Below are 57,671 nucleotides of genomic sequence, written 5' to 3'. Positions count from 1 at the left end.
CCAAACGCAGCACAGCACAAAATGCCCTCGAACCAACCTGCGCACATGCGTGGGTGCTCGAGGGCTTTGTTTTAAGCGGACAGTCACCGCGTTGTTTCACCACAAATCATCACTCGCCAAATCCATCGTTATGCAGAGCGATGCCCCGCTTCATCGTGTGCCTGTGTCGACCCCTGAAGGGTGTCACGATGAACAGCTTTCTCCACCACGGAGTTGCCAACCAACAAGCCAATCCCAACGACCAGCAAGAGAACAATCCCCACAACTAACAATCCAACCATGTAACTCAACCTCCGTGCCCTTGATGAATTCCTCTTTGCACTGGCTATTATAGACCGGGCATCGGGAAAACTCATGGGATGAAGGCGCTATCACTAGACTTGTCGCAGTTTGTTCTCAGTTGCTTCTCACTTCCGACACATTTACGGAAATAAAAGGCGTTCATGGAGGTGCTACAGGGCAGGCAAATGATGCCTACACCCGCAGCACGCGGCCGCCAGAGGCCTTTTGGAGGCGGTTCATCACGGCCGTCCCTAACCCGCGCGCTGGATTGACGCCGTAGATGAGGATGTCGGTGGCGCCGGCGTGATCGAACTCGCGCAACAGGCGATACAGATGTTTCGCGAGCGCCTCGTCATATGCCTCGTGGGACAATGGGCGCAGGAGGTCACGCGAAACAGGCAACTCGTAACGACTGAGAAAATCGTCTGGCGCAACGATAGCCGCGCGCAATTCGTGATCGACTTCGTCGTCGAGCAGCAATTCGAGCATCGCCCGGTAAATTTCCTCGGGTTGGCCCCACCAGACATGGACGCGCGCATTCGGTGCATAGTGACGATATTTCATGCCCGGCGCGAGCGCTGGTGCGTCGAGATCGATCAAGTGCGCATCGTAGACCACAGGCAAGTCGATGACGTCGGCTAGCATCTCTTGGGTAATGCCGCCGGGCCGCAGAATCAACGCGCGCTCCTCTTCGACGAGCAACACCGTGGACTCGACGCCAATGCCACAGGGCCCCGCGTCGACCAATCCATCAATGACTTCGCCAAGATCCTCGGCCACGGCAGCGGCTGTTGTCGGGCTCGGCCGCCCCGAGGTGTTCGCGCTCGGCGCGGCAATCGGTACGTCACTCAGGCGAATCAACGTCCGCGCGGTAGTATGGTCGGGCATTCGCACCCCGACCAAATCGGTCCCGGGGTGCACTGCAGGGGCAATCGCGTCGCCCACAGGAAACAGGAGCGTCAGCGGCCCTGGCCAAAACGCGTCCATCAACTGTTTATGTGCCCTGCTCGGTTCATAACCGGGTGGCAGGATAGAAGCGAGTTGCGTTTCATCTGCAATGTGGACGATTAAAGGGTTGTCGGCAGGTCGCTGTTTCGCGCGGAAAATGTTTACAACTGCAGCTTCATCGAGCGCATTTGCACCAAGTCCGTATACGGTCTCCGTCGGAAAAGCAACGAGCTTGCCACCCTGCAACAAGGAAGCCGCTTGTGAGAGCGCTGCCCGATTGTGTCCGTCGTCATCACCCAAAGTCCACCGTTGCATTTGACACACCTCACAAAATTCTAGTTTCATCACGTACCACAGCATCCCACAAGATGCGAAATCCCGCAAATGAGCCCCGGCGAACATGCATCACTTGCCAAGCAAATGCTTCAACGCCTTAATGGCCGATTCCCCGTAATCCTCGCTCGCCAAGCGAACCTGTACCGTTTGTTTTTTTCCATCCGCACCAGGCACCTGAATGGTTTCGAGGGGCGGCAAATCAGGAAATGATCCGGTGTTCGGCACTGCGTCACCCTCTGCAACGTCAATGAAACAAAGCGGCGGGTACAGCACACACCACCAATTCGCGCCCTGACCTTTACCAATCGTGATTCGAAGTGCCTCGTAATTACCGGCTGGATACACGCGATTACCGTAGATCTTCGTGGGGAACGGTACCTTGCCGACGTCCGTGTGAATCGGTTCATCGACCCCGTGCGCATGTTCGACCTGGGTGGCCGTCGCTTGAATTTGTTGAATGTGATTGAGGACGATTTGCCGTGCCTGTGTCGAGTTTTTCGCGCCGGATACCCAAGAACCGACTTGCTCGACGACCGCATCGCGGATTTCCAGCTTCAACTTCTGATCTGCTGGGCTATCGCTGTTCGCGATAATCCGAAGACGGAGCGCTTCTTTTGGAATCGGCGCGTCGTGTGGTGTCGCCACGTTTTGATACACGACATCCTTTGCTTCTGCTGCCGCAGGCTTGTGCAACAACATCCGCCCGCCACCGACGACCACAGCCACTATCCCAACAAAAGCTACAAACCGTCTTGAAATCCGCATCCGGAATCCCTCCTACCGTATCTAGCAACATTCTGGCCAGACATTAGTAGGTTTAAACCGGATTACTAGATTTTTCGTAGCGATAGATTGACTGGGCAAAAACGATGGCTTTTTCCCCGGTCAATCCACTCATCCAAAGCGATTACCCTCCCGCGTCACGGCCACCACGCGATGGACACCTCGCACATCGCGGTGAAGGGACACCGCAAAAGACTGCCACGCGCTGTGCGCGCGAAACAATTCCGCCACCGCCTCGGCCTGCCCCATCCCAACCTCTAAAAAGAGCCCAGCAGGCGCACCGGGTCGTCCGACGAGCGTAGGAGGTAACGCTGCGAATCGCCGATAAAAGTCAAGGCCATCGGCGCCACCGTCGAGCGCCAGATGGGGCTCGTACAGACGCACACTCGTTTCCAATTCGTCGATCTCGCCGCGAGGGATGTACGGCGGGTTGCTGACAATCACGTCGAATGCACAACCTACCTGCCCCTGCCTCAGGATGTACGCAAATCCATCGCCTTGCACCACATCCACCGACGCGTTCAAGCGCCTACAATTTTCCCGCGTTAGACTCACCGCGTCTGCGGAGATATCCACCGCCGTCACCGCGGACATAGGGCATTCAAGTTGAAGCGTGATGGAAATACAGCCCGTCCCTGGACCAATTTCAACCACGCGAATCGGCGCAGCCAAAGCGCTCGCAGCCGCACTGGTTTGCGACTGAATCCAATGCAAAACCGTCTCCACCAGCGTTTCCGTATCCGGACGCGGAATTAAAGCGCCAGGGCGCGTCCGAAAGACCCGCCCGTAAAAATGCGTATACCCCAATATGTACGCGAGTGGCTCACCGTCCACACGCCGGCGAACCAACCCGTCAACCACGCCGATGGCGGAGTCTGGCACCGTCTCGGGCAAATGCTGGAGCAAAGCGAGCCGAGTCCAGTCCATGGCGGCACAGACCAATTGCTCTGCCTCCGTGCGCGTCTGATGTGCCAACTCGCCAAGCGGCCAATCGCCATATGCCGCACTGGCCCCGAGCCGCTCTGCCACCTGTTTCAGCAGCTGGGCAAATGTGATAGAGCGCTCCATTTACGCCTCCGCAGCCTGTTCCAACATCGACGCCCGCTCCGCCACGACCAGGCCGTGGATGATTTCATCGAGATCTCCGGCGAGAACCTGCTCCAGCTTGTGAAGAGTCATGCCGATGCGGTGGTCAGTGACCCGACTTTGCGGGAAGTTATAGGTGCGAATCCGTTCGCTCCGATCCCCCGTACCCACCTGATTTTTTCGGGACGCAGCCTGTTCCTCCTGCTGTTCGCGCTGATACTTTTCGAACAGCCGCGCACGCAGGACTTTCATCGCCTTTTCCCGATTCTTAATCTGCGATTTCTCATCCTGACAGGAGACCACAATTCCAGTCGGTAGGTGCGTGATGCGGACAGCCGATTGCGTCGTGTTGACACTCTGTCCACCCGGTCCCGTCGAACAGAACGTATCGATGCGAATGTCCTTCTCCTGCACTTCAACTTCGACCTCTTCAACCTCTGGCAATACAGCGACGGTTGCGGTCGACGTGTGAATACGCCCACCGGACTCCGTCACGGGAACCCGTTGCACGCGATGGGTCCCACTTTCAAACTTCAGTTTGCTAAACGCACCTTGCCCCTGAATGGACAGCGTCACTTCGCGAAAGCCACCCATGTCGGTATAATGCGCGTCAATCACCTGGGTCTTCCAGCCTTGATCTTCCGCATACCGCGTATACATGCGCAGAAGCGTTCCGGCAAACAACGCAGCCTCTTCGCCCCCGGCCGCCGCCCGAATCTCGACAAAGACGTTTTTATCGTCGTTTGGATCTTTCGGCAACAAGAGAATTTGAAGTTTGTTCTGCAAGTTGTCAATCTCGCCCTGCAACTGTTCAACTTCGGCGCGAACAAACTCCTTCATCTCGTCGTCCAACTTCTCTTGCAGCATCTCCTTAGCCTCCGCAAGCTGCTGCTGCGCCGCCTTGAGTGCGCGGTACGTCTCGACCGTCTCCTGCAAATCCGACTGCTCCTTGGCATAAGTGCGGAGTTGGTTGGGGTCGCTGACGACAGCCGGATCACACAAAAATTGACTCAACTGGTCGTAGCGATTCTCCATCGACGCCAATCGTTCAAACACGACACTCACCTCCAACCTCGCTAGACCTTACAGGATATAAAAAAGCCAAAGTTGGTTACCCGATACGTACAAAAGCCACCCGAACGGGCGACCATCGGTTCCAACGATGGCTTATATGGCACGATGGGTTCCCGTGTGCAGGAACACTGCCACAAGAACCCAAAGCGCACCGACTAGACGAAACTGTGCTCAAGCACTTATTGTGCTTTCATCCCGTACTTCTTGTTAAACCTGTCAACACGACCACCTGCATCGATGAGCTTTTGCTTACCGGTATAGAACGGATGGCACTTCGAGCAGATTTCCACGCGAAGAGACTCTTTCACGGAGCCTGTCTCAAACGTGTTGCCACATGCGCAGGTTACAGTCACTGTATGGTAATGCGGATGGATATCCGGTTTCATGTCTGTTCACCGCCCTTCGAGCATTTAAACACTGCCGTTGATTATAACACAGATTTGTTCCATTGTCACGAGGGCCCGTGTGTACAAGTAAACTTTTTTAAGTTGTACAGAACACCATGCAATCTTACAGGAAATCATTGTTGATTCCTTATGAATTGGAAGCCCCAACAGCAGCGGTGCCACTCGGCTTTTTCTCGCGGTGCAGTGACAAGCTGTCGAGGAACTCCTGGTTCGTCTTATAGTGACGGAATTTGCGGAGGAACATCTCGGTGAATTCTTGATTATCACCCATCGATTTGCGAATAGCCCACATCTTCTCCAGCTCGTCTTTGGTTAACAAGGCTTCTTCGCGGCGCGTGCCGGATCTGCGGATGTCAAGTGCCGGGAAAACGCGTTTTTCCGCGAGCTTGCGGTCGAGATGAAGTTCCATGTTCCCGGTTCCTTTGAATTCCTCATAAATGACGTCGTCCATCCGTGACCCGGTTTCAATAAGCGCCGTCGCGAGGATAGTCAAGCTGCCGCCTTCCTCGACGTTGCGCGCCGAGCCAAAGAATCGCTTCGGGCGGTGGAATGCTGCAGGGTCAATCCCCCCGGAAAGCGTACGCCCGCTTGGCGGAACGACGAGGTTGTAGGCGCGTGCCAGCCGCGTAATACTGTCCATCAAAATGATGACGTTTTGACCGTGCTCAACCAGACGAAGTGCGCGCTCCAAGACCAATTCTGCCACCTTGATGTGGTTTTCCGGCAACTCATCAAAGGTCGAGGCGACAACTTCACCAGTGACCGAGCGCTGCATGTCTGTGACTTCCTCTGGGCGTTCGTCAATCAGGAGTACAAATAGATGGGCTTCTGGGTAGTTTACGGCGATGCTGTTGGCAATCTCTTTAAGAAGAAGCGTCTTACCAGCCTTGGGCGGTGCAACAATCAGTCCGCGCTGACCAAAGCCAACTGGTGTGAACAAGTCAATCAACCGGGTTGCGATGTGTTCTGGTGTGGTTTCCATGCGGATGCGTTCGGTTGGAAACAGTGGGGTCAATGCTGGAAAGTGTACACGTTCTGCAGCAACCTCTGGGCTGTATCCATTCACGGCTTCCACGTGGAGTAAGCCAAAGTACCGTTCATTCTCCTTCGGCGGCCGTACTTTGCCGGAGACCAGGTCACCTGTACGCAGGTCGAAGCGGCGAATTTGCGACGCGGCGACGTAGATGTCCTCTTGGCTTGGCAAGTAGCCTACCGGCCGCAGGAAGCCATAACCATCCTGCATAATTTCGAGTACGCCCTCGGCAAACATCAAACCATCTTTTTCTGCTTGCGCCTTCAAAATAGCAAAGATGAGTTCGCGTTTTTTCATTGTCCCGTAATACGGAATTTGATATTCCTTTGCAAACTTATAAAGTTCGGTTAGTTTCTTTTCTTCCAGTTCACGAATGTCCAAATTTGTCCCTCTTTCTTCTCCGCCATCGACAAACTGCGGTGTGGGTCACGCGCATTCCGCGCGATAAAAGCAAATAAAATTGTAGTCACGCCTCCGTGGCTGACTTTCGCATTCAGAAGTTACCGTTTGGCATAGCACCGTCCAATTCACACGGAAGGAAACGAAGGTGGAGAGGATAGTGATCTCTTTTTATCCGGTGTCGAGGAGAGCAATACATGCCATGTGAATCAATGGAATAGGGTGACACAGCGGATGATAAGCATAGTATAGACCCGTTCTACCCAATTCTACAAGCGGGGAAGCTGTACAAGTTTCAAGTGCCCTGACGAGCCGCCGATTGGCGGCCTAGTCACAGCGTGTGAAGTCCTAAAGCGATTTCTTTTGCAATGTACTCCAATCAGCCAAAAAACGTTCAATTCCTCTATCTGTCAGTGGATGCTTAATCATCTGGTCTAACACGTCAAATGGCACGGCTGCGATATGTGCGCCCGCCTTTGCCGCCTGCGTCACGTGGCTGGGATGGCGGATACTCGACGCAATAACCTCGGTATCGATGCCGTGTGTGCGGAAAACCTGTACGATGTCCGCAATCAACGCGGCGCCGTCGAGGCTGATATCGTCGAGCCGCCCGAGGAACGGACTGATGTATCGCGCACCCGCCTGTGCGGCCAACAGCGCCTGATTTACGCTGAACACCAAAGTCACATTGGTGTGGATTCCGCGATTCGCCAGCTGGGAGACCGCCTTAAGCCCCTCTGTCGTCATGGGAACCTGAATCACGATGTTGTGGTCGAGGTCAGCGAGAGACAGCGCCTCTCTCACCATGCCATCCGCATCCAAACTCACCACTTCGGCGCTTGTTGGGCCGTCCACCAGCGGTACAATCTGCTGAAGCACCTCGATGTAATCGCGACCTGCCTTTGCCACAAGATTTGGGTTCGTGGTGACGCCCCTGAGAACCCCCATCTGGGCGGCCTGACGGATGTCTTCGACAAATATCGTGTCGAGAAACAACTTCATTACAGTCACTCCTCATGCGGTCACTTCTCATCGCAGTCACCTAACCCACCAGCCCGTGTCGTCATCCATACCACCGCAGCCCTGCAGCAAAACACGTTCACTCGCCTTAGGATTGCAGCTGGTCTTTTACTGCCTGTCGCAACTCGTCTATATCAAACGGCTTGGTGAAATGGGCGAGCGCGCCCATCTCCATCGCCTCCTGAATCAAATCGAGTTCACCATAAGCCGTCATCATAATCACTTTTGTGTCCAACTCGAGTTTGCGAATGTTTCTCAAGATCTCCAATCCGTCCATCCCTGGAATCTTCATATCCAGCAAAATCAAATCCGGGTGTTCTCGCTGCACAATGTCTAACGCTGTCGTGCCATTGGGCGCTTGAAAAATCTCATAACCTTCTCGCTGTAAAACTTCCTGTAAAAGTACTCTGATCCCAAACTGGTCATCAACTACCAAGACTTTATACGACACACAAACACCTCTTCTTGACATACCACTCTATCTGCAAGAGGAGAGTTCGGCATATCCGACAGAGAATCCTTCGTGTCTCTTAGGAAGTTTTCAGCGGAAGTTTCAGCGTTCTAACTGATAGGCGACGCTGGCCGCGATAAATTCACGGAACAGCGGTTGCGCCCGATTCGGGCGCGACGTGAATTCTGGATGGAATTGCACGCCAACATACCAGCGATGGTTTGGAACCTCGACAATCTCCACGAGGCGGCCATCCGGTGAAGTGCCCGTAATCACAAGGCCATTCTCTTCCAACTTGGCCCGGAATTCGTTATTGAATTCATAGCGGTGGCGGTGGCGCTCGGAAACCCAATCCGCTTGATAAGCGGCGGCGGCCAAAGACCCTTCGCGCAACCGGCAAGGGTACGCGCCTAGACGCATCGTGCCACCCTTGTCCTCAATATCTTGCTGCTCCGGCAATAAATCGATGACGGGATACGGCGTCTGTGGGTCAATTTCACTGGTATGCGCGCCGTCCATTCCAGCTACGTGCCTAGCGTACTCAATCACGGCGATTTGCATTCCCAGACAAATGCCGAAGTACGGGATATTGCGTTCACGCGCGTATTGCGCTGCAACAATCTTCCCTTCAATGCCTCTGTCTCCAAATCCCCCTGGAACCAAAATCCCGTCAACACCAGCCAACAACTTGTCCACATTTAACTGTGTAACCTCTTCTGCATGGACCCAACGGATATTGACGTGCGCATCGTTCTCATAACCGCCGTGATTCAATGCCGCAATGACACTGGCATAGGCATCTGGCAACGCGACATACTTACCGACGACCGCAATCGTCACCTCGCGATGCAGAGACTTGACGCGGTTGACCATCGCAATCCACTCGTCGAGGTCTGGGGAGGGTGCCTCAATGCCAAAGTGGCGCAAGACAATATCGTCCAGCCCTTGGTCGCGCAACATCAACGGCACTTCATAAAGGACGTCGGCATCGCGCGCTTCGACGACGGAGTCTTCATCCGTATCGCAGAACAAGGCGATTTTTTTCTTGACGTCGTCAGCCAAGGGCACTTCTGTCCGACAGACAATCACATTCGGGCTGATACCAATGCTGCGCAGGGATGCAACACTATGCTGTGTCGGCTTCGTTTTGACTTCTCCGGCCATTCGCAAATACGGAATCAACGTCACGTGAATGTAAAGAACGTTATTGCGGCCAACCTCACCCTTCATCTCGCGAATCGCTTCGAGAAATGGTTGGCTTTCGATGTCACCGACCGTACCGCCAATCTCGGTAATCACAATATCAGTATCCGGTTTTGCTGCCTGCATAATCCGTTCTTTGATTTCGTTAGTGACGTGAGGGATGACTTGCACCGTGCCGCCGAGGTAGTCACCACGGCGTTCCTTGGAGATGACCGACCAGTAAATACGGCCACTGGTGACGTTGTTCGCCTGACTCAAATTGTTGTCAATAAATCGCTCATAATGCCCTAAATCCAGGTCCGTTTCGGCGCCATCGTCGGTCACAAACACCTCGCCGTGCTGATATGGACTCATTGTACCCGGGTCGACATTGATATATGGATCAAACTTTTGAATCGTCACGTTGAGGCCTCGATTTTTCAACAATCGCCCCAAGGATGCGGCCGTAATTCCTTTTCCAAGCCCGGACACGACACCGCCCGTCACGAAAATATATTTCGTGCTCATGAACCACTGCCCCTTCCATGTATTTGCAAGACACCGTATTTGCACGGCACCGAACCACACACAAAAACTGCGCCCTGGTCACACCCAGAACGCAGTCAAGACGACTGAGTTATCCGTTAGTCTTCCTCTTCCGCTTGGTCCTCATCGTCTTCATCATACAGCTCTTCTTCCTCGAACTCGTCGTCGTCATCCGACAATGCATCATCATCGTCGTCATCCGCGCCCGAAACGAAGTCAATTTCATCGTCGGCAGCCGGTTCGTCGAAGTCTGACTCGTCGACATCCACCGGTTCGACATCCTCGTACTCATCATCCAAATCGTCGTCATCGTCACTAAAGGCATCGCCGGACTTGCGGATGAATTTCTTCCCGCTGAGCCGTTCAGCGACCTTGTCAGTTGGATACCAACGGTTCAGCCCCCACACATTCTGACCAATACAGATGAAGCGGCCATCGACGTTGATCTCTGTGTAGACCCGGGCAATCACGTCGTTGAACTGCTCCTCCGTGAGATTGCGCAACGCTTGGATTTCCTTCATGATATCGCGAAAATAAAGCGGCTCTTTCTTTGCCTTGAGGATCTCGTAGGCAAGCTCCACTAACGGCATTTGTTGGATCTCACGATCCGACCGCGTCAAGGTGACAGCCATTCACACCCGTCCCTTCTACACCTCGTAGCAAATACATGGATTATAGCATACGCTGCAAGACAGTGTCATGCAATTCCTGAGTTTGGCTCGGCAACAGAAAAAACTTCCGTCACCTATGTCAGCATACCCATAGTTTTACCGATTTTAACCTAACCGCGAAGTCCGCGTGAACACCATCTACGGCGCAGATATCTACGCACTGCAGGATGCACACAAGCCAAAACGGTTGATTCTGCCACAACGAGTGTACAGATTCCTTACTCTCCACGGAACTCAGGTGACCTCTTCTCGGTAAACGCTCGCATGCCCTCCTGCTTGTCCACCGTCGCGCTGACGAGCCCAAACAATGTCGCCTCCAGGGACTGACCGCGCTGGAGGTCTACCTCCATCCCATCGTGCACCGCCCGCTTGACATACTGTAAAGCCAGTGGCGCCATCCGATGCAGCCCCTCTGCATAAGCCAAGCCCCTCTTCAGCAGCGCATCGTCGGGCACGACCTGCGTGACCAAACCGTACGATAACGCAGTGGCGGCGTCAATCCGCGAACCGGATAACATCATATGCAACGCCCGACCCACCCCAATGATTCGCGGCAACCGCTGACTGCCCCCGAAGCCTGGCAGGACGCCAAGTTGTACTTCCGGCTGACCAAACTGTGCAGTTTCTGCACAAATACGCACATCGCACGCCAACGCCAACTCCAGGCCGCCACCCAACGCAAAACCTTGAACGAGGGCAATCGTCGGTTGTGGTAGATTGGCGAGCGCGCTAAAGACCCGTTGCCCCATCCGCGCAAATTGTTCCGCTTGTTGCGCATTCATCTCCCGGAGCAAAGCGATGTCCGCTCCAACACTAAACGCGTCGCCTTCACCGCGCAGAAGAATGGTTCGAATGTCCCTGCGGCCGGACAACACCGCAATGTGCATACCAAGTTCCGACAATACGTCGCGATTGAGCACGTTTCGTTGTTGGGGTCGGTTGAGGGTCAGAATCGCCGTCTGATTCTCGAACTGCAGCTGAACAAAATCCTCTTGTGCCAAAATGTGTCCTCCCATCGTCGCCCGATGCATCCGACAGGGACGGGCTGTGGTTGTGTGGTTCATGTTACGCAAGCAAGTTTCACGATATGCACAATAGGTTATGGAGCTGCAGACGCAGGCGCAATCGACATCGCCAACAGTTCCACCACGTCATACGTTTGAATCTCTTCTTCCTTCCCGTGCGCCTTCGTACCATCGTTCATCATCGTCATACAATACGGACAAGCAGTACCAATCACCGTGGCACCTGTGCGAATCGCCTGTTCGGCCCGCAGGACATTAATGCGGGTTCCTGTCTCCTCTTTGAACATCCCGCCACCGCCCGCGCCACAACACATGCTCTTGTTATGATGCCGCTCCATCTCGACCAATTTCACGCCGGGAATCGCCTGTAAAATCAGACGCGGAGCGTCATATATGCCGTTGTAGCGCCCAAGGTAACAAGAGTCGTGGTAGGTGACCGTCTGGTTGAGTGGAGTCGTTGGCTGAAGTCGGCCTTGTTGCAGCAACTGCACGGCAAACTCCGTGGCGTGATAGACCTCCGCCTCAAATCCAAAGTCCGGGTACTCATTTTTAAACGTGTTGTACGCATGCGGGTCGGTCGTGAGAATCTTCTTGACGCCATATTGGCGGAACGTCTCGATATTGCGCTCGACGAATTCCTGATACAAAAACTCGTTGCCAAGCCGCCTCGCAGCGTCGCCGTCGCTCTCCTCTTCCTCCGCCAAAATTGCGAAATCCACGCCAGCCGCCAGCAAAATTTTGGCGAATGCCTGGGCAATTTTCTGACCGCGCTGATCAAACGAAGCCGCCGTACCCACAAAAAACAGATACTCTGCCTGACCATCAACCTCGGCCATCGTTTTGACAGGCAGTTCTCCGACCCACTTTGCCCGATCTCGCCGGCTAATTCCCCACTCATTGGACTGCCGCTCCAAGTTTTGGAACACCTTGTTGACCTCTGGCGACGCCTTCCCTTCCGTCAGCACCAAGTAGCGGCGCAAATCGATGATGTCCTGGACGTGCTCATTCGCGACAGGGCAAGCTTCTTCACAAGCGCGACACGTCGTACATGCCCACACCTCTTCCTCTGTGAAGACACCTTCAAACAGCGGTTGCGACGACAACGCCTCCGCGCCTGCCGCCATCTGCGCCAATAGCCCGGGTCCCTCGGCTGTGATGGTATCTTTCAGCTTCAGGATGACGTTTCGCGGCGACAGCGGTTTGCCACTGAGCGTAGCCGGGCAATTGATATGACAGCGACCACATTCCGTACACGCGTAACCGTCCAGCAGTTGCTTCCACGTGAATTGGTGAATCTGCCCGACCCCAAACTCCTCGACTTGCTCATCTTCCAAATCCAGTTTACGCAATTTACCAGGGGCGTCATAGCGCCGGAAATACCAGTTCGCCATCGCGCCCATCATGTGTGAATGTTTTGATCTCGGGATGACATAGAGAAACGCCGTCAGACACAGAACGTGCACCCAAAAGGCGATTTCAGCCACAATGATGAGCACACCTGCAGATGTCCCTTGAAACGCGTGCGCCAGACCATTGAGCACAGGTGACGCGTTGCCCGGGAACACACCGCGCTCTGCCATCTCCGCACCAGTTGCGACGAAATATGTCACTACCAACAGGGTGATAAGGCCTAAAATCAATCCGGCCTCAAGCGTCGGTTCGGTCCGCATTGGACGAATGATGTATCGACGAAATGCCGCCACGATGATTGCGGCAATTACAAATAGCGAGAACATTTCTTGCATGAAGAGATACCAGGCCATACCTGCCCATGGAAAGTGCCAACCGCTCACGTGATAGACGAGAAAATCCAAATCGCCAAAGACGAGTACTAAAAAGCCCCAGAAAATAAACAGGTGCCCTATGCCGGAGGGCTCTGCAATCACCTTCTTCTGCAAAAGCACGTTGGTGATAAAGCTCCAAATACGCGCCCCGTGCCGTCCCGTGCGCGCGTTATCCGCCTGTGCGACACGAAGGAATTTGTAACGGTCGACCACCGCCGTCGCAAATAGAAAAACGCCGGTTCCAAACACGAGAATAAATAGAATGAGTTGAATCGCAAATCGCATCGGGATGCCTCCTCGCACACTCAGGTCACGCGGTCAACACTCACGCCCGACCAACCGGTCGGTATACTGTGAATCATAACATAACTGCCGAGGAAAAGAACCCTTCTCGCTACGAAAATGTAGGCGCTTACGACCTGGCCTATGTCCCTGCGCCGACCATTGCCCGGCTCTACCGGCACACGCACCACAGCCGGACGACTTTGGGGCGACATTTGGCACCGCATCTAGCACCGATTATAATGGCCGAAGGCACACCGGATGCAGCAACTATGGAGGGATATTATGAACGAACCGCTCGTCACCGTCCTGATTCCTGCATACAACCGGGAACAGTATGTCGGCCAAGCCATTGAAAGCATTCAACAACAAACACTGCAAGACTTTGTTTGCATCGTGATAGATGACGGATCTACTGACCATACTCGTGACATCGTAGAGACGTATTGCAAACTCGACCGACGCATTCAGTGCCTCGCGCTGCCCGAAAATCGCGGCCTCGGCCAAGCGCTGCAGATGGGCCTAGACGCCGTACGCACGCGTTACTTTACCATCCTCGACAGCGACGACTGGTATGCACCGCAGACCCTGGAAACCTGCCTGACAGCCATCGAGGCGGCCGCAACTGACGTCTCCCTCGTCTGTGGCAACGCCGTCATCTGGAAGGAACAACCAAACGGCCAGTTAGTTCAGCAGGGACAACAGCTCGGACGCGCATTCGACAATCAATACGATTTCATCCTCTACGGTCCTACCCTCGTCCCACGATTTTTGCGCACCTCGACGGTACGCGAGGTCGGTGGATTCGAGCGGGATCCCATTACGGACGGCCGCATGGTGGAAGACCGTCTGCTGCTGCTCAAGCTCATCCACATCAGCCGCTTTATTTACGTCAACGACAATCTGTACAATATACGCGTTCACGCGGACAACATGACCAAACCGGAAACGCGCGACAAGTTCATCGAAGTGAAACGATACATCTTCAAGCGGATGCTCAAGGAGTGGGGAGACGAATACGAACCCGAGTTCTACATCCACCCGGAGGGCTGGCTGGACATCAAGGCCCTGATACCCAAGCGATAACAGATAACCTTTGTTCGGGTGCGTATCGGGGGGAATAATCCTGCCGCGGCGCGCGGCGCGTCATTAGCTTTTGCGGCGCTTTGTGCGCCCGTCGGGCCGCGGCAAATCAGCAGACTTCCGGACAATTTGCCTCGCCCGCTGGTATAACGTCGCGCCATATTGGCCCGCCATCTGGCTTGTCCAATCCCCGGTGTCCGTCGGCGACGCATCGGCAAACTCCCGCATGACCTCTTCGCGCATTGCCTCCATCAGAGTTCGGATGAAGCGCGCTTCCTGGTCCCGGCGTACTTCTTGCTCTCGCACATCCACGGCTATCACCTATCCTCGATTTTTGAATTGGCGCCGAGGACGACAGCTGCTTATACATCCAGCACACCCGTATATTCTGTCCAACCGGCCCGGACGGGCAAAGGCTGATTTACGCCTCAAACGTGAGCTCAAGCGCGACGTCGCTTTCCTCGCCTGCCATCTGCATGGCGTAGGCCAAGGTAGCGTGGCCGCCGTTTGGCCCGACATCTACGTGCAGGCGCGTCGTCGTGGTTGAAATCGACACCGACTGCGGCCCCATCGCCATGTGCGACGTATGGTGTTCGCCCGCGCGGAAGGTGTGCGTCCAGTTAATGACGCCGTGGCGAATCCACGTAATGGCATCCGCGTCAAGGCGCAAGGTCGTGCGCACCGTGCCAGCGGCGTCCGAGACTGGTTCCTCGTACGACAGGTAGTGTGCGCCGGCCTTCTGCTGCCAGACGACATCCGAAATCTGTTCTGTCTCCGGCTGCTGCAGTGCATCCGTACGCCGGACCCATGTCAGCACACACGTGCGCTTGTCCGGCGACATTGGCTGATTACCTGAACCTGAATTTGTATGCATCGGCTTCACTCACCCATCTCACTTTGCCCATCTCACTTAACAAACGCCAGCAACGCCTCGCGAATCAACTTCGACGCGAGGATTTGTGTCTGTTCCGTCGGGTCAATCTGCGGTGACACCTCGACCAAATCGAAACCCACGACGTCCAGCGAGGCCAAGTAACGCATCGCGCGGAACGCTTCTGGCGCGAAGATGCCGCCATGTTCGGCGGTGCCTGTGCCAGGGGCTGTGGCGGGATCGAATACATCAATATCCCACGTCACGTAAACCGGTTTGTCGTGCAGTTCCGGCAGGACGGTCTGCAGTGGAGCCGCCAGCTCAAACGGGAAGAAATGTGTGTTTTCGCGCGCCCAGGCGAATTCCTCGCGGGTACCGGAGCGAATGCCGAACTGATACACCTTGTCCGGCCCGATTGCGTCACACACCTTTTTAATCACCGTCGCGTGCGAAAATGGCTGGCCTTCGTAGTGGTCGCGCAAATCCGTGTGTGCGTCAATATGGATGACGCGCAAGTCCGGATACTTTTTTGCGGCGGCTCGAATCGATCCCCACGAGACCAAATGCTCCCCACCGAGCCCTATCGGCAACTTGCCCGCATCATAAAGCGCACGCACGTACGTATAGATGCGGTGCACGCTCTCTTCAGGATTGCCGAATGGCAGTGGGATATCACCTGCATCAAAGTAGGTGATATCCGCAAGATCTTTATCTAGATACGGGCTGTATTCCTCGAGCCCGAGGCTGACTTCGCGGATGCGCGTCGGGCCCAGGCGCGTGCCTGAGCGAAACGACACGGTCCAATCCATAGGCATCCCGTAAATCACAGCCTGTGCGGCGGCGAAATCGTCACTTGATCCGATGAACACATTCCCGCTGTACTCCGGCGCAAACGGTTTTGCGAGTTCGAACTCAAAACTCATGACTCGACGAGCTCCTTAACGAATTGCGGCAGGGCCAAGGACGCATGATGCACCTGCGCATTGTAGTACCGCGTGTTTTGGACGCGGCAGGTTTGCACGTCCTGCGGACGGTGAACCTTGCTGCCCATCGTGAAACTCCACATCCCCGTCGGATACGTCGGTACATGTGCCAAATACAATTGCGAAATCGGGAACGTTCCGCGAACGTCGCGCATGACGTTCTGAATCAATTCCTGGTTGACAAACGGAGATTCCGTCTGAGCGGCCATCAGGCCGTCGGACTTCAGGGCGCGAAAGACCGATTCGTAGAACTGTTTGCTGAACAGGCCGACAGCCGGCCCAATCGGGTCGGTCGAGTCAATCAAAATCACGTCGAAGGTGTCGGGGTGGTCTTCGACATATTGGATGCCGTCGACAATCTGCACGTCCACGCGCGGATCACTCAACCCCGCCGCAATCTGCGGGAAGTATTTTTTCGAAGCCTCGACTACGGCGCCGTCGATTTCCGCGAGCACCGCGCGCTCGACAGACGGGTGCTTGATGACCTCGCGGATAATTCCGCCGTCCCCGCCGCCGACGACCAAGACGTTCTTCGGATTCGGGTGCGTGTGCATCGGCACATGCGCCAGCATCTCGTGATAGACGAATTCGTCCTTATCAGTGGTCATGATGCAGCCATCCAAAACGAGCAGGCGGCCATATTGGGTCGTTTCATAGACGTCGAGCGTCTGGTAAGGGGTCACTTCACTATGTAATGTCTTCTCGATGCGCAAACCGATGGACAAATTTTCATTCTGAAGTTCAGTAAACCATAAATTCGATTGAGGCACAGTCGTGTCTCTCCTCTCAAATAAGGCATGCAGCCCGTATTATACCAAACTGAGACGAGCCGTACACAAGGTTCGTTGACCATACATTTCCAGAACAAATTTTGGGTATTCTACCTTCCATCATTCCCCTTGGGAGGTAAGCGCGTTGCGTCGGAAACCTAATCAATCCAAACAGTCCACCAAAGTGTACCGTCGCAAACCACGCAGCAAAAAATTGTGGATGGCCGCCATCGTCATCCCTTTGGCCACTGGCTTTTCCGGCATGTCCTTGTTGATTCTGCTCCTGCGGTGTCTGCCGCTGCCAAATCAGTCTGTCGCAAATCCAACCGAGATTGACAGCGAAGACGGGGTTCGCCTCGCCGAATGGACGAGCAGTGGCACAGAGGGGCAGCCCGTCCCGTTGTCGCGGATTCCAAAGGCGCTCGTCGAGGCCACGTTGGCCGTCGAGGATGCAAACTTTTATCACGATCACGCCATCGACCTGAAATCGACCGCCCGCGCCATGCTAGTCAATCTGCGGCACGGCGAGGTAGTCGAAGGTGGCTCCACCATCACCCAGCAGTTGGCGAAGAACCTGTTTCTCACGCAGGACAGGACGTACTCGCGCAAAGTCCGCGAGGCACTCTTGGCCATTCAGCTGGAGTTGCACGAACCGAAAGACTGGATTCTCAACCGCTACTTAAATGTCGTCTATTACGGACATGGCGCATACGGCGTACAAGCCGCGTCGCGCCTGTACTTCAATAAATCAGTCGACCAACTCAACCTGGCCGAATGCGCCATGCTCGCCGGCCTGCCGAAGGGACCGTCCATCTACTCGCCGCTGTCCAACATGGACTTGGCGAAGGCGCGACAAAAAGTCGTTCTCTCGCGCATGGTCGCGACGGGCTACCTGACAAAAGCCGAGGCCGACGCAGCCTACCGCCAACCAATTCACATCGCCACCTACCACACGCCGGTCGTCGCAGCACCGTATTTCACGCAGGTGGCGGTCAACGAAGCGAAACACCAGTTTCAAATCAGCGAGGAGCACCTATACCAGGGCGACCTGAAGATTCACACGACGCTTGATCCCCTGCTTCAACAAGCAGCCGAACGGGCCATCGACAAGACGCTGCCCAAGCACAGTGACATTCAGGCAGCACTAGTCGCCATTGATCCAAGAACCGGCGCCATCAAAGCGCTAGTCGGCGGGCGCGACTTCCAGACGAGTCCCTACAACCGGGCGATGGCGCCGCGGCAGCCGGGATCGACCTTTAAAGGCATTCTCTACACGGCGGCGCTGGAAAATGGCTGGACACCGGCCAATCAAGTGGATAGCAAGTTGACGACGTTCGTCTACGGCCAGAACCACGACAAGCAGTACACCGTGCACGACTACGGCGACTTCTACGCCGAACGACCGCTGACACTGCGCGAAGCACTCGCCCGATCAGACAATGTCTACGCGGTCCACACGAACCTCGCCATCGGCCCGGAGAAAGTCGTCGAGACGGCGCACCGAATGGGCATTGAGTCCACCTTGCAGCCATACCCGTCGCTTGCGCTCGGCGTCTTCCCGGTGTCGCCGCTGGAAATGGCCACCGCTTACGCGACGCTCGCCAACGGCGGCTTCAAAGTGACACCGCACGCGGTGACCGAGGTCGACACCCCGGGCAGCGAATTGGCGACGCACCCGGCCACCGAACGGGTCGTGTCCCCGCAGGTGGCCTACCAGATGACGGATTTGCTGACCAGCGTGCTGCAGCCGAACGGCACAGGCTACTCAGTGCACAGTTACCTGCACAACGTCGCCGCCGCGAAGACGGGCACCACCGACACCGACGCCTGGATGGTCGGTTACACGCCCAACCTCGTCTGCGCCGTCTGGGTCGGCTATGACACAAACCGCCCCCTGTCGGTCGCAGAGTCGCACCTGGCGTCGCCGATTTGGGCGAAGTTCATGGGCACCGCGCAGGCACATATGCCGTACAAATGGTACCAACCAGCGCCGGGCCTCAAGGCTTACACAATCGATCCGCTCACAGGCCAACTCGCCACCCCACAATGCCGGGTGACGGAGACGGATTACTTTGTCCCGGGCACGGAACCAACCAAATCTTGCCCAATCCACAATCCGGCACCACCGCAGGCGAAGAGTACGCCGAAGGAGAAATTGTTTGGCTGGTTCCAAAAATGGTTCTGATATGGCGCTAAATTGCGCCAACAACGCCAAGAACTGTGCTACAATGGCGGCAACAAACAGGGAGGGGTGGGGCGTCATCATGGAACAACGCCTGTCCACACGCGTCCGCAACATCAAGCCTTCAGCGACGATGAGCGTCGACGCGAAGACGAAGTCGCTCTTAGCATCGGGACAACCCGTTATCAATATGAGCGTCGGAGAACCAGACTTTGACACGCCGACTGCGGCTGCCTTTGCTGGCATCCGCGCCATCACCAACGGCAACACGCGCTACACGCCAGCCGCAGGGACCGTAGCGCTGCGCAAAGCGATTGTCAGCAAACTGATGACCGAAAATGGACTCACCTACTCGCCGGATCAGATCATCATCTCCAACGGTGCCAAGCACACGCTTTACAACATCTTCACCACCATCTGCGACGAAGGCGACGAGGTCATCCTGCCTGCGCCGTACTGGGTTTCTTACCCAGAGCAAATTGAGCTCGCGGGCGCGAACCCGGTCATCGTCTACTGCGACGAGTCGACCGGGTTCAAAATGACCGCTGCCCAATTGGAAGCGGCCATCACGCCAAAGACGAAGGCGGTGCTCCTGAACACACCGTCAAACCCGACTGGCGCAGTCTACCACGAAGACGAACTCTTGGCGCTCGCCGGGGTACTTCGCCACCACGACGTCTACGTCGTGCTCGACGAAATCTACGAGCGCCTCGTCTACGACGTCAAGCAGACCAGCCTGGCGGCTATCGCGCCGGAATTGCAGGATCGCGCCATCGTCGTCAACGGTTTCTCCAAAGCCTTCGCCATGACCGGATGGCGCTTGGGTTATGCGGCTGCCCCGCTCGATGTAGCGAAGGCCATGGCGAGTTTCCAAAGTCACTCGACCGGCAGCCCGTCGTCCATCTCGCAAGCTGCCGGCCTGACGGCCCTGGCCAACTTTAACCCGGAAGTCGTGCAAACCTTCCAGCACCGCCGCGACATTCTCGTCGAAGGACTCAACTCGCTTACCGGCGTACGTTGTCTGGTACCCGAGGGCGCGTTCTACGCCTTCCCGGACATCTCCGGCGTCATCGGCAAGCGCTACGAAGACAAAACCATCCAGTCGGCAACCGACTACTGCGAGCTGCTGCTCGAGAAGTCGCTGGTCGCCAGCGTTCCAGGCGACGCCTTCGGCTCGCCGAACCACGTGCGCTTCTCCTACGCCGTGGCCGACGACCAAGTCGCGGACGCCGTTTCGCGCATGCGCGAATTCCACCAGAAGCTCGTCTGAGCATCGCGCGTGGAACGCCCGAGCGGCAATTGCATAAGGCTGCGCGCGCAATGGTGCAGGATGCAGGCGCCTCTATGAGGCGCCTGTGCCCAGGGCGTCTGAATCAGACATCCACTGCCCCACGCAGCCGCCACCCAAACAAAAAGGGGCCATCCCCTCGCCCGCGAGTCTGCCGACCAGGAGATGGCCCTCAGTTCCCTTTAGGCACAGGACATGATGACCTTTACTCTGTGGTATCTGGATTCTGTTGCCCATGCGGGTGTGCAGGGTGGATTTCTCCGTAGGGATCCGTCCAGTTTTCGTCATTTCGAATGTCAATCAGCCCTGCCTCGTCCAACTCGTGAAGGACCTCGAACAGGCTGTCGCGCTTGTCTGCCGGCAAGCTACGGACAAAGTCGTTGATATCCTGAGCCGGTGCCGTCTGGACAAAGTGCACGCCGCCATACTTCGCGTACAATTGACGCTTTAATGCCATCGTGCTGCACCCCTTTCCCCGCGTGTGACTCGCAATATTGTCGGACTAAGGAATCAGGCCGCTGTCGCATGCCCACGTCATCCACGCATCATCGCCCGACTGAACATTGGCGGCATCTCTGTCGCTATTCTGTGCCGGAAATGGCGTCCTATTCACAAACGGTGCACATCACACACACGTCCAACACCTGCACCCACTGATAGAGGCCCCGGAAACTCGCGAACTCGCAGGGCTTTGGCGGGCACAATCACCAGAGGCACATGACTGAATAGGATAAGAAGAGACTTCTCTGCGGAAGCGAGGTGCAACCGCCACGAATCAAACATCGAATTTACGCCGAGGCCGCTCGAAAGCACAAAATTCTGCTGCACCCAAATTGGCCAAGGGCGTCGGTAGGGCCAAAGTCAAGCGCGGTGGAAATTTGTCGGGATCGAAATCGACCAAGCCAATCCGCTCCACCGTAGACGACGCCGTATTGGCGAAAGGCCAGTCACCGAACCGAAGGCCACCGGCCCGCAAAAAGACAGGTGCCGCGCGCAAAGCCAAAGGGCGTGCGAATGGCAACGCTCGCCCGGGTAGTCAAGCTGTCGGGCCGTCGACGAAAAAACAAAGCCTGTCGCAGTTACTGTCACCCAAGAATGTCCAGGAGACGATGAAAACCGTCGGCAATTTGCGCGGGATGGTGAAAAATTGGCTAGGATACCTAGAACAAGCGGATAAGATGCTCGATACCATTTTTGTCACTACCAACTCGCTCAAAGAAAGCGGCGTGCTCGACAAACTGGTCAAACATCGCGGAAAAAATTTAAACACTGAGGATTTCACCAGCATTCTGGCTGCCCTGATGTCATCTCCACTGGCAGGAGGGTTCTTCAAGGGGGATGACGGCGACGCCAACGAGTCGACCACACAACCTGCCGCATCGCCGCAACAGACAGCGCAACCCTCTGCGCCGCAGCCACCTCATCCTCAATCGTTGCCGCCTGGTACGCCACAACGCCCACAAATATAAAGGGCGGCGCATCTCGCGCCGCCCCCTCTCGCAGAAAGCTCAACCTTTGGTCTTGGGAACGAATTTCTTAATTTCCTTGAGTGTTTTATCATCTACGTTTTTCCCGTATTTCTTGACCAAATCGTCCACACTTGCGTTCGGGCCATTTTTGGTCGCATCACTGTACGCCTTTACAAACTGCTTAATCCGCTGTTCGGGAACGGGCAGCCCCAACTTGTTCGCGAAGGATTTGGCCATTTGTTCAACTTGGTGGGCGTCTTTCCACTGATCGGGATTTACTTTTTTCACATCGTCCAGAATTTCAAAAATCGCCTTACGCTTACCCGTTAAATTTTTCTTGAGATTGTCGAATGAATTCGACTTCGATGCAACAGTTTCCACTTCCGGAGTCGTCGTCGACGGAGCTTCAGTCGGCCGCTGCCGATTGACTCCAGCCTTTGGGGAAGCTTTGCGCTTGCGTTTATTGGATTGGTTCGCCACGTGTCTGCATCCTCCTCTGTCCATTTCGCTCCATAGAGGAGCCTCCTCACACCATATGTCGAAGGACGAAGAGATGCGCCTCAGATGCCTAGGAATCGGACAAAACGGGCGGCAGAACCAATGGAGCAGAACCAACCAACACGTCAGAGTGACCTCATCGGTACTTGCGAAGATTCGGGCTCCGTAGACGAATGTCAATTCCAGCCCCCGAAATCATTGCCAACAACATCATCAAGCCGCCAATGCCTTTTGCCATGCCATGTTCCAAAATCATCAGGGCGAAACCAGCCAACAATAACAAGCCAAGACTGACAAAGGATAAGATGAACTTTTCCAATTGGTCAATCCTCCCGTGGACACAAGTTTGAATTGTTTCGTACAATGAGCATGTGCCGGTTTTGCGACCAGCGGATCTCGTTCTACATCACGCATTCATGGTATCCACCATTTTAGCACTTTTCAGGCAGTCTGCGTCGAGCGATTGCTCGTATCCCACCGGTGGTTGTTCTTCGACGATATTTTTCACCACACCAGCGTACCCTTAAAAAGCAATTCGCTCGACAATCGTCATCGGCGTGATGTGATTTTGACAAATCCGTCGGGCATCAATGCTTTACAGAGCATGCGGCACAAAAGAATGAATAATAAGGATGAATGATGCATCATGAGACGCTTTTTCGTCGGATTGTTTACGATGGTAGTACTGTTGATTCCAACCTCCGCCTTTGCTTCGGTCTCGACGCCGGTTGTGTCAAACAGCCCGGCGACGGTGCAGACGGCGACACTCAGCAACACGCAACACGCGTCAGTTCAGGTACAGCCGATTCGTTCGTATACGTCTAGGTCATACTCGTCTCGCTCGTACAGTTCGCGGTCCTACTCCTCACCGTCTTATAATTCGCGGACAGGAACGGGAACAAGAACATTCGGAACGCCGTTTGGCGGATTCGGATCACACTTATTCTCATTCGGCGCCGGGTTCTTCTTAGGCCACCTGTTTAATCCGTTCGGCTTTGGGTACGCATATGGCGCCGGACTGAGTCTGTTCCACATCATCTTCGATATCGTGATTATCTGGGTGATTTGGGCAATCGTCCGCCGAATGTTTTTCCGCCGGTAATCCGCGCCACGAGTATAGAACTGCTGCCTGCTTCAGGCGAAGTCGATAACCGAACTTAAGAGTAGATGGTGGCGAGGCGCCCCCATCTACTCAATATTGTCATGGCATTCAATTTCTCTTGTCCAAATATTAAGACTACGCAATCTACTACTGGAGAGAGTGACATATTAGCAACACATGGTGTTTTAGACATTAGTTTGTTTGTAAAATAATTGGGGGGTCCGGTACTGTAAGGCACCCCCCGTTTTGACAACTCACCCGCCAATGCGTGACATTTCAATCCGCGGCCGATGGACAGTCTGTTCGTTGCGCTCCTCCGAATATCTATCGGTACGCGCCTTCCAAACACCCGTCATCACCGCCCGCAGTTCCTCATCCGTCGCCCCATCCCGCAACATCGCGCGAATAGGCTTGCCTCGTGTGGCGAAGAGGCACGTGAACAATTCACCGGAAGCCGTCAGGCGCAACCGCGAGCAACCCGTACAAAACGGCTTCGTGACGGCGTGGATAATGCCAATTTGCCCTGCGCCATCCGCATACGCAAACCGCTCTGCCACCTCTCCTTGCAACTCTGGTGCGACCGGAACGAGCGGATACTTTTCAGCGATGGTGCGAAAAATTTCCGACGCCGGAACCACGTCGTCCAGCTTCCACCCATTGCTGTTGCCGACGTCCATGTATTCGATAAATCGCAACACCACATCGGTGCCCCGAAAGTGCTCTGCCATGGGTAGAATCTCGGTATCGTTAAAGCCCCGGCGAACAACCATATTGACCTTGACCGGCGTCAGACCCGCCGCCAATGCCGACTCAATCGCATTGAGCACGCGCTTTACAGGAAAACCCACATCGTTCATCTTGCGAAACACCGTATCGTCCAACGCGTCGAGGCTGATGGTTATCCTGCGCAGCCCCGCATCCTTGAGCGCCTGGGCGCGTTTGGGCGTCAACATGCTCCCATTGCTGGTCACCGCAATGTCGTCAATCCCCGGAAGTGAGGCCAAGGCGTGGATAATTTCCGGAAGCTCGCGACGAAGTAAGGGTTCCCCACCGGTTAAGCGCACCTTATGCACACCGATTTCAGACAAAATGCGCGTCACCCGAACAATTTCATCTATCGTCAAAATTTCTTCTTCAGAAAGGTACGAGTAGTCTTTTCCGAAGACCTCTTTTGGCATACAGTACTTACATCGGAAGTTACATCGATCCGTCAGCGAGATCCGAAGGTCCTTCAGCGGTCGAGAGAGTGCATCCCGAATGGCGTTGCCCGAATGATGCAAAGACATCTACTCAACCTCCAATCAGCAATAAATCGATTTGCTCAACCAGTGTACCACGGGGAAGCCTAGGCTTGGAAATCGAAGACCGCCCTTTGCAGTCTCGGGAAACTCGCTTACTGGCGATGATCCGACGCGCAAATGCGTGTGCGGATGTGTGAACGATTCATGAGTTGATGAGTTGTTCACCACTTTTTAAATGCTTTGCGTTACACTGGAGTCAGCAATGCATTGTCCACAAGGGGGACCCTGTTGTATGAACGTAGCGATGATCGCTCATGACCAAAAAAAGAACGACATTGTTTACTTGGCCATTGCGTATCAGAACATCCTGAAGAACGCGAACCTGTATGCCACTGGAACCACCGGCCTGCGGATTGCAGAAGCCACGGGCCTCCATGTTCATCGGTTTCAGTCTGGTCCGTATGGTGGAGATCAACAAATTGGCGCCATGATTGCCAACAATGAGATGGACTTCGTCGTGTTCCTGCGTGATCCACTGACTGCACAGCCTCATGATCCTGATATTAGCGCACTGCTTCGACTGTGTGACGTACATAACGTCCCTGTGGCGACCAATATGGCGACAGCTGAAGCCCTGATCCGGGCCATGGATGCTGGCCTCATCGATTTCAAACCGAAAGTTCGGGACTAATCCCCCAAAGCGAGTTGGAAAGGATGTCTGCAGATGTTTGATGCACACCTATTGGAAGGCCGGCGCAATCGCATTGCCGAGCAAATGGCCGACCGGTCTCTTGCCGTCCTGTTCTCCGGACGCGCACCGCATAAATCGCGCGACGCTGTGTACCCGTTTCACGCTAACCGAAATTTCTACTACCTCACTGGAATTGATCGCGAGCACGCAGCGCTCATCCTCCAAAAGAAGGACGGCACTCTATCAGCGACATTATTCACCGAACACGTGGATGAGACACAAGAGAAGTGGACAGGAAAGCGCATGCGCGACGAGGAAGCGCAGACGAGGTCTGGCATTGCGGATATTCGCGACATTTCGCAGGTCGAGTCCACGTTCGGCGCCCTACTGTCGGACGCCGACTACGATACTGTCTATCTAGATCTCCAACAAAACGACTGGAACCAGACAGAAACCGTGGCGCATCAATTTGCGCGCGAAATCTCAGCGCGCTACCCTGGCCTTGACATCCGCAACATCCATGCCGGCATCTGCCGCCTGCGTGCGGTCAAAGACCAAGCCGAAGTCAATGCCATTCGAGAAGCGATTCGGGTCACAAAACTCGGCATTGAAAACATGATGGCGCATGCACATGGGGATATCAACGAGTACGAATTACAAGCGTTTTTCGACTTTACATTGCGCAGTAATGGCATCTCCGAGCATGCGTTTCCATCCATCATCGCGGGCGGTGAGCGCGCGACAATCCTTCATTACGAGGAAAATGACCAACGCGTCGCCGATGGCGACCTCGTCTTGATTGACCTTGGCGCAGCATATCTGCATTACTCAGCGGATATCAGTCGCACATTTCCGGTCAACGGCCGATTTACGCCGCGGCAACGCGAATTGTACGAAGTTGTGCTGACGGCCATGGAAGAAACCATCGCTGCGGTGAAGCCGGGCATGACCTACCCCGAGTTAAACGAGGTGACAAAAGCCACGTTGACGCGGGAATGTAAACGCATTGGCCTCATCCAGTCCGATGAAGAAATCAGTAAATACTATTACCACAGCGTAAGCCACCCATTAGGACTCGATACGCACGATGTACACGGGCGTGGATTCCCGATTGAGGTCGGTTCCGTCATCACGATTGAACCTGGGTTATACGTGGCAGAGGAAGGCATTGGCATTCGTATTGAAGACGATATCTTAGTGACCGAGTCTGGCACCGAAAATCTATCTGCAGACATCCTCAAGACAGTCGACGAAATTGAGGCCTTTATGGCAAGTCGAGCCCCCAAATAAACACCAAAACGACCCCACATAGCAGATTCAATCCGGCTAACATCAACGAAAGTTGGGCATCGTAACGACGATGCCTTTTTTTGTATTTCATTTTGTGCTTCACATTTTACAAGAGGTTTGATATTGTTCAGTATATCGTTTTCGTAAAACGTTTTCCAAAAACGTTTTACCTACATGTGAACCTTTTCACACGACTCTCGACTAAGGTGTCGAGATGTAACCGAATTCGTTTAGGTGATGTCTTGAGCGCATGCGCATTCAGGACATGCTCCACCTTGAGGGAGGGGATTTTATGAAACGTTGGTGGATAGGACTTCTCATTGGTTTTGGTATCCTCATCAACTACTTCGACAGAACCAATCTGTCAGTTGCACAACAGCCCATCTCGGATTTGTATCACTTAAGCAGTGGGCAAATGGGTATCATTTTGTCATCATTCGGTTGGTCGTACGCGCTCTTCCAAATTCCTGTCGGCGCGCTGCTCGATAAAATCGGTCCAAAGTGGCTGGTCCGAATCGGCACACTCCTGTGGTCTTTGGCGACATTGATGACCGCTGTGGTCAGCGGAATGGGATTGATTCTCCTATCGCGTATCATTCTGGGTGCCGCGGAAGCGCCTGCATTTCCAGCTGCATCGAAGGCGACAGGCTACTGGTTCCCAGTTCGTGAACGGGGCTTAGCGACTTCGATTTTCGATGCCGCTGCAAAGTTCTCAAACGTCATCGGGACGCCATTAATCGCTTGGGCAGTATTTGAGTGGGGCTGGAAAGGCGGTTTTTGGCTGACGGGCGTGCTAAGCCTCGTCTACCTCGTGCTGTACTGGATTTTCTATCGTGATCCAAAAGATGCTAAACTCTCACAAAAAGAAGCCGACTTACTCCGCGAAGGCGGTGCCCAAAAAATCGGAACGGCACCTGGCGGATACGGCAAGAACCTCGCATTTGTCCTGTCCCAACGCAAAATTTGGGGACTGACGCTCGGGTTCACTGCATACGGTTACACTTTTTACCTATTCCTCACCTGGTTGCCGGGTTACCTAGAAAAACAAATGCACATGACGATTTTGAAATCCGGTTGGTACACCGCGGGCCCATGGCTGGTTGCAACGCTTACAGACCTGATCATCGGCGGCTGGTTGGTGGACCATCTCATCAAACGCGGTCACGACTCCACGCGAGTCCGCAAAACGATTCTCGTCATTGGTATGATTCTTGGCTTGGCCGTGATTCCAGCGGCATTCACCAACAACGCGAACGTCGCCGTCATCTTTATCGCCATCGCACTGGGTGGGCTCGCCTTCTCTGCCCCAATCGGCTGGAGTATCCCATCCTTGATTTCACCACGCGGCACCGTCGGTACCGTCGGAAGTGTCATCAACTTCTTCAACAACTTGATGAGTATCGTGGCACCTATCGTCACCGGCTATGTTGTGCAGTTCACAGGGTCTTTCGAATCTGCGTTCATTATTGCCGGCATTGTCCTCATCCTCGGTATCTTGTGCTACGTACTCATGCTCGGTAAAATCGAGCCAATCCGTTCACCTTTTGAGGACGCAGAAACTGCGAAATAAGCGAAGCAATACAGCATGTTCGTAGACAAGACAGTGGCGACCATCGTCCTGTCAGACAAACAACCTTTGGTGGCCGTCGGATTCCGACGGCCAACCTCGCTTTGGGATGTGGAGAGCCTTGAGTCAGAATGAATACGGAAAACATTGCATCGTCGGTTTAGATATTGGGACGACCACCGCAAAAGCCATCGCCTATCAGCAGGACGGTTCAGAAATCACGAGCTACAGCGCCCGCGTTCGCACAAACAGCGATGACGACGGCACCGCAGTACAAGACCCAGAAGAGGTATACGCATCCGTCACCGGTGTCTTTACGGCCGTCTGCCGCGACGTAATTGGCGCAGGTTTTACCATTGACGCAGTCGGGTTCAGTGCAGCGATGCACAGCCTCATTCCGATGGATGACGAGGATACGCCGCTGTTTCCTGCCATGCTTTGGTTGGACGCCCGACCATCCCAAGAAGCCTCTTCGCTGTGGAACAGCCCCGCCGGCAAGGATATCTATCGCCATACGGGTACCCCCATTCACGCCATGGCACCGATTGCCAAAATCGCGTGGTTTCGTCAAGCTTACCCGCAGTTGTTCAAGCGAACAGCGCGTTTCGTATCCATTAAGGAATATGTCTGGCACCGCTGGTTCAGTGTATGGGAGGTCGACCACGCCATCGCCTCCGCCACGGGCCTCTTCGACGCCACGGCGTTTGACTGGTATGGCCCAGCCCTGACATACGCAGGCATTACACCGAAACAACTATCGACGCTCGTGCCGACCAACCATATCCGCACGCTCGATATCTCACCGTGGATTGGCGACGTGACAAAGTCCATCTCGCAAATCCCCGTTTGTATCGGCGGATCAGACGGCGTCTTGGCTACGGTCGCCGCTGGCGCTATGGATGGCGGGAAAATGGTGCTCACCATGGGGACGAGCCTAGCCATTCGCACAGGTTATCGTCATCATTCATCTCACGAGTCGATTCGTGCGTTTTCCTACCCACTCGCAGCGGGTCAATATGTGGTCGGCGCACCGAGCAACAGTGGCGGCGTGGTGCTTGACTGGTTATACCGCAACGTGTTGACGGAAGCAGGCGAACAATTCGCAAAGCGATTCCCGCGCCTCGTCGAGGAGGCTGGAAACCTCACAGCAGACAACTTATTTTGCATTCCGTATGTATCTGGAGAACGTGCACCCATTTGGGATGAATCGGCTTCCCTGTCGTTCATCGGCCTGAAAAGATATCACAATCAGGTGCATTTGATACGCGCGGGGATTGAGGGGATTTTGTTTAACGCCTACTGGATTGCGCAACAGTTAATGACATCGCTGGGCACGCCAAAGCGCCTGATTGTCTCAGGCAAGTTGTTTCAACAAGCGTGGGTTCGTCAATGGACGGCAGATCTGTTCAACGTGGAAATCGAAACCCAAGCGGAGATTGACGGCGCCACACTGGGTGCAGCCATGGTCGCAAACGAAGCCATTGGCAACAGGCCGATGGAGATACATCACGAGGCTTTGGACGTGACAACCCCGTCCGTCGACGCGCACAAACGCCTTGTTCAGAAGTTTGAGCGGTTTCGCCAGCTCTGTGCGGCAGTCTTGCCGGAAACGAACGCCCAATCAGGTACGCCGCAACTGCGTTGAACCGCCGACAATCACATCCGATGCAATTTTCTTTTCCCCGGGTATGACCACATTTGCTGTCTCGTCAGGTTTTTCCAACCTGTCGAGCAGCATTTCCCCGGTAATCGCTCCCATGGCATCAACCGGCTGCTCCACACACGTCAATGACGGTCTCACCAATTCGGCCCAATCCGGTCTATCAAACGTAGCAATCCCCAATTCGCTAGGGACGTGTAATCCCAACTCCATCAGTCTGGGGTAAAGCCGCAGCATCAACAACCCATTGCCAGTGTAGATAGCAATTGGCGCGTGCGCTTTCGCGGCGGCCAGTTCATCCAAAACGGCTTGAAAAGTGTCTTCCCGCTCGCGGTCGACGGTGACCACAAGGGGCGTCACAGAGTGGGCCTGACACGCGCTGAGATAGCCCTGAAGGCGTTCTCTGCGGGTATGTACCCCATCCTCGGCCTCCGTCACATAAAGCACGCGAGAGTAGCCCTGGTCAAACAAATGCTCCGTCAAGTGCTTTGATGCTTCCAGATTATTTGTAATGACATTCGTGACTTGCGGAATCGAATAGGCCCGATCCACGAGGATAACTGGAATTTGCTTTGCGATTTCAGCGAGGAGATTTGCATTTTTACCATCGCTTTGCAGTACCATCGCGTCGACGCGCTTGGCGTGCAGCGACTGGACAACGGCCCGTTCGCGCTCGGAATCGCCTCCTGTTTCACTGACAAACAAATGATACCCAGCAGGCGACAAAACTTGGTTGAGCGAGCGCATAAAGCCGACACAGAACGGATAGCTCATATTGACGACCACAGCAGCCACGATTTTGGTGCGGTTGCCTTTCAGGCCCTGTGCAAGGGCGTTCGGACGGTAGCCGAGATTGCGTATCACTTCTGCAATGCGGTTGCGCGTGGCCTCACTCATCGAGTCGTAGCGCTCGTTGAGGTACCGTGAAACCGTGGTGATTGACACGCCGGCATGACGGGCCACATCTTGAATCGTGACGCGTTTATCCACTCGTGTCGCTCCCCTCGACCATCGTCCGTCGTCCTCCCTTACTCTGTACAGCGTTGTTCACTAGACCGGTATTGCCACGCTTGTGCCAGACCGCCTACCCTACCTGACCGTTACGCCTTTTCGACAGCGTGCCCGCCGAACTGATTGCGCAGTGCAGCCTGCACTTTGCCTGTGAACGTGTCGGTCTCTTCAGAACGGTAACGCATCAACAGTGACATCGTGATAATCGGTGCAGCCACTTGGAAGTTAAGCGCCTCTTCAACGGTCCATTTGCCTTCGCCAGAAGAATGAACAACGCCCTTAATCTGCTCCAGGCGCGGATCTTCACGGAATGCACTCTCGGTCAATTCCATCAACCAACCGCGGATGACGGAGCCGTTCGACCAGCAGCGTGCGACTTCCGCAAAGTCGTAGTCAAATGGGCTCTTCTCCAGAACTTCAAAGCCTTCGCCGATAGCGGCCATCATGCCGTACTCAATGCCGTTGTGCACCATTTTGCAATAGTGCCCACTGCCAGCGCGGCCCGTGTAGACGTAACCGTTTGGCACAGCGGTGTCGCGGAACAGCGGTTCGATGGTCTTGAACACTTCAGCATCGCCGCCAATCATGTAGCAAGCACCGTGGCGCGCGCCTTCCGTGCCCCCAGACGTACCGACATCAAAGAAATAAATGCCATGCTTGGACAGATCTTCAGCGTGGCGGATACTTTCTTTATAGTGAGAGTTACCACCCTCAATGATGATATCGCCCTTGGACAAGAGCGGCGTCAGTTGGTCAATCAAGTTGTCCACTGGTTTGCCATGTGGAACCATCAACCAGACGATGCGTGGAGCCTGTAGCTTCTCGACGAGGTCTGCAATCGACGATGCGCCAGTCGCGCCCTCTCCTGCCAAGCGTTCTACAGCTTTCTTGTCGAGATCAAATGCAACGACTTCGTGCTTGTGATCCATCATGTTCAGGGCCAAGTTATACCCCATTTTTCCAAGTCCAATAATACCAATCTGCATATTTCTCTCCATCCTTTCTGTGGCCGACCAAACAACGCGCGACATATCTTCATGATGCGCGATGAATGATATCTGATTGCGCTTGTATCGGTCGATCCTTTTCATGTATACTGCCTGACGTTGCGCAAAGGAGTGTCCGTTCGAATGTTAATCATAGGAATCGCCGGCGGGACAGGCTCCGGGAAAACGTCAGTGGCAAGGGCTATCCTTGAACAACTTGGTGCCCAATCTGTCGCGCTCATTTCCCAGGATGCCTATTATCAAGATCATTCCGACCTGCCGTTTGAACGTCGCCAACAACTCAACTACGACCATCCCGACTCGTTTGACAACGACCTGTTGCGCGAGCATGTGACCACATTGCGACAAGGCGGGTCCATCGAGATGCCCATCTATGATTTCAAGACGCACAATCGGAGCGCACAAACCATTCATGTGCCCGCCCGACCGGTCATCATTCTAGAAGGCATTCACGTCCTCGTCGATCCCGAACTAAGGGCCCTGCTCGACATCAAGGTGTTTGTCGATACCGACCCAGATGTTCGAGTCTTGCGGCGCATTCGGCGCGATATTGAAGAACGTGGTCGCAGCATCGAATCAGTTTACGACCAGTACCTAAGTACTGTCAAACCGATGCACGACGCGTTTATCGAGCCGTCAAAACGGTTCGCCGACCTCATTATTCCGGAAGGCGGTCAAAATCAAATTGCGATTGCCTTGTTGACGACCCGCGTCAGTCAGTTCCTCAGTGAAAACAACTGAATGATTACTGGCTGATAGCTGTCTCGAGCGCGATTTCCATCATCTCGTGGAACGTAGTCTGGCGCTCTTCGGACGTAGTCGCCTCACCAGTCAAAATATGGTCACTGACGGTCAAAATGGAAAGCGCCTTGGCATCAAATTGTGCGGCCAATGTAAATAGGGCCGCGCTTTCCATTTCCAAAGCCAGCACGCCGAAGTTTGCCCACTTCTCCAGGTCCGCTACGCCGTCGTTGTAGAACAAATCCGTCGTGAAAACGTTGCCGACCTTCGCCTCTACGTTTCTCTCTTTTGCCACTTGGTATGCCTTATACAACAGGTCAAAACTCGCGGTCGGCGCATAGTCCATCTGGCCAAAGCGCAGGCGGTTGACGTTGGAATCGGTGGAAGCGCTCATCGCCAGAATCACGTCGCGCACGTTGATGTCCTTTTGAATCGCGCCACACGTACCGACTCGAATCAACGTTTTGACGCCATATGACTGCATCAATTCAGTGACGTAAATGGAGATGCTGGGCACACCCATGCCAGTCCCCTGCACGGAGACAGGAACTCCTTTGTACTTGCCCGTAAACCCGTACATCCCGCGAACCTCATTATAGCAAACGGCATTGTCGAGATAGGTCTCCGCAATATACTTTGCCCGCAATGGGTCGCCCGGCAACAGAACCCTATCTGCGACAGACCCTTCTACAGCACCAATATGTACACTCATTCCGTACCCTCCTTTGCGAGGATGATGTCGGCTGTGACACTAAATCCTCTCTCTGTGACAACCTCCTTCATCATACCAGAGACGCTTGCCAGTCTCCATGTGTTCGGTATGATGAGGGGAGACAAACTTGCGAAGGAGCTGGCGCAGTGAATTCAGCTGAAGAAATTATCCGTTATATCTCAGAAAGCAAAAAGCGTACGCCTGTTAAGGTGTACATCAAAGGCCGCCTTGATGACGTCACATTTCCCGAGGGCATTCAATCGTTCGTCAGCGGTGGTACCGGCGTCATCTTTGGTGAATGGTCCGACGTGGAAACGTTTCTCAGCCAGCACAAAGATGAGATTGAAGATCACGTAATCGAGACGGATCGCCGGAATTCCGCCATTCCACTGCTCGACACCAAGGGCATACAAGCCCGCATTGAGCCTGGGGCTATCATCCGCGACAAGGTGACCATTGGTGACAACGCGGTCATCATGATGGGCGCAGTCATCAACATTGGCGCAGAAATTGGATCCGGCACGATGATTGACATGGGCGCAATTCTCGGTGGCCGCGCCACGGTTGGGAGGAATTGTCATATCGGTGCAGGTGCCGTCCTGGCTGGCGTCATTGAGCCTCCTTCCGCACAGCCTGTGGTCGTGGAAGACGACGTGTTGATTGGCGCGAACGCGGTCGTTCTGGAAGGCGTGCGAATTGGCAAAGGCTCCGTCGTGGCGGCAGGAGCAGTGGTGATTGAAGACGTCGCACCGGGCACGGTGGTCGCCGGAGTTCCAGCGCGCGTCATTAAGCAAATCCACGAGACGGACAAGTCCAAAATCGAAATCAAGCAGGAACTGAGACGTCTATGATGGACGCTGTCCAACTTGCATCCGTCCGGCAGGCGTTTCATCAAATTCCCGAATTGGGGTTTGCAGAACATCAAACACAAGCGCTTCTCCTGTCGCTTATCTCGGAGTTGCCGCAAACGCACCTTCAGGTGACGACGTGGCGTACCGGCGTCTTAGCGCTGGTGCGGGGCGCGGCGCCCACGCGGCGAATCGCCTACCGGGCTGACATGGATGGGCTGCCCATTCGCGAGGAGACGGGCGTTCCCTTCGCTTCAACCCACGACGGCATGATGCACGCTTGTGGTCACGACGTCCATATGACGATTGGGTATGGCCTGTTGTCTCACTTCGCCACGCACCAACCTGTGGACGACATCCTATTTGTCTTTCAGCCTGCAGAAGAAGGCCCAGGTGGCGCTCTGCCGATGCTCGCCAGCGACGAATTTCAGGCGCTGCGCCCCGATGCCATTTTTGCGTTGCACGTTCAGCCGGATTTGGCCGTCGGCGAGATTGGGCTGCGCCCAGGTATCCTGTTCGCCAACACGTCAGAATTGTTCATTGACCTGATTGGCCGCGGCGGCCACGCGGCCTTCCCGCATCGCGCGAATGACATGGTGGTCGCCGGCGCACAGTTCATCAGTGCCATTCAGTCTATCGTCTCGCGCAATATTGATCCGCTCGACGCTGCCGTCATCACGATTGGTCGATTGGAAGCGGGAACGAAACAGAATATCATCGCGGAGCAAGCCCGTATTGAGGGGACTATTCGGGCGCTGTCGAACGATACGATGGGACGGGTCAAACAGCGGATCGAATCTGTACTCGACGGCATCGCTCGCATGTTTGACTGCACGTACGCCCTCGACTATGGCGCGAACTACTACCAGGTTTGGAACGAAGAACGGCTGACAGAAGGATTTATCTCGTTTGTTGAAACCCGGTCACTGGCCCGCGTCAAACGCGTGCCGACGGCAATGACGGGCGAGGATTTCGGCTACTTCCTGCGGGACATTCCTGGCTTCTTATTCTGGTTGGGCGCCGAAACCCCCTATGGCTTGCACCACGCGAAAATGCTGCCGAACCAAGCATGCGTGGAGGTGGCGCTGAAGGTGCTCATTCCCTACTTTAGGGAACGCGGCTACCTCGGCGCATTGTAAATCTACGCAAGGGACGAACAGACGAACTAGATGGACGGTCCGCCCATGCAAGGGCGGACTTACGTCCACTGCGTTACGACGTATCGATAAATGCGGATGCCCAGTAGGATAATGGCAATCAGAATGAAAATGGCCGCACCTGCATACGTGCGGGATTTTCTTGTATTGTTACGCATCGTCTCGCCCCCTCTGGCATAGCTTGGCTCGCAGAAGAGGCAATCATGCACGGACACCCTTGCACCCCGTGCCACGGGGCACACGCGAAAGCCCAAAAGCCCGGTTAATCGCTACAGCGCCTCCACAAAATGCCCTATTCGTTCAAGCGCTTCGCGTAGCTTGTCAGGCTCACAGGCGTACGACAAACGCACGTACCCTTCCCCCAACACTCCAAAAGCGTCACCTGGTATCACTGCCACGTTCGCTTCCTGTAACAAGTCTCTAGCGAATTGTTGGGACGACTTCCCGCTCGCTGAGATGTCTGGAAATGCATAAAACGCGCCTTGGGGCTCTACAATCTGAAGCCCCATCCGACGCAGGCTCGCTACAACCATATCGCGATTCTGCCGATATTGTTCTCGCATTGGCTTGGCGTCGTGGCGCCCCTCCTCCATAGCGGCAAGCGCCGCATACTGGCTTATGGAGGAGGCGCAGGTAATGCTGTATTGCAGCAGTTTGACCATTTCTGCGGTGATTTCCGCAGGGGCAAACGTAAAACCGATACGCCACCCAGTCATACTGTGCGACTTTGACAGCCCATGAATCACAATACAGCGATGCCGCATATCAGGGAACGTCGCCAAACTCACGTGCTGCTCTGCAAAATGTAACTCACTATAGATTTCATCCAGAATGACATACAAATTCGTCGGCCGAAGGGCGCCGGCCAACTCCGACAATTCCTCCCGCGTGTACGCCACGCCCGTTGGATTGGCCGGCGACGCCAACACAATCGCCTTCGTGCGTTCATTCACGTGCGCCTTGAGCGATGCGGGCGTCACCTTAAACCCATCCTTTCGCGTGTCAATCGACACAGGATTTGCGCCCGCCAAACGCACGACCGGTTCATAACCAGGGTACGCGGGGCCAGGAATCAATACTTCGTCACCCGGCTGCAGCAGCGTGCGCAAACTAATATCTAGCGCGTGGGTGGCACCCGCCGTCACGAGAATTTCCGTCTCAGGCTGGTATTCGAGCTGAAATTTATCGCTGTAATACGTGGCTACAGCTTGTCGTAGCGCAGGCAAGCCACGATTCGGCGTATAAGTCGTACGCCCATCCTCGATGGCAACCGCTGCGGCCCGCCTCACGTGCTCTGGGGTCGGCCAGTGCGGTTGGCCTATGGTCAGCGAGATGGCTTCCGGATAGTTTGCAACCAAGTCCGTAAATTTACGAATCCCGGAGATTTGTAGTTCGCGCGTGATTGGGTTCAGTTTGGACATCGGGCACTCCTCGTCTTCCTGCCTACTAGGGCGTATCTGAATATAGGCAGTATAGCACCGAGCGCTAGGAACGGGCTGGCTAGCAACGAAGTGCGAGGCATTGAACTCCCCCACCCTAGACTTGTCGATAGTCCTATTTCTTGATATATTCAACTGTGGATATTTTTTGAGCGCATCACAATACAACCTATGCACAGCTGTGTGACTGGCGGTAAACGTGGAGCACCACGAGGAAGCACAGCTGAGAAAATTGTCGACCGCCTGGGCATATTACCCAGGTGGTCGTTTGCATTTTTTCGCGCATTCCATGACATCCATGGTGCATGGATGGTTGCGCAATGGATTGCAAGTAGACATGTGGATTCTCGCGTAGGCAAACGGAGAGGGCTGAACAGGACACATGACGACTCGTTTAGAGGGAAAACCAGTGGCAAACGCACTGAAACACGAATTGGTCGCAGCAGTCGCACGATGGCAGTCGCAAGGGGTATCCCCCCGGATGGTCACCCTGCTCGTCGGCGACGACAAAGCGTCCCACGTGTATGCCATGCAAAAGGCAAGGGCCGCCCTTCGCCTCGGTATTCAGTTTGAAATCGTCCAACTACCGGGAGACACCCCAGAAACAGATGTGGCAAGACGTGTGGAAACGTTCAGTCGAGATCAGAACGTGCATGGGATTATGATAGAGTTGCCACTTCCGCAAGGAATGGATAGTCAGCGAATCATCAGCACCATCCACGCACTCAAAGATGTCGACGGCATGTCTCCTTGCCATTCGTTTGCAAAACCATCCCCGGACGCAGCACTCTATCCGGCAACGCCACTGGCCTGCATCCGTCTACTCAAGCACTATGGGTATCCACTGCGTGGGCGCGACGTTACGGTCGTCGGCTGCGGCCAGACTGTCGGCCTCCCCCTCATTCACCTATTAATCGCGGAAGGTGCAACCGTCGTCGCCTGCCACGAGTATACCCAGAACGTCCGCGCCCACTTGCAGCGCAGCGACTACGCATTTGTCGCAGTCGGCAAAGCCGGCCTGATTACCCCTGATATGGTGCACGGCGGTTTAGTTGTGGTTGACGTCGGCATCTCACAAGGTGCGAACGGCGAAGTCGCAGGTGATCTCCACCCACAAGCCGCACCGCTGACCCGTGCATACACACCAACACCCGGCGGTGTTGGCGCCGTGACCACCTTGCAAATCTTTGCCAACCTCCTGCATGCTATGGACATGCAACAAGCCTCTGGTATGCTAACCGTCCCATCTCCGTAAACGCACATCCCGAAAAACAAACAGGGCTGTCGCAGCACATCGTGCACCAACAGCCCCGTTTATCTGAATGAGTTGTATCAAGTCAACGCGAACTACTCGTCGCGACCCAAGCGCGCCGTTGTTGGCGCAACAACGCAATCGGATCTAGCTTCGGCGCAACATCTGGCTTCTTCTCGACCTGGACCTGCGACTTTGGCTGCACATCCGCAACCGATGGATGCGGCGTCTCCACTCGCTTCGTGGCCTCAGCGACCGGTGGCGCCTCCATCTCGACGGTCGTCCTCGTGACCGCCGAAGACGTGGCCGTGACAGGCGGCACGGAAGAAGGCGATACGGAAGGAACCGCATCATCGCGAACCTCTGCATCGCGAACTGCTTCCTCCACTACCTCGGCAGGCTTCTTCACCTCGCCGACATTTGCCGTAGGTATGGGTTCCACTGTGGATGCAGCGGGTTGTTGCACGGTCGCGGTCGCCTGCGATTGTTGAAGTGACGCGACATGCTTCCCAATAATCTGCAGAACCTCGTAGCTGAAATCCCCGTTCATCTTCAGTTCCGTAAGGAATTCACACACCTCCGGCGGCGTGTCAGACGCGATATAGACGTGAAACAAATCGCCATGTTTTAGTGCTTTCTTCCGCGTCCTTCTAGGCCTGCTTGTCAAACGGTCTCATCTCCTGCCGCGACTTCCGCGCCGAGTTGCACCCCGGTTTCCATGGCCGATTCTAGAGAGCGGAAGGTGCCCCGCAGATTGCGCAACTGACTATGCTCCTGCACGTCAAAGCGCAGCGGACGCCCTTGTCGTTCCACGTCCTTGATATAGCTCGCCAAAATCGTCGCACCGCCGCCAATAAACAGGAATTCCTCTGCTTCCGGCGCCTCGGCCCATGCGTCGAGAACCCTGTCTAACACGTCCCGCGCCAACTCCGTCAGATACAAATTCGCAATATCCCCAATGTTGCCCTTCACAAGGCCCTGCCACTTCACCTCAAAATCCTTATTGACAAGGCGTTCAATCACGTTGACATCGCTTTTAATCAGATCCTGCCCCATCTGCGCGTTAAAATCCTTGCGAATGCGCGTGATAATATCGTTCAAATTAATCCGAAATCCAGTCGACGTATAATCGTCGAGTTGCAGACCCGGCTTGAAAAACGCGATATCCAAGTCAATCCCGCCAAGATCAGCCACCCCGAACGACTTCTCGAGCAGCGTGCTCTTGGGTTCGCTGGCGAGATCAATAATGCCGGACACGTTATCGACGTTGATGCCGTCCGGCAGCGAAATCTGAATTTCCACTTCGACACCCTCATACTGCGGCGTCGAGCGAAACGCGACCATATGTACACCGCGCGTGAGCTTGTCCGAAAAAGCTTGTGCCTCGCTGACCTCGGCAATTGGCAACCCAATTCCCAATTTCACCTGCGCGCGGATGCGACGCACACCGTTCGCAATGTCCGCCTTGTGCTTCGTTGCGATGGCATATGCGAGCGCGCCAAGCGTCGTAATCATCGTCTCTGGGCGCTGTGACTTCATCTGCGCCGCCTTGTGACCGATAATTGCCTGCGCGCGCGGATGGCGCGAAGCCAGAACACCAATTTGAAAATGTCGTCCAAACCCTTCCGGGATAGAAGGTGACACAATTTCCAAATCGAGGTTATCAATCGGATCCCCCTGATTGAGAATCACTTTCCGCTTCTGATCTGATTGAACCGTCACATTGGGAAACATGAACGTCTGATTGATGTTGTCGTAGGCCGCCTTGACAAAACTATTTCCATTGTCCACTGCCACGGTAATATTCGTATTCAAAAGCGTTGGGTCTTTACCCATGTAATTCATTCCTTCCGATTTCGTAGGGCTTCAACCTCGATTATATTTTTGATTCTCACAAATCGTCAACGCAATAACTAGTTTTATAGTTGATACATTCATGCGTGATCTAGTTTCTGAATGAACGAATGAAGTACTTTATGCATTGACGAGTGAATGAATTAATTACATTCATCCGTAAACTAGTTAACTACTTTAGTTAAGTGTCAAAAACCCAATTACTCCAAGGCTTCCATGGTTTTTTACTCACCTCTAAAACCCTTGCCCACCTGGTTCAATCTCTCCCCCTGAGCGAATGCGGAGGAACATATCGGACCGTCTTTGGACACCCATGCAAAAAATTCAAGGCAGGCATCCTCCGCTCGACATGGAAACTCGTTCCCATGTCATTGCATGTGCCAAAGTTCACCTCATCCGGGCCGATTTAAAGTACAATTGAATCGCAACTTGTGAATCGCAACTTGTGAATCGCAACTTGCAAAATGAATCCTGAATGGACTTAAGGCCTTATGATAGTAAGCAATCAAAAGAAGGACGAATCCAGCGGTGGAGGAGCGAGCCACCCAGCGCAACGAACAAAGGAGAGATACCCATGCCAGACCACCCAAACGCGCGCTACAGCGTCCCCGAAAATTTTGTCGAACTCTCGCAACAACATCCTGGGCAAGCAAATGTTGTTCGCGTCGGATGGTGGAGAGGGCATCGTGTGGCCATACGCACGGCCAGGCAACAGGATGGGAGTTTAAACGAGTTCTACATAGGCGTTCGAGCGCTTTTCGGGCTGCATTTGCAAGTACCCTATCATTACCGAAACATGTATGCTGCGCTTCGCGTACACAGCCAGCTCGACATTCCCAAACTCTATTCGCTCTTCCCATATCGTCCGACTGCTTACCAACCGACGCATGCGTTCGTCGATGGGCGCGCCGCCACAACCTTTGACGAATTGAGCATCAGCGGCGCGAAAGCCTACGGGCGACACCTTGCTGCCATTCACTGTGTACGAGTATCCAGTGCTGGGATGGTCGGAACCCCCATTTCACCGACGCGATTTCATCAGCGCCTGGCGAACACCATCGAAAGCTTTGCCCGCAACCAAACGTTTGAAATGGATGACAAAACACGACAGATAGCCTTCGATACCGCGCAAGCACTTGCTGAACTACCACCCTTGGCGACAGCATTCGCGCCTATCATGCTCGACCAAGACCCGACACAATATTTCATTCGTGAGGGTCATTTCACACACCTGATAGACCTCGACTTTTACGTTTATGGGCCCCCGGAGCAGGAACTTATCGCGCTGGAAGCACAATGGCCTGAGCAATTAGCCGGCGCCTTTGTGGACGGCTATCGCGCCATTCGCGCCTTTCCAACCTTGAAACGGGTGCGCCCTCACTACCGGATACTCAATCGACTCCTGTGCCTCCAAGGCCGTCTTCCCTATGCCACATGGCACGACCGTCCGACATTATTCCCCTGACGGCCAATTTGAGCAGATTGGAGTACGCCGCACGCTGGCTCTGCACAACACCCTACCCAGGCCACCTTAGCGCCGACCGCTTTGCACGCCCTCTTCATAGACCAACTGCTCGTAGTGATTAAACAAGCGGGGGTATGCCAGAAAGCCAAGCAAAATGCTTGCAATAGCTGACCCGGCCAGGATGCAGAACAGAATCATCAACTGATAGCGCACAGCCTGCACAGGACTGGCACCCGCGATAATGAGGCCACTCATCGTGCCCGGCAATTGAACCAGCCCTGTCGTTTTCGTCGAGTCGATAGTCGGAATGAGCCCCGCGCGGATGGCTTGTTTCAAATGTGGATAAATCGCTTGGCGCGGGCTACCCCCTAACGCCAACACCGTTTCGATTTCGCTCTGTTTGTTCGCCACTTCACCCTGCAGGCGGTTGAGTAGCACACCGGACGCGACCATCGCGTTCCCCACAATCATTCCACTCAGCGAAATCACGTATCGGGGTTGAAACGGGATGATGTGCAACCCCAGTAGTAGCGCCTGCGTGACCACCTCTGTCACTAGCAAACTGAGGCCAATTCGCCAACCGATGCCCGAAATGTGCCTCGCACGCGAACGCGCATTCCAGGTGGCTACGCAAACAATCAACGCAATCATAGCCAGGATAAACAAGACGTTATGCGCCTGGAAGACAAATTTGAGAATATAGCCGACAATCACCAGTTGAATCGTGGCGCGAACCGCAGCAATGACAACATCCCGCTGCACACCCAAGCGAAGCCATATCGAAAGACCAACGCTGATAGCTACAAAGACAAGGGTGAACGACAACGTGGCAAAGCTCACTCCACCCCATCCCCCTCTCGCATCGTCGCGAGGAACCGTTGCGCCGGTGCGGACTGCGGTTGCTCGAAAAACGCTGCCGCATCATCACGCACCTCAACCAGTTCCCCGGCGTCCATAAAGAAGATGATGTCGGCGATGCGACGGGCTTGGGCGAGATCGTGTGTCACCCACAACATCGACGTCCCCCGCGATTCGTGTAACGACAAAATCGTACGTTCAACTTCGAGTTTAGCGTGTACATCCAAGGCAGACGTCACCTCGTCAAGCAGTAGAATGTCAGGTTGCATGGCCAACGTGCGACCAAGCGCCACCCGCTGCTTCTGTCCACCAGACAAATCCTCCGCACGCTTGTCCAAAAGTGACGAATTTAGACCCACATCCTCTAACAGCCCGGCTGGATTGGACAGTGACAATCCATGCAAGTGGAGACCAAAGCTCAGATTGTCAGCAACCGTGCCCGGGAACATCGTCGGCGACTGAAACACCATAGCCACCTTCTGGCGCAGCTTGCGCACCGGCCATGTTCGAACCTCGCGCCCCTCCACGAAGACCTCCCCGCTCGTCGGCGTGCGCATTAAATTACACAAGGACAATAGAGTGCTCTTCCCCGAGCCGGATGGGCCAATCAACGCGACAATTCGCCCCTTCGGCACCCTGCCGTCGACCTTTCGAAGCAGTGTATCTCCACCCACGCAAAGCGAAACATTCGCAAATTCGATGGCGTGCATGTCCATTGCTATCCCAGCTCCCTCACATAGCCCGCACTTACACAGGTTGCAACGCATCGGTTGACACGGGCAGAACGACCGAAACGGTCGTTCCCCGTCCGACCGTGCTTTCCACTATCATCCTGCCCCCGTGACTTTCCACAATTCGTTGGCTCACCATGAGGCCCAGTCCAGTCCCTCGTTCCTTCGTTGAGTAAAACGGCTCACCAAGCCGTTTCATCCGCTCTTTCGGGATGCCAACGCCATTATCCACCACCCGAATGGCGACCTCCTGCCCACATCCCTCCACACGAACCTCCACGTGTCCACCCTCAGGCACCGCTTCGACCGCATTCTTCACAAGGTTGACCAGAACCTGCTTCATTTGATTCGCCTCACACCGTATAGGTAAAACATCTTCATCAAATTGATAAACCAGCACAACGTTTTTCAAAATCGCTTGCGTCTGCAAGAGTTGAACAACATCTTGAACGAGCGGCTCTAGAGAATTCACCTTGTAGGTCGCGACCTGCGGCTTTGCCAACAGAAGAAACTCGCTGACGATGACATTAATGTGATTTAACTCTTCGCGCACAATCGCCAAATAGTGTTCCTGTACATCTGGCGGGACCGTTTGCAAAATCTCAATAAAGCCACTAATAGCCGTCAGTGGATTACGAATCTCGTGTGCGACACCCGCAGCCAATTCCCCAACAATGGAGAGTTTTTCAGTGCGACGTATCAGTTCTTCTGTCTGCCTGCGGTCCGTGACATCCTGAATCACGCCAACCAATCGCGTCGCATCTCCCGAACGGTTATAGACCACCTCCGCGACACTATGAACAAACCGCTCCACACCATCTGCCCGGATAATTCGGTACTCGACGTCCAACGTTCCCCGCTCGACGGCCTGATGAATCGCTTGTCCCACAAGTTCCCGATCCTCCTCATGGATATAGGACATCATATCGAACTGGTGCCCATCGAATGCGGCCGCATCCACGGCGAACAGCTCCATCATCTCCGGAGACCAAGTACGCATGTCGTGCAAAAGATCCCACTCCCAACTCGCAACCTGGGCCAACCGCTGCGCGTGACGCAAACGCCGCTCCGTGTTTCTTAGCGCCATCTCCGACTGCTGCCGCCTCGCCAAGTACGTGACGAGTGTCAGGACTACCACGCCGCCCAACAAGCCAACCACCACAAAAAAGGGGACAAAGATACCTCGAACTTTTCGCCCCAGCGCGCTATCCACTTGGTTGTGTACCTGCATCACTTGCGATTGAAGGTGGTCAACCGATTGTTGAAAGCGCTCAATCTGCGTAGCCCCTGTCGCAAGCTCCTTCTGCATGACGGGTCTCCCTAACTGCTTACGCAAAATCTGTGGACGTCCAAACTGTGACAGCCACTGGTTTCCTTGCGAAATGGTCGTCTCCATTTTGCGGTTCATGTCGTCTGGGAACTTGCATTGGTGCAACGCATCTGCAATGTCCGCATAACGTTTAGCATCGGCTTCAAACGACGCTAGATCAGATGCATCACCCGTGAGGACATACTCGCGTTGCGACGTCTCCGCATCAATGAGGGAAATCTTCAATTCGTCGAGTTGTTGGTCTATATGTAAATAATTTCTCATACTGTCTAAGGCGCTCTGCGTATTGATTTGAAAGAGCACCGCACTGGCAATAATCAGCGCTAGAAATACGCCCATAATGCAGAGTCCGAATCTCCATATTGTCTGTTCTGCTCTAACCCAATGGGCCGCCTTCAACTGCATTTGACATTCCCCTTTACAGCAATCAAACAAAAGGACTTACGACGACCCAATACAGACAGAAGGAGACGATGGAACCACCGTCTCCTGCCTTTCACCACGACCACCTTGGCTATTATATCGGAAAATCTAGAATTCGGTTGACGTCTCTTGTTTCCCAAGTTCCACCCCGGCAGCGTCGCTCAACGATAACGGAGATCCGTCACTAAAGCGTTCCAACTCATTGTAAGCAGGGATACCATGCGCCACAATATCCAGACCTTCATCTTCTTCCGCGGACCCGACACGAATTCCAACCGTCTTCTTGAGCACCCAACCAACAGATGTCGCACAGATAAGTGCCCAGGCCACCACAACAAGCACGCCTAGCAGTTGCACAGCAAACAGATGGATATGCCCTGTCGTAAACAGCCCAGACGACCTATCAAACAACCCGACACCCAGCGTCCCAAAAACCCCGCCAAAGCCGTGTACCGCAACGGCGCCGACGGGATCATCAATATGCAACGCATCTATCCAGCCTGTCGCGAGGATGACTAAAATACCCGCAAAAAAACCTAGAATCATGGCTGCATAGGACCCTATATACGCACAACCTGCCGTCACGGCGACCAATCCACAGAGTGATCCGTTAATCGTCATGCTGGGATCAGCCACCCGGAACTTGTATATACTAAAGAGAATAGCCGACATTCCACCTGCCGCAGCGGCTAAAAACGTATTGAGTGCAATCGGGGCGAGTTCCCCATTCGTGGCGCTCAGTGTACTCCCCGCATTAAATCCAAACCAGCCAAACCACAAAATGAATGCGCCGCATGACGCGAGTGGAACATTGCTCGGAGCAAAGACATTGACGCTACCATCCCGATTAAAACGATGTTTTCTTGGTCCGACTAGGTAAGCCAACATCAGCGCCATAAAACCGCCCATGGCGTGAATCGCTGCAGACCCCGCAAAATCCTCCATCCCAAGCCTGGCAAGCCAACCGCCCTGTCCCCATATCCAGTGTGCTGAAATAGGATACGCCAGACCGCAGGTGAGACAAACCGTTAAGATATACGCGGAAAAACGGAACCGCTCGGCAACGGCACCTGAGATAATCGATACCACGGCAATCGCAAACCCAATTTGAAATAATATGAAGGCCTCCGGCGATAACTCCGGCGGACCGAGTATTCGACCAAATCCGACAATATGCCATTGGTCGCCGCCAAACAGCAAATGCGCCCCGATAAGATAAAATGCCAGTGCGCCAAACGTCAAATCCACAAAAATTTTCATCGTCACGTTGACTGCATTTTTGGTCCTGACTAGTCCCGCTTCTAGCAGACTAAAGCCGCCCTCCATAAACAGCACAAGTGCCGCTGTAAGGACCACCCAAACGGTGTTCAGGGCGTTCTCCATAAGCAAAATCGCTCCCCTTAGCGGTTCAATTCATCTATCGTTTCATCAACGACACCTGTCCGTATGTTGTATGCTTCCAAAACCTCGTAGACGAAGATCTTGCCATCTCCGGTCTCACCCGTCTGCGCGGAATCGATAATAGTTTGAATCGTTCGCTGCAAATAGATATCGGATACCACGATTTCCAGTTTAATCTTCGGATGCAAATTAATATTGTACATATGCCCGCGGTAAACCCCCTGCGCATTGCGCTCCTGTCCCCTGCCTTGCACTGGGATAACAGTAAATCCGTTAACCCCCATGTTTCTCAGAGCCTTTATCACGGCTTGAAGTTTTTCAGGGCGGATAACCGCATCTATCCGTTTCACACACATCGCTCCTTTCTGCAAATTGTACAAGGAATCGCTTGGCTGTCTAGTGACGCTAAGGCGATTCATTCGATGAAATACGTATCCAAAAATGGATTCTTTCAGAGATGGCTTGTTGTACTTTTACTTCGTAAGAAATATACCAAACTACCAAACAGGACACTGTTGAATCGTGTCGAATTGATTTCACAACGAAAAAGGCAAACCTTCGGAAACGAAGTGACGCAAAGCTACAGGGGCTACCTCTACAGATTTCGGTCTGCAGATATGCCAGCCAGCTACCGTGACCGGACAAACGACACCCGTATCACGGGTGTCGTTTTTTTATGATACCGACAGAATACATTGAGGGGGCGCCAACGTGAAAACCAGGACGTGGTTCAATCGGAAAGCTCCAGGACATGCGCAGGGCCTGGAGATTCTGAGCATTGGCAGGTGGGAATATCACGTCTCTACAAGAGAAGTTCGTTGCTCACCTGAAGTGTACCAAATTTTCGGTCTGACCTCGAATACCGAATCCCTACGCCCAAAGATGCTTGTCGAGTGGATTCACCCCGCTGACCGGGAAATCATTAAAACGTACTGGCGACAAGTCCTTCAAGACAAACTGCAAAGCCGCAGCTTTACGTACCGCATTAATGGGCTACAGAACCAATCGCGCTATGTACACGGCACGGCTGAGTGTATATACGACGAAAACGGCACACTGACGCGCGTTGAAGGTACCCTACGCGATGTCACAAGGATGGTCATGCAGCACAATCTGTTTGTGCTCAAAAACGAACTCCACGCCCTCGAAAATTTCGAGGCTGACCCACTTGTGATTCTCGACAAGCACCTAAACGTTGCAAAGTGGAACCAAGCATCACAAGCACTATTCGGTTGGAGCGAAAAAGAATTACTCTTGCATCAGCCGGTTCATCTTCGCATGGAGAACAAAGAGGCGATGTATGACCTCTATCAAACTGCGCTACGGCACGGTGGAACAATTTGTTTTGACAGCGATTACATAAAACGGGACGGAACCACGTTCACGGCCACCGTTTGCCTATTTTCACTGCATAACGAGTTGGGCGAAATCATCGGCGTAGCGGAGCATTACCAACCGCTCATCCATACCAACACGACAGAGCACACGAGTGTTCAGAGCGAGGCGCATCTCCATGCACTGACACGTCACTCCTCGGACGTATTCCTGACGCTAACACGTGACATGCGCATTTCATACGTCAGTAATGCTATCGAAAACGTGCTCGGCCATCGTGCCATCGACGTCGCTCAAACCAATTTTTTAATACTCGTACACCCAAACGACAGGCAGCTGTGTGAAGAAGCCATTCAAAACCTATCAAATGGGAAACAAAATAAAGTCAAAATCGAACTGCAAATTCAGAATAAGGACGGCATATGGCGCATTTGCGATGCGACGTTCCACAACTTGCACAAAGGAAAGCGTATCGATGGATATATCGTAAATTTCCACGACATCACAGAAAACAAGCAAACTCAGGAGCTCATGAACTACATTGCCGATCACGACTGGTTGACCGACCTGCCCAACCGACGCGCGTTTGAAGAACAGTTATCGGCCATGATTGGACTCGCAGCAAAACGCGAACACCCGTTCGCTGTGTTAACCATGAATCTGAATAAATTCAAGTATATCAACGACACACTTGGGCATTCAATAGGGGACAAGTTAATTCAAACAATCTCTCAAGACATCCGCATGTGTGTTCCATCAGAGTGCATCATCGCGAGAATTGGTGCAGACGAGTTTGCCATTCTCGTCCCGGGTGCCGAAAATCCGGAACACGTATACCACCTGGCTGACCAATTGCTCCGTCTATTTGAACGAGAGATTCGGATTGACCAGTATGCAGTATACGTCTCAGCCGGAATTGGCATCAGCTTTTATCCAATCGACGGAACCGATACTGAAACGCTGATGCAACACGCCGATATCGCCTTACACCATGCAAAAGACGTAGGGCACAGTGCAATGCAAGTGTATTCCACAAACCTGACGGCTGGCGCGTATAAGCAGTTTTCCTTAGCAAACGACTTTCGCACGGCACTGCGAAACAATGACTTCGTTTTACACTATCAACCGCGCATTGACGCCATCACCGGGCGCATCATTGCTGCTGAAGCATTGATTCGGTGGGATCACGAAGACTGGGGACTCGTCTCCCCCGGCGAATTCATCCAAATTGCCGAGGACAACGGACTCATTGTCCCGCTCGGCGACTGGGTGATTGAAACCGTCTGTCAGCAACTCCAGAAATGGAGCAATTCCATTGCCAAGGGCATCAAAGTGTCGGTCAACGTGTCCGCAAAACAGTTTCTTGTTCCAAATTTCGTCCAATCAGTTCGCAAAGCCTTGGCAAAATACAATGTACCTGCGCCGCAACTAGAGTTTGAGATTACGGAAACGACCATTATGCCGAATGAACCATCAGTAGTGAAAGCCTTTGAACAACTGCGTACGATGGGCATTGCGATTTTCTTCGACGACTTTGGGACGGGCTACTCATCTCTCAGCTGGCTGCACCGCTATGAATTGGATGGCATTAAGCTAGATAGGTCGTTCGTGTCACACGTCCCTGACCACTGGGCACCTACACAAATTGTAAGCTCAGTGATTCAACTCGCACACAGCCTAGGACTGACAGTGGTCGCGGAAGGCGTAGAGACCATTCAGCAACTCGACTTTTTAAAACAGGTAAAATGTGAGCAAATTCAAGGATTCCTCTTCAGCAAACCCGTTCCAGCCCAGCAATTTGAAGAGCTCCTGCGCACGGGTGTGTTGACACCGAATCCAGTCCATCAGACGAGCCCAGCACCCGTTGAAAACCGTCGCAAACACTTCCGAGTGACCCCGCCTCACCCGATGGTTGCCATGGTCACCATCGCCGCGGTCAACTCACGGCGGTTGTCCCTGGGATACACAGACATTTTACTCATGGACATCGGGCCGGGCGGCCTACGGTTTGTCTCGAATCTCCGATTCCCTGCAAACCATGGCGTCGTCCTGCACTTCAAACTGACCTTATTCAAACGTACCATTGAATTGGAGGGCGCCATTGTCTGGTCTGAAGAAATGGCAGACAATTTGCTTCAATACGGAGTCGAATTCTCATTGCGTGAAGCTGAACGCAAAAAGCTCTTCACCCTGTTGAATGACTTTGCGATACAAGTCCAGGCCGGAAAATATGACGGTGAATGGTTTACTGGTCCGCTCGACACGTTCTTCCAATCATAACTGTGAAATGAATGCATCACGCTAATTTGTGAAGATGATACAGTCCTTTGGGCTCAATACGAACGAAGTCAGACTACAAGGAGTGACCAGAGGATGTTTGCGATTCCGGGGGTTCTAAAAAACGTTGCGGAACCGAGCACAACCTATGTACATCGCCCGGACTAACAGGCGGACCACCCAGACGGACCGCCTGTTTCCTTTTCAAAACCAGACTTTACTCATCCGCTTCGTGGCTAAAGTGTTTCTTCACGCTCTCGACCGAGTCACCTTCGATGACGTACTCGGCATCTGGCGTCGTAAATTTGATGAGACGTTTATCCACATCAAACGTCGTATCCCCCAAGTGAATTTCGTACGTGTCCCCCGCGTCTGTGGTGATAATCAACTCTCCCCATTGCTTCAACTGTTCATGTACAGATTCCATTTTCACACGTATCACCTCGTCCAAAATTATGCCCCGTTTGTTGGACTCCAACACGCCACCCGCCACACGAGAAAAGTGACAAAGCACATACAACGGAATATCTATGTATTGAATGTACGCCGAATCCAAACGCTATAATGTCAAAAGAAAGTATAAAACGTCGAGCGACGACCGACTGGACGCACCCGCTATAGAGAAGTGGGAAGAGTCTCTACACGGAAAATCCCCCGGACACTCACGTTGCGGATAGCTAGAAGGCCACGCTCCACATTGCGGGTCCGCCCAGTGATAGGCCCTCACTCGCCAGACGTTAAGCGACTTCCACTTGAGCGATGATAGCCAATAAGAGCTGTAGGAGAACTTGAATGTTAAACGAGATTTCTGTACTCGACAGCTGAACCCTGACAGACTGCGAATTCTCCACATGAATGACTTTTCGAGTGCGCTGAATATCGCTCAATTGCGACACGATATCCTCAACAATCGAGTTGGCAGTATTCTCGCCCACCGTCAGACTCAGAATCGTCGCCAACGCAAGCTGCAAAGTCAGCTGGAGATTGAGTGCTGCGGTCAAATCCTGGTTCACAATCTCGACGTCACAAGAGTCCCGTACAATCACGATGAGGCAATTCTCCTCATCCGTGAAAACCGACGTCTCATCCACTTGAACAATTTCGTCGGCTGCCTCGACATTCGGCAACTCAAGCGCAAACTCAGCGTTGTCGCCTTCTGCCCACTCGGGCTCAAAACGCCGTTTATGACGCGTCTCACTCGTCAAATGCGGCTTTGGCAAGTACAGGCCAGGAGTTTTGTTGATATCGTAATCGTAGCCAAACGACAGGCGGCTATGACGCCGCTTGCGCATCGTTTGAGCCCGTCGGCCAACCTTTTTCACGACCAATTTGCCGTGCTGCTTTCGTAACTTTCTCTTGCGTGAACTCATTGTGCTCCCCTCCGGATCACGCCACTTGTGCCCGGTTCACTCGACTGGCGTATCGCCGCCGCGACGACGCGGCCAAACCAGTCGTTTGCGAACCCTGTTCCGCTGCGGCGCCTCTTCTTCCTCATCCTTCTCCTGCGTAACATGATCAGCGACAATGATTCCATGCTCTGCAAATACGCGACTCGCCTCGGCCTGAGCGGTCTCCAGCAACTGCACAAGGCGATGGACCTTGCCAGTCGCTTCTCCCTCACCGCGCTGAACCTGATTAAACAGCCCGTTCAGATTTGGCGAAGTGCCTGTTTTGTTTTGTTCATCACCCGCTGTACCCATCTTGCTCCCCCTTCAAGCAACGGCCGCCCCATGTTGGGGCGGCAAATTTACCGTCCTGTGGAACTTAGAGGATTTCCAACTTCGCAATGATAGCCAAGAGAACCTGAAGCAGGATTTGAATATTGACGCTTGCTTCAGCCGCCGTCGTAGTTACGGTGATTCCACGAGAGTTCTCAACCACTGTCTTTTGGTGGATATCTTGCCGCGTGCGAATCCGTTGCAAAAGGTCCTGTGTGATGCTGTCTGCCTGTTGACCATCGGCGATAGAGATGTTGATAATCAATGCAATCGCCAATTGAATAGCGACCTGCAGGTTGACGGCTGCCTGAATGTCCGTCGTTGTCACCGTTACATCACAAGAGTCCTTGATGTAAATGTGTTCGTCATTACTCTGTACCGTCTTAATGGATTCCGTCGCGGATTGACTTACGCCACCACGTGGCGCGCATGGATGCTCAGCACTTGGGTCTAATGCGGACCATTTCTTCTCACTTGACAACTCACTCACTCCTTACGTTTGATACCACACGGTATTACACGAAAGACTATTTTGTATGGGGCATTCCCCCAGAAGCACACCTATTTTTGGACGTTCCGGTGCAAGGAACGCGTTATCTGCGCCGGCGAGGGTTCGCCGCGTCGGTCGCCTCAGACGGAGCATGCAAATCCTTAGGTACCTGTGTCGTCTTCACAGCCTGTTGCTTCATGAACTCGTCAACTTGCGCCTGCAGATCTTTGACTAGTTCCCGGATTTTCTGCTTTTGCTCATCGGAAATTTGCCGGGTATTCTCGCGACGGATGCCATGTTTCGACAGCACATCAGAAATCAGCAACTCGCCGATCCCCTTTGTCACCTCGTTCATGTCACTCACCAAATGACCCTCCTTCGGCCAAGAGATATGTGGCACTGTATGCGAAAGCGCCCGCAGATTCTCACGTCATTCGCCCGCATCGCCTGCGACAGGCACCAATTGGATGAAATGGTCGGCGTTGAACATGTTAAATCGACAGAGGAATCTGCGACGCAACGCGGAATCTTCTGACACTACATGGGGAATCGAACAGCTGCGCGCGAAGTCAACAAGGGTACAGGTACTACATGCATCTCACCGGTCGCTATCAACATCGATGCCGATCACCCAGAGGAATTCGCAAATATAGCATACGGGATTCGTATGGCCCATCGAGGATGGCTGAAGAAGACAGACGTGCTGAACACACTGCCTTACGCGTCTCTGAAAAAATCAATTCAGTCAACATCCGGAACACCCCCCGTATCCTTTACAGATACAAAATCGTTTAACGAGCCCCGAGCGTACAGTTAACCTCTTATAGAACAGGGGACAACGCACTTTAACCGGTCACCATCGGCATCCCAGTAGACCATGTCATAGCCCACCAAGCAACGAGGTGTACCATCGAACACGAACCCAGCGTACGATTCCTTTTCACCTCTTTTGTTCAGTACAATGATTGCCTGCGCGCCATAGCTACGACCAGTTTACCTGATCCTAGCAGCGTCCATCATGACAAACTTCAGCCGTAGTTATCGCCGACGATGTCTTTCATCAACGTAATCACCGTCTCTCCGTCATACACGTGGACGCTTGTTGTTGCCACAGCACAGTATCCAGAAACTGATGGTGTAAGTTGACCAAGATTCGACGGTTTGTTGTCCGTGTCGAGATATTGGAAAGTGAAAGAAGCCACCTTCACCTTCCATCCCAAGCCGTACTTCTACAAGTTGATGCTGATAATACGAAGCGTTGCGCATCGTAAGCCCCGACCGGAAATAAGGTACCAGTTCATTCACGAACACCGCTTCGAGTTTTCGGTTCAGAGGATGTGCAAAGCTTCGGGTGTATCGAAGCGGCTACTATACCTGGCTGAAACGTTCAGAGAGCGAACGTAAAAAACGAAGGCAAAAAATCACAAAGCGCATTCATGAAATCTTTCTGTCCTCGCGGCGTTTGTACGCGAGCCCAAAGGTTCCGCAGGTGCTGCGTAATGAAGGATTTCGGGTGGGCCAGAAGACGGTTGCACACATTATGCGTGAGTGTGGTCTGAGAAGCCGTACAGTGCGTAAATACAAGGCAACGACGAACTCGAAGCACAGTCATCCGGTGCACGATAACGTCCTGAATCAGACGTTTCAGGCACAGCGCCCGAATCAGGTCTGGATGACAGATATTACATATGTCTGGACCGAGGAGGGCTGGTTGTATGTGGCCAGCGTCATGGACTTGTACACACGTAAAATCGTCGGATGGAAAGCAGGTTCGAGGATGACCAAGGAACTCGTCATAGATGCTTTGGAGCAAGCGTATCAACGCGAAAAGCCCGCAGCCGGCCTGCTACATCATTCAGATCGGGGAAGCCAGTATGCGTCCAGGGAGTACCAGGATAAGCTGAAAGAGTACCAGATGATTGGCAGCATGAGTCGCAAGGGCTGTTGTTATGATAACGCCTGTATTGAGTCGTTCCACAGCGTGATCAAGCGGGAACTGATTCATTTACAGAAATATCGCACGCGTGCAAAGGCGAAACGAGACATCTGGGAGTACATTGAACGCTGGTACAATCGACGACGGATTCATTCGTCCATTGGGTATAAAACGCCAGTGCAGGCACAGGACGCGTATCACGCGCTGAACCAGATTACTGCATAGGCATGAAAGCGGATCTGAATATTTAAACATTCTCTGTTTGGGGTGTCCATCCCCTTGACTTCACTCCTAAAGGACCTGCCCGTGGAGCGAATGGAGTATCGCTTACCCGAAGAGGAGCAGGTGTGTTCCTGCTGTGGTGGCGCCATGCATGAAATGAGCTCTGAAACGCGAACTGAGATAAAAATCATTCCGGCTCAGATGAAGGTCATGGAGCATGTTCAATATATCTACGCCTGTCGTCATCGTGAGAAGCATGAAATTGTAACCCCTGTTGTGAAAGCTTCCATGCCACGTCCGGCATTTCCGGGGAGCTTAGCTTCTGCCTCAGCAGTGGCTTACATCATGAGTAAGAAATACGTCGAGGGGATGCCACTCTATCGGCAGGAGCAACAGTTTGAGCGACAAGGCTTTCCGTTATCACGACAAACCATGGCCAATTGGGTCCTAGCCGGTGCAACGACATGGTTGAGTAAAATATACGACCGGATGCACCAGGAACTCTTACAACGGAAGTACTTACACGCAGACGAGACAACGCTGCAGGTACTTCACGAATCCGGCAGAACCGCAGATACGAAGTCCTACATGTGGCTCTACCGCAGTGGACGGGACGGTCCACCCATTGTTTTGTACGACTACCAAGAGACGCGCAGTCGGGAGCATCCAACAAGGTTCCTCCAAGGATTTCACGGATACATCCATGTGGATGGCTACGTAGGGTACGAGGACATTCCGAATGTGACCCTGTCAGAGTGCTGGAGTCATGCCCGAAGGAAATTCGACGAGGCCATCAAGGCCTTACCCGCATCCAAACGGAACACGCCCGTGGCTGCAAGGGAAGGACTGGAATATTGCAATCGTCTCTTCAAAATTGAGCGTGGGTTAAAAGACATAACTCCCGAGAAGCGGTACGAACAGCGCCTCGAGCAAAGTCGTCCAGTCCTGGATGCTTTTTTGCCATGGCTTGAATTCCAGAAGGAAAACACACTCCCAAAGAGTGCCTTGGGAGAGGCAGTGAATTATTGCCTACGCCAATGGGGTAAGCTCACCGTGTTCCTTGAGGATGGCCATCTGGAGATCGATAACAACCGCGGTGAACGTTCCATTAAGCCATTTGTGATCGGGACAAAGAACTTCCTGTTCAGCAATACGCCGCGCGGAGCTAGAGCGAGCACCATCACATACAGTATCGTGGAAACTGCAAAAGAGAATGGACTCGACCCGTTTCAATATCTGTGCTATCTGTTCGAGCAACTACCAAACGTCCCCGACGATGAATCTGACTCGTTGGCCGCGCTGCTGCCTTGGGCTGGGAACTTACCGGACGAAGTGCGACATCCAAGGAGAAAGACTTCATAACACGACAGTATTCCCCGCCGTAGCCGGTGGGGATGTCTGATTATAATGACGATTGACGATGAATAATTCTACGCTCAATGTGTCCTGCGTTTGACACTTACGCGAAAACGCAGGTCGCTAACCAAAAGCTTGCGGAGCCTAGTAAATGTTAAAATGCCCTCAAGGAGGCAGCCAGTAATGCTCGTAAAATTGTTTCATGATTGATAGGTTTTGCACCCTGGGGTGATGAACTTTTCAACTTTACTGCATAAGGATACAAGTCCGGTGCAGAAAGAATAACTCCAATCGCTCGGTGGGTTCAATTACGAAATAACGTACTATTCAAAGGAAATCAGGGACTTTTGGAGAAGATACAAGCGGACTTCCTCTGTCGATATTTCCTGTTTGGTTACTTGAAATCCTCTCGAAGTTGAGGTGAAGACTTTTTATACTTTAAGAAATCCCTCACCCTATAGCAGCTTAGAAATCTTCAAAACGCTCAACCATAAAAGCATTATTGTTGCTGTTGGTTCTTTATAGTAGTACACATGTGTATAATGGATCTTTGTTTGGTTTTGTGGGAGGCTTATTTTAAAATAATTATCTCATAAGGAAGTTGTCTATGAAATTCTTTATAAAGGTCAATTTTGTGAGTTTGTTATACGCTCTTTTGTTCTTTGTGGAATTTGAACTAGTCATCAATGTTTATCGCATAAGTATACTTACACATTTGGAATTAGGTACTGTTAATAACATTATAATCTCTATAGGTATTTTGTTTTTTATAACCTTTACAATCTCAATTTTGATTTTAATAAGAAAATGGATGGGGAATAGAAAGTCTATATTTTGGTCAGTATTGCTTTGGGTACCATACTTAGCCGTTTTTATATGTGTTTTTTCTTATCTTTTACCATTTAAAAATCCAGAGAACGCCCCTAGTTCAGCGGCTGGCTTAATAATTATTGGAATGATAATTGTATATCCAGTTTATATTGCAATGGTGAATTTATTTGGACTGGGACTGCACAAATATTTGTAAGGTATGCGCATTGTATAGGGAGTCTGTGACACGGCTGAGCGGAGCATTGCTGATGAAGATTGACGAGGCGTAGACAACAGATGGTTGTGGCCCGGACACAGAAAATAGTAGGAACTGTGCAAGGGCAAGAGAAGTCTGAGTCAAACAAGAAAGCAACGCCATCAGCCATTGAGTAGGTTGTGAACATTATGCCACACTCCGAAGAGGGGATTTACATAGCATTTGCGACTTGATCGAACTCACAACAACTAATGGACGACTAGATGTATGCGACAACTTCTCATATCCCGAGCTTCTCATTACCTTTCATACGGCTACGATAGGGTTTGCAGGCCTTAGGAACAAACCCGTAATACTTGGCGAAATCCAAATAAGCCGGTTGCCAGTCCACGCGTCCATGTCCGTCGTTGGACAGAACGAGCGGTACACAGTTGTCACTGAGAATGGTCTTTGGCACCCCGTCAAAAAACTCAAGCGCATTCCGCAGCGCTTGTAGGATATGCAGCTGATCTGACGCTTTGATAAACTCCGAATAGAGCATCCAGGAGTAGGATAGAACCATAGCAAAACACCACAGTGTGCGCCGATTCCCCTCGGCGTCGATATATGGGAACGCGCCTAAATCGATTTGGTCCTGCTCACCGGGACCCGTTTCGAACCGCCTCGTTGCCTTGGCAGAAACAACGGGGCGAAGCGGGTGCATAAACTCACGCAAAACCGTGATCCCACCAGTGTATCCCCGCTCCCGAATCTCTCGTAAAATCCTCTCCGCGTTTACGCCAAAACGCATCCGCTGTTCTACATAGGGCTTATAGGATTCCAACTTACTGCCTTTTCGTTTAGTTCCAGATAAAGGATTCTTTCCATCCTCCTGCTCTTGGACTACCTTTCGAATCGTCTTACGGTCATGTCCAGTTCTCCGAGAGAGTTCAGAGATACTCACGCCTTCCTGATACATCCCCATTTTCTTACTCTCCATCATCGTGGCACCTCCCACAACGATGTGAACGGTGCCGTAAATTCGACAAAGGGTGGGGAATTCATCCCGATGATTTTGGGGAATTTAATCCGTTATTT

At 53.3% G+C, this 57,671-nt stretch carries 55 protein-coding genes, 2 pseudogenes and 2 riboswitches; of the genes and pseudogenes, 18 read left to right on the top strand and 39 right to left on the bottom strand.

Annotated features, from left to right (window positions below):
- Nucleotides 1-128: 128 nt before the first annotated feature.
- The 13 genes from J3482_RS09775 to J3482_RS09715 all read right to left on the bottom strand — a co-directional run bounded on the left by J3482_RS09775 (nt 129) and on the right by J3482_RS09715 (nt 13,312).
- Nucleotides 129-281 carry a hypothetical protein gene (locus J3482_RS09775; protein WP_188332333.1) on the bottom strand — a complete coding sequence of 51 codons (153 nt, stop codon included), beginning with the start codon at nt 279-281 and terminating at the stop codon, nt 129-131.
- Nucleotides 282-474: 193 nt separating this feature from the next.
- Nucleotides 475-1,545, bottom strand: coding sequence for an L-threonylcarbamoyladenylate synthase (locus J3482_RS09770; RefSeq protein ID WP_206922333.1), 1,071 nt, complete (start codon nt 1,543-1,545; stop codon nt 475-477).
- 90 nt (nt 1,546-1,635) lie between these two features.
- Nucleotides 1,636-2,331: a stage II sporulation protein R gene (spoIIR, locus tag J3482_RS09765; RefSeq protein WP_021296809.1), complete on the bottom strand. Its 696-nt coding sequence runs from the start codon at nt 2,329-2,331 to the stop codon at nt 1,636-1,638.
- Between the two features lie 129 nt (nt 2,332-2,460).
- The gene (gene prmC / locus J3482_RS09760; protein WP_206916969.1) at nt 2,461-3,417 is read right to left on the bottom strand and encodes a peptide chain release factor N(5)-glutamine methyltransferase; all 957 of its coding nucleotides are present in this window, start codon (nt 3,415-3,417) and stop codon (nt 2,461-2,463) included.
- A complete protein-coding gene (prfA, locus tag J3482_RS09755; protein WP_146824174.1) occupies nt 3,418-4,491 on the bottom strand; it encodes a peptide chain release factor 1 in 1,074 nt (357 codons plus the stop codon).
- Between the two features lie 197 nt (nt 4,492-4,688).
- Nucleotides 4,689-4,895, bottom strand: a complete 207-nt coding sequence (gene rpmE / locus J3482_RS09750) for a 50S ribosomal protein L31 (RefSeq protein ID WP_146824173.1) — start codon at nt 4,893-4,895, stop codon at nt 4,689-4,691.
- 148 nt (nt 4,896-5,043) lie between these two features.
- Complete coding sequence (gene rho, locus J3482_RS09745; protein ID WP_146824172.1) at nt 5,044-6,330, bottom strand: transcription termination factor Rho; 1,287 nt, start codon at nt 6,328-6,330, stop codon at nt 5,044-5,046.
- A gap of 366 nt (nt 6,331-6,696) precedes the next feature.
- A complete protein-coding gene (gene fsa / locus J3482_RS09740) occupies nt 6,697-7,350 on the bottom strand; it encodes a fructose-6-phosphate aldolase (RefSeq protein ID WP_206922332.1) in 654 nt (217 codons plus the stop codon).
- 106 nt (nt 7,351-7,456) lie between these two features.
- A complete protein-coding gene (locus J3482_RS09735) occupies nt 7,457-7,819 on the bottom strand; it encodes a response regulator (protein WP_021296804.1) in 363 nt (120 codons plus the stop codon).
- Between the two features lie 102 nt (nt 7,820-7,921).
- The gene (pyrG, locus tag J3482_RS09730) at nt 7,922-9,529 is read right to left on the bottom strand and encodes a CTP synthase (protein ID WP_146824170.1); all 1,608 of its coding nucleotides are present in this window, start codon (nt 9,527-9,529) and stop codon (nt 7,922-7,924) included.
- Between the two features lie 116 nt (nt 9,530-9,645).
- Nucleotides 9,646-10,179 carry a DNA-directed RNA polymerase subunit delta gene (gene rpoE / locus J3482_RS09725; RefSeq protein ID WP_206916949.1) on the bottom strand — a complete coding sequence of 178 codons (534 nt, stop codon included), beginning with the start codon at nt 10,177-10,179 and terminating at the stop codon, nt 9,646-9,648.
- A gap of 257 nt (nt 10,180-10,436) precedes the next feature.
- Nucleotides 10,437-11,219 (bottom strand): enoyl-CoA hydratase/isomerase family protein, encoded by a 783-nt coding sequence (locus J3482_RS09720; protein ID WP_236018096.1) that lies wholly within the window; start codon nt 11,217-11,219, stop codon nt 10,437-10,439.
- A gap of 98 nt (nt 11,220-11,317) precedes the next feature.
- A complete protein-coding gene (locus J3482_RS09715) occupies nt 11,318-13,312 on the bottom strand; it encodes a (Fe-S)-binding protein (RefSeq protein ID WP_206922330.1) in 1,995 nt (664 codons plus the stop codon).
- Between the two features lie 282 nt (nt 13,313-13,594).
- Between J3482_RS09715 and J3482_RS09710 the strand changes: the two genes are divergently transcribed.
- Nucleotides 13,595-14,395, top strand: a complete 801-nt coding sequence (locus tag J3482_RS09710) for a glycosyltransferase family 2 protein (protein WP_236018095.1) — start codon at nt 13,595-13,597, stop codon at nt 14,393-14,395.
- A 63-nt stretch (nt 14,396-14,458) separates the two neighbouring features.
- Here J3482_RS09710 and J3482_RS09705 read toward each other — a convergent pair whose 3' ends face one another.
- From J3482_RS09705 to speE, 4 genes are all read right to left on the bottom strand, one after another.
- Nucleotides 14,459-14,704, bottom strand: a complete 246-nt coding sequence (locus J3482_RS09705; RefSeq protein WP_146824165.1) for a hypothetical protein — start codon at nt 14,702-14,704, stop codon at nt 14,459-14,461.
- Between the two features lie 109 nt (nt 14,705-14,813).
- Nucleotides 14,814-15,266, bottom strand: coding sequence for a YwiB family protein (locus J3482_RS09700; RefSeq protein WP_146824164.1), 453 nt, complete (start codon nt 15,264-15,266; stop codon nt 14,814-14,816).
- Nucleotides 15,267-15,298: 32 nt separating this feature from the next.
- On the bottom strand, nt 15,299-16,186 hold the full coding sequence (gene speB, locus J3482_RS09695; RefSeq protein ID WP_146824163.1) for an agmatinase: 888 nt from the start codon (nt 16,184-16,186) through the stop codon (nt 15,299-15,301).
- A complete protein-coding gene (gene speE / locus J3482_RS09690; protein ID WP_146824162.1) occupies nt 16,183-17,016 on the bottom strand; it encodes a polyamine aminopropyltransferase in 834 nt (277 codons plus the stop codon). Before speE ends, speB begins: the two co-directional genes overlap by 4 nt.
- A 145-nt stretch (nt 17,017-17,161) precedes the next feature.
- Between speE and J3482_RS09685 the strand changes: the two genes are divergently transcribed.
- Together J3482_RS09685 and J3482_RS09680 are read left to right on the top strand one after the other, a co-directional pair.
- A complete protein-coding gene (locus tag J3482_RS09685) occupies nt 17,162-19,201 on the top strand; it encodes a transglycosylase domain-containing protein (protein ID WP_236018094.1) in 2,040 nt (679 codons plus the stop codon).
- 79 nt (nt 19,202-19,280) lie between these two features.
- Nucleotides 19,281-20,468, top strand: a complete 1,188-nt coding sequence (locus J3482_RS09680; RefSeq protein WP_206922328.1) for a pyridoxal phosphate-dependent aminotransferase — start codon at nt 19,281-19,283, stop codon at nt 20,466-20,468.
- Nucleotides 20,469-20,691: 223 nt separating this feature from the next.
- On the opposite strand, the gene J3482_RS09675 is transcribed toward J3482_RS09680, so the two are convergent.
- Entirely contained in the window at nt 20,692-20,943 is a 252-nt protein-coding gene (locus J3482_RS09675; RefSeq protein WP_146824160.1) for a hypothetical protein, read from the bottom strand.
- Nucleotides 20,944-21,319: 376 nt separating this feature from the next.
- Between J3482_RS09675 and J3482_RS09670 the strand changes: the two genes are divergently transcribed.
- Nucleotides 21,320-21,955: a hypothetical protein gene (locus tag J3482_RS09670; RefSeq protein WP_188332332.1), complete on the top strand. Its 636-nt coding sequence runs from the start codon at nt 21,320-21,322 to the stop codon at nt 21,953-21,955.
- Between the two features lie 39 nt (nt 21,956-21,994).
- Here J3482_RS09670 and J3482_RS09665 read toward each other — a convergent pair whose 3' ends face one another.
- Nucleotides 21,995-22,435 carry a hypothetical protein gene (locus J3482_RS09665; RefSeq protein ID WP_146824159.1) on the bottom strand — a complete coding sequence of 147 codons (441 nt, stop codon included), beginning with the start codon at nt 22,433-22,435 and terminating at the stop codon, nt 21,995-21,997.
- Nucleotides 22,436-22,589: 154 nt separating this feature from the next.
- Nucleotides 22,590-22,772 (bottom strand): hypothetical protein, encoded by a 183-nt coding sequence (locus J3482_RS09660; protein ID WP_223204239.1) that lies wholly within the window; start codon nt 22,770-22,772, stop codon nt 22,590-22,592.
- A 327-nt stretch (nt 22,773-23,099) separates the two neighbouring features.
- Here J3482_RS09660 and J3482_RS09655 point away from each other — a divergent pair, with 327 nt between their 5' ends.
- Nucleotides 23,100-23,555, top strand: coding sequence for a hypothetical protein (locus J3482_RS09655; protein ID WP_146824158.1), 456 nt, complete (start codon nt 23,100-23,102; stop codon nt 23,553-23,555).
- Nucleotides 23,556-23,809: 254 nt separating this feature from the next.
- Here the strand turns inward: J3482_RS09655 and moaA are convergent, their stop codons facing one another.
- Nucleotides 23,810-24,841 (bottom strand): GTP 3',8-cyclase MoaA, encoded by a 1,032-nt coding sequence (gene moaA, locus J3482_RS09650; protein ID WP_206916946.1) that lies wholly within the window; start codon nt 24,839-24,841, stop codon nt 23,810-23,812.
- Between the two features lie 247 nt (nt 24,842-25,088).
- Between moaA and J3482_RS09645 the strand changes: the two genes are divergently transcribed.
- The 4 genes from J3482_RS09645 to J3482_RS09630 all read left to right on the top strand — a co-directional run bounded on the left by J3482_RS09645 (nt 25,089) and on the right by J3482_RS09630 (nt 29,989).
- Entirely contained in the window at nt 25,089-25,487 is a 399-nt protein-coding gene (locus J3482_RS09645) for a methylglyoxal synthase (RefSeq protein ID WP_146824156.1), read from the top strand.
- 33 nt (nt 25,488-25,520) lie between these two features.
- A complete protein-coding gene (locus J3482_RS09640; protein WP_206922327.1) occupies nt 25,521-26,777 on the top strand; it encodes an aminopeptidase P family protein in 1,257 nt (418 codons plus the stop codon).
- Nucleotides 26,778-27,069: 292 nt separating this feature from the next.
- Entirely contained in the window at nt 27,070-28,347 is a 1,278-nt protein-coding gene (locus J3482_RS09635; protein ID WP_146824154.1) for an MFS transporter, read from the top strand.
- A 118-nt stretch (nt 28,348-28,465) separates the two neighbouring features.
- Entirely contained in the window at nt 28,466-29,989 is a 1,524-nt protein-coding gene (locus J3482_RS09630; RefSeq protein WP_206922326.1) for a gluconokinase, read from the top strand.
- Here the strand turns inward: J3482_RS09630 and J3482_RS09625 are convergent.
- Nucleotides 29,966-30,994 (bottom strand): LacI family DNA-binding transcriptional regulator, encoded by a 1,029-nt coding sequence (locus J3482_RS09625; RefSeq protein WP_206922325.1) that lies wholly within the window; start codon nt 30,992-30,994, stop codon nt 29,966-29,968. The two genes, J3482_RS09630 and J3482_RS09625, sit on opposite strands and share 24 nt — an antisense overlap.
- A 110-nt stretch (nt 30,995-31,104) precedes the next feature.
- Nucleotides 31,105-32,001, bottom strand: a complete 897-nt coding sequence (gene gnd, locus J3482_RS09620) for a phosphogluconate dehydrogenase (NAD(+)-dependent, decarboxylating) (protein ID WP_146824151.1) — start codon at nt 31,999-32,001, stop codon at nt 31,105-31,107.
- Nucleotides 32,002-32,145: 144 nt separating this feature from the next.
- On the opposite strand from gnd, the gene udk reads away from it, so the two are divergent.
- On the top strand, nt 32,146-32,763 hold the full coding sequence (udk, locus tag J3482_RS09615) for a uridine kinase (RefSeq protein ID WP_021298130.1): 618 nt from the start codon (nt 32,146-32,148) through the stop codon (nt 32,761-32,763).
- Nucleotides 32,764-32,767: 4 nt separating this feature from the next.
- Here udk and deoD read toward each other — a convergent pair whose 3' ends face one another.
- On the bottom strand, nt 32,768-33,475 hold the full coding sequence (deoD, locus tag J3482_RS09610) for a purine-nucleoside phosphorylase (protein ID WP_146824150.1): 708 nt from the start codon (nt 33,473-33,475) through the stop codon (nt 32,768-32,770).
- Nucleotides 33,476-33,621: 146 nt separating this feature from the next.
- Here deoD and dapD point away from each other — a divergent pair, with 146 nt between their 5' ends.
- On the top strand, nt 33,622-34,326 hold the full coding sequence (gene dapD, locus J3482_RS09605) for a 2,3,4,5-tetrahydropyridine-2,6-dicarboxylate N-acetyltransferase (RefSeq protein ID WP_223204238.1): 705 nt from the start codon (nt 33,622-33,624) through the stop codon (nt 34,324-34,326).
- A complete protein-coding gene (locus J3482_RS09600) occupies nt 34,326-35,462 on the top strand; it encodes an N-acetyldiaminopimelate deacetylase (RefSeq protein ID WP_206922337.1) in 1,137 nt (378 codons plus the stop codon). The genes dapD and J3482_RS09600 overlap by 1 nt, the downstream gene beginning before the upstream one ends.
- Nucleotides 35,463-35,749: 287 nt before the next feature.
- On the opposite strand, the gene J3482_RS09595 is transcribed toward J3482_RS09600, so the two are convergent.
- Entirely contained in the window at nt 35,750-36,901 is a 1,152-nt protein-coding gene (locus J3482_RS09595; protein WP_146824148.1) for an aminotransferase class I/II-fold pyridoxal phosphate-dependent enzyme, read from the bottom strand.
- Nucleotides 36,902-37,092: 191 nt separating this feature from the next.
- Nucleotides 37,093-37,175: riboswitch (ZMP/ZTP riboswitch) on the top strand.
- Nucleotides 37,176-37,301: 126 nt separating this feature from the next.
- On the opposite strand from J3482_RS09595, the gene J3482_RS09590 reads away from it, so the two are divergent.
- On the top strand, nt 37,302-38,174 hold the full coding sequence (locus J3482_RS09590; protein WP_206922324.1) for a bifunctional 5,10-methylenetetrahydrofolate dehydrogenase/5,10-methenyltetrahydrofolate cyclohydrolase: 873 nt from the start codon (nt 37,302-37,304) through the stop codon (nt 38,172-38,174).
- Between the two features lie 82 nt (nt 38,175-38,256).
- On the opposite strand, the gene J3482_RS09585 is transcribed toward J3482_RS09590, so the two are convergent.
- Entirely contained in the window at nt 38,257-38,838 is a 582-nt protein-coding gene (locus tag J3482_RS09585) for a hypothetical protein (protein ID WP_206922323.1), read from the bottom strand.
- Nucleotides 38,835-40,007, bottom strand: a complete 1,173-nt coding sequence (locus tag J3482_RS09580; protein WP_146824145.1) for a ParM/StbA family protein — start codon at nt 40,005-40,007, stop codon at nt 38,835-38,837. The genes J3482_RS09585 and J3482_RS09580 overlap by 4 nt, the downstream gene beginning before the upstream one ends.
- 592 nt (nt 40,008-40,599) lie before the next feature.
- On the opposite strand from J3482_RS09580, the gene J3482_RS09575 reads away from it, so the two are divergent.
- Nucleotides 40,600-41,490 carry an aminoglycoside phosphotransferase/kinase family protein gene (locus tag J3482_RS09575; RefSeq protein ID WP_206916933.1) on the top strand — a complete coding sequence of 297 codons (891 nt, stop codon included), beginning with the start codon at nt 40,600-40,602 and terminating at the stop codon, nt 41,488-41,490.
- A gap of 66 nt (nt 41,491-41,556) precedes the next feature.
- Here the strand turns inward: J3482_RS09575 and J3482_RS09570 are convergent, their stop codons facing one another.
- The 5 genes from J3482_RS09570 to J3482_RS09550 form a co-directional block, all read right to left on the bottom strand.
- Nucleotides 41,557-42,330, bottom strand: coding sequence for an ABC transporter permease (locus tag J3482_RS09570; RefSeq protein WP_146824143.1), 774 nt, complete (start codon nt 42,328-42,330; stop codon nt 41,557-41,559).
- The gene (locus tag J3482_RS09565; protein WP_146824142.1) at nt 42,327-43,064 is read right to left on the bottom strand and encodes an ABC transporter ATP-binding protein; all 738 of its coding nucleotides are present in this window, start codon (nt 43,062-43,064) and stop codon (nt 42,327-42,329) included. The genes J3482_RS09570 and J3482_RS09565 overlap by 4 nt, the downstream gene beginning before the upstream one ends.
- A gap of 31 nt (nt 43,065-43,095) precedes the next feature.
- The gene (locus J3482_RS09560; RefSeq protein WP_206922322.1) at nt 43,096-44,814 is read right to left on the bottom strand and encodes an ATP-binding protein; all 1,719 of its coding nucleotides are present in this window, start codon (nt 44,812-44,814) and stop codon (nt 43,096-43,098) included.
- A 126-nt stretch (nt 44,815-44,940) separates the two neighbouring features.
- On the bottom strand, nt 44,941-46,215 hold the full coding sequence (locus J3482_RS09555) for an ammonium transporter (RefSeq protein ID WP_188332330.1): 1,275 nt from the start codon (nt 46,213-46,215) through the stop codon (nt 44,941-44,943).
- A gap of 17 nt (nt 46,216-46,232) precedes the next feature.
- Nucleotides 46,233-46,583 (bottom strand): P-II family nitrogen regulator, encoded by a 351-nt coding sequence (locus J3482_RS09550; RefSeq protein WP_146824139.1) that lies wholly within the window; start codon nt 46,581-46,583, stop codon nt 46,233-46,235.
- A gap of 189 nt (nt 46,584-46,772) precedes the next feature.
- Nucleotides 46,773-46,869: riboswitch (cyclic di-GMP riboswitch) on the top strand.
- Nucleotides 46,870-46,944: 75 nt separating this feature from the next.
- Here J3482_RS09550 and J3482_RS09545 point away from each other — a divergent pair.
- Entirely contained in the window at nt 46,945-49,848 is a 2,904-nt protein-coding gene (locus J3482_RS09545) for an EAL domain-containing protein (protein ID WP_206922321.1), read from the top strand.
- A gap of 214 nt (nt 49,849-50,062) precedes the next feature.
- Here the strand turns inward: J3482_RS09545 and J3482_RS09540 are convergent, their stop codons facing one another.
- The 5 genes from J3482_RS09540 to J3482_RS09520 form a co-directional block, all read right to left on the bottom strand.
- Nucleotides 50,063-50,278 (bottom strand): hypothetical protein, encoded by a 216-nt coding sequence (locus J3482_RS09540; protein ID WP_031219182.1) that lies wholly within the window; start codon nt 50,276-50,278, stop codon nt 50,063-50,065.
- A 304-nt stretch (nt 50,279-50,582) separates the two neighbouring features.
- A complete protein-coding gene (locus J3482_RS09535) occupies nt 50,583-51,215 on the bottom strand; it encodes a spore coat protein (protein WP_206919611.1) in 633 nt (210 codons plus the stop codon).
- Nucleotides 51,216-51,251: 36 nt separating this feature from the next.
- Nucleotides 51,252-51,545, bottom strand: a complete 294-nt coding sequence (locus J3482_RS09530; protein ID WP_206922320.1) for a hypothetical protein — start codon at nt 51,543-51,545, stop codon at nt 51,252-51,254.
- 64 nt (nt 51,546-51,609) lie between these two features.
- Nucleotides 51,610-52,044: a spore coat protein gene (locus tag J3482_RS09525; protein ID WP_021298150.1), complete on the bottom strand. Its 435-nt coding sequence runs from the start codon at nt 52,042-52,044 to the stop codon at nt 51,610-51,612.
- 112 nt (nt 52,045-52,156) lie between these two features.
- Nucleotides 52,157-52,417 (bottom strand): hypothetical protein, encoded by a 261-nt coding sequence (locus J3482_RS09520; RefSeq protein ID WP_146824135.1) that lies wholly within the window; start codon nt 52,415-52,417, stop codon nt 52,157-52,159.
- Between the two features lie 39 nt (nt 52,418-52,456).
- Between J3482_RS09520 and J3482_RS21280 the strand changes: the two genes are divergently transcribed.
- A complete protein-coding gene (locus J3482_RS21280; protein ID WP_268884565.1) occupies nt 52,457-52,588 on the top strand; it encodes a hypothetical protein in 132 nt (43 codons plus the stop codon).
- A gap of 493 nt (nt 52,589-53,081) precedes the next feature.
- Here J3482_RS21280 and J3482_RS09515 read toward each other — a convergent pair whose 3' ends face one another.
- The gene (locus tag J3482_RS09515) at nt 53,082-53,255 is read right to left on the bottom strand and encodes a hypothetical protein (RefSeq protein ID WP_188332329.1); all 174 of its coding nucleotides are present in this window, start codon (nt 53,253-53,255) and stop codon (nt 53,082-53,084) included.
- A 146-nt stretch (nt 53,256-53,401) separates the two neighbouring features.
- Here J3482_RS09515 and J3482_RS09510 point away from each other — a divergent pair.
- Nucleotides 53,402-54,214: pseudogene (locus J3482_RS09510) on the top strand (IS3 family transposase); the annotation flags it as partial.
- A gap of 66 nt (nt 54,215-54,280) precedes the next feature.
- Nucleotides 54,281-55,573: pseudogene (gene tnpC, locus J3482_RS09505) on the top strand (IS66 family transposase); the annotation flags it as partial.
- Between the two features lie 1,301 nt (nt 55,574-56,874).
- Here the strand turns inward: tnpC and istA are convergent.
- Complete coding sequence (gene istA, locus J3482_RS09500) at nt 56,875-57,576, bottom strand: IS21 family transposase (protein ID WP_236018092.1); 702 nt, start codon at nt 57,574-57,576, stop codon at nt 56,875-56,877.
- Nucleotides 57,577-57,671 lie beyond the last annotated feature (95 nt).

Origin of the sequence: Alicyclobacillus suci (genome assembly GCF_017329615.1) — a bacterium.
GTDB classification, from domain to species: domain Bacteria; phylum Bacillota; class Bacilli; order Alicyclobacillales; family Alicyclobacillaceae; genus Alicyclobacillus; species Alicyclobacillus suci.
The sequence above is the reverse complement of the archived record's forward strand: the minus strand, read 5'-3'. Positions and strand labels throughout refer to the sequence as shown.

What these genes read in the sequence shown, in the direction of transcription:
- J3482_RS09555 (WP_188332330.1), bottom strand. Translation starts at nt 46,215, where the DNA reads ATGGAGAACGCCCTGAACACCGTTTGGGTGGTCCTTACAGCGGCACTT.
- spoIIR (WP_021296809.1), bottom strand. Translation starts at nt 2,331, where the DNA reads ATGCGGATTTCAAGACGGTTTGTAGCTTTTGTTGGGATAGTGGCTGTG.
- J3482_RS09770 (WP_206922333.1), bottom strand. Translation starts at nt 1,545, where the DNA reads ATGCAACGGTGGACTTTGGGTGATGACGACGGACACAATCGGGCAGCG.
- J3482_RS09565 (WP_146824142.1), bottom strand. Translation starts at nt 43,064, where the DNA reads ATGGACATGCACGCCATCGAATTTGCGAATGTTTCGCTTTGCGTGGGT.
- J3482_RS21280 (WP_268884565.1), top strand. Translation starts at nt 52,457, where the DNA reads ATGCGAAAGCGCCCGCAGATTCTCACGTCATTCGCCCGCATCGCCTGC.
- J3482_RS09580 (WP_146824145.1), bottom strand. Translation starts at nt 40,007, where the DNA reads ATGGGTAAAGACCCAACGCTTTTGAATACGAATATTACCGTGGCAGTG.
- prmC (WP_206916969.1), bottom strand. Translation starts at nt 3,417, where the DNA reads ATGGAGCGCTCTATCACATTTGCCCAGCTGCTGAAACAGGTGGCAGAG.
- J3482_RS09640 (WP_206922327.1), top strand. Translation starts at nt 25,521, where the DNA reads ATGTTTGATGCACACCTATTGGAAGGCCGGCGCAATCGCATTGCCGAG.
- rpoE (WP_206916949.1), bottom strand. Translation starts at nt 10,179, where the DNA reads ATGGCTGTCACCTTGACGCGGTCGGATCGTGAGATCCAACAAATGCCG.
- J3482_RS09560 (WP_206922322.1), bottom strand. Translation starts at nt 44,814, where the DNA reads ATGCAGTTGAAGGCGGCCCATTGGGTTAGAGCAGAACAGACAATATGG.
- J3482_RS09700 (WP_146824164.1), bottom strand. Translation starts at nt 15,266, where the DNA reads ATGCATACAAATTCAGGTTCAGGTAATCAGCCAATGTCGCCGGACAAG.
- J3482_RS09655 (WP_146824158.1), top strand. Translation starts at nt 23,100, where the DNA reads ATGAGACGCTTTTTCGTCGGATTGTTTACGATGGTAGTACTGTTGATT.
- J3482_RS09600 (WP_206922337.1), top strand. Translation starts at nt 34,326, where the DNA reads ATGGACGCTGTCCAACTTGCATCCGTCCGGCAGGCGTTTCATCAAATT.
- J3482_RS09775 (WP_188332333.1), bottom strand. Translation starts at nt 281, where the DNA reads ATGGTTGGATTGTTAGTTGTGGGGATTGTTCTCTTGCTGGTCGTTGGG.
- J3482_RS09575 (WP_206916933.1), top strand. Translation starts at nt 40,600, where the DNA reads ATGCCAGACCACCCAAACGCGCGCTACAGCGTCCCCGAAAATTTTGTC.
- udk (WP_021298130.1), top strand. Translation starts at nt 32,146, where the DNA reads ATGTTAATCATAGGAATCGCCGGCGGGACAGGCTCCGGGAAAACGTCA.
- J3482_RS09680 (WP_206922328.1), top strand. Translation starts at nt 19,281, where the DNA reads ATGGAACAACGCCTGTCCACACGCGTCCGCAACATCAAGCCTTCAGCG.
- gnd (WP_146824151.1), bottom strand. Translation starts at nt 32,001, where the DNA reads ATGCAGATTGGTATTATTGGACTTGGAAAAATGGGGTATAACTTGGCC.
- J3482_RS09590 (WP_206922324.1), top strand. Translation starts at nt 37,302, where the DNA reads ATGACGACTCGTTTAGAGGGAAAACCAGTGGCAAACGCACTGAAACAC.
- moaA (WP_206916946.1), bottom strand. Translation starts at nt 24,841, where the DNA reads ATGTCTTTGCATCATTCGGGCAACGCCATTCGGGATGCACTCTCTCGA.
- speB (WP_146824163.1), bottom strand. Translation starts at nt 16,186, where the DNA reads ATGAGTTTTGAGTTCGAACTCGCAAAACCGTTTGCGCCGGAGTACAGC.
- pyrG (WP_146824170.1), bottom strand. Translation starts at nt 9,529, where the DNA reads ATGAGCACGAAATATATTTTCGTGACGGGCGGTGTCGTGTCCGGGCTT.
- J3482_RS09715 (WP_206922330.1), bottom strand. Translation starts at nt 13,312, where the DNA reads ATGCGATTTGCGATTCAACTCATTCTATTTATTCTCGTGTTTGGAACC.
- J3482_RS09645 (WP_146824156.1), top strand. Translation starts at nt 25,089, where the DNA reads ATGAACGTAGCGATGATCGCTCATGACCAAAAAAAGAACGACATTGTT.
- J3482_RS09710 (WP_236018095.1), top strand. Translation starts at nt 13,595, where the DNA reads ATGAACGAACCGCTCGTCACCGTCCTGATTCCTGCATACAACCGGGAA.
- J3482_RS09675 (WP_146824160.1), bottom strand. Translation starts at nt 20,943, where the DNA reads ATGGCATTAAAGCGTCAATTGTACGCGAAGTATGGCGGCGTGCACTTT.
- rpmE (WP_146824173.1), bottom strand. Translation starts at nt 4,895, where the DNA reads ATGAAACCGGATATCCATCCGCATTACCATACAGTGACTGTAACCTGC.
- J3482_RS09635 (WP_146824154.1), top strand. Translation starts at nt 27,070, where the DNA reads ATGAAACGTTGGTGGATAGGACTTCTCATTGGTTTTGGTATCCTCATC.
- fsa (WP_206922332.1), bottom strand. Translation starts at nt 7,350, where the DNA reads ATGAAGTTGTTTCTCGACACGATATTTGTCGAAGACATCCGTCAGGCC.
- J3482_RS09595 (WP_146824148.1), bottom strand. Translation starts at nt 36,901, where the DNA reads ATGTCCAAACTGAACCCAATCACGCGCGAACTACAAATCTCCGGGATT.
- deoD (WP_146824150.1), bottom strand. Translation starts at nt 33,475, where the DNA reads ATGAGTGTACATATTGGTGCTGTAGAAGGGTCTGTCGCAGATAGGGTT.
- J3482_RS09535 (WP_206919611.1), bottom strand. Translation starts at nt 51,215, where the DNA reads ATGAGTTCACGCAAGAGAAAGTTACGAAAGCAGCACGGCAAATTGGTC.
- istA (WP_236018092.1), bottom strand. Translation starts at nt 57,576, where the DNA reads ATGATGGAGAGTAAGAAAATGGGGATGTATCAGGAAGGCGTGAGTATC.
- J3482_RS09530 (WP_206922320.1), bottom strand. Translation starts at nt 51,545, where the DNA reads ATGGGTACAGCGGGTGATGAACAAAACAAAACAGGCACTTCGCCAAAT.